The 53,225-nt window shown below is 72.8% G+C and carries 61 protein-coding genes, 1 tRNA gene and 3 pseudogenes (2 of these 65 cut by a window edge); 37 read left to right on the forward strand and 28 right to left on the reverse strand.

Features of this window, described 5'->3' with window-relative positions:
* On the forward strand, window positions 1–139 hold the final stretch of the coding sequence (locus ACIBMZ_RS10485; protein ID WP_396692297.1) for a leucyl aminopeptidase family protein. 1,328 nt of this gene lie to the left of the window's left edge; 139 of the gene's 1,467 nt are visible here — the last part of the coding sequence; its start codon lies off the left edge, out of view; its stop codon occupies window positions 137–139.
* A gap of 28 nt (window positions 140–167) precedes the next feature.
* Here the strand turns inward: ACIBMZ_RS10485 and ACIBMZ_RS10490 are convergent, their stop codons facing one another.
* Complete coding sequence (locus ACIBMZ_RS10490) at window positions 168–842, reverse strand: O-methyltransferase (protein ID WP_396692298.1); 675 nt, start codon at window positions 840–842, stop codon at window positions 168–170.
* A gap of 257 nt (window positions 843–1,099) precedes the next feature.
* Between ACIBMZ_RS10490 and ACIBMZ_RS10495 the strand changes: the two genes are divergently transcribed.
* Together ACIBMZ_RS10495 and ACIBMZ_RS10500 are read left to right on the forward strand one after the other, a co-directional pair.
* Window positions 1,100–2,353: a S1C family serine protease gene (locus ACIBMZ_RS10495; RefSeq protein ID WP_396692735.1), complete on the forward strand. Its 1,254-nt coding sequence runs from the start codon at window positions 1,100–1,102 to the stop codon at window positions 2,351–2,353.
* Window positions 2,354–2,427: 74 nt separating this feature from the next.
* A complete protein-coding gene (locus ACIBMZ_RS10500) occupies window positions 2,428–2,862 on the forward strand; it encodes a preprotein translocase subunit TatB (RefSeq protein WP_396692300.1) in 435 nt (144 codons plus the stop codon).
* Between the two features lie 15 nt (window positions 2,863–2,877).
* Here the strand turns inward: ACIBMZ_RS10500 and ACIBMZ_RS10505 are convergent, their stop codons facing one another.
* The 3 genes from ACIBMZ_RS10505 to ACIBMZ_RS10515 all read right to left on the reverse strand — a co-directional run bounded on the left by ACIBMZ_RS10505 (window position 2,878) and on the right by ACIBMZ_RS10515 (window position 6,031).
* The gene (locus ACIBMZ_RS10505; protein ID WP_396692302.1) at window positions 2,878–4,026 is read right to left on the reverse strand and encodes an Mrp/NBP35 family ATP-binding protein; all 1,149 of its coding nucleotides are present in this window, start codon (window positions 4,024–4,026) and stop codon (window positions 2,878–2,880) included.
* 75 nt (window positions 4,027–4,101) lie between these two features.
* On the reverse strand, window positions 4,102–4,728 hold the full coding sequence (locus tag ACIBMZ_RS10510) for a DUF1003 domain-containing protein (protein WP_396692304.1): 627 nt from the start codon (window positions 4,726–4,728) through the stop codon (window positions 4,102–4,104).
* Complete coding sequence (locus tag ACIBMZ_RS10515; RefSeq protein ID WP_396692306.1) at window positions 4,721–6,031, reverse strand: magnesium transporter MgtE N-terminal domain-containing protein; 1,311 nt, start codon at window positions 6,029–6,031, stop codon at window positions 4,721–4,723. The genes ACIBMZ_RS10510 and ACIBMZ_RS10515 overlap by 8 nt, the downstream gene beginning before the upstream one ends.
* Window positions 6,032–6,112: 81 nt before the next feature.
* Here ACIBMZ_RS10515 and ACIBMZ_RS10520 point away from each other — a divergent pair, with 81 nt between their 5' ends.
* Entirely contained in the window at window positions 6,113–6,982 is an 870-nt protein-coding gene (locus ACIBMZ_RS10520; RefSeq protein ID WP_396692308.1) for a PhzF family phenazine biosynthesis protein, read from the forward strand.
* Between the two features lie 30 nt (window positions 6,983–7,012).
* On the forward strand, window positions 7,013–7,522 hold the full coding sequence (locus ACIBMZ_RS10525) for a hypothetical protein (protein WP_396692310.1): 510 nt from the start codon (window positions 7,013–7,015) through the stop codon (window positions 7,520–7,522).
* Between the two features lie 60 nt (window positions 7,523–7,582).
* On the opposite strand, the gene ACIBMZ_RS10530 is transcribed toward ACIBMZ_RS10525, so the two are convergent.
* Entirely contained in the window at window positions 7,583–8,326 is a 744-nt protein-coding gene (locus ACIBMZ_RS10530) for an HAD family hydrolase (protein WP_396692312.1), read from the reverse strand.
* Between the two features lie 106 nt (window positions 8,327–8,432).
* Between ACIBMZ_RS10530 and ACIBMZ_RS10535 the strand changes: the two genes are divergently transcribed.
* Window positions 8,433–9,362, forward strand: coding sequence for a DMT family transporter (locus tag ACIBMZ_RS10535; protein ID WP_396692313.1), 930 nt, complete (start codon window positions 8,433–8,435; stop codon window positions 9,360–9,362).
* On the opposite strand, the gene ACIBMZ_RS10540 is transcribed toward ACIBMZ_RS10535, so the two are convergent.
* Entirely contained in the window at window positions 9,359–10,204 is an 846-nt protein-coding gene (locus ACIBMZ_RS10540) for an SDR family NAD(P)-dependent oxidoreductase (RefSeq protein WP_396692315.1), read from the reverse strand. The genes ACIBMZ_RS10535 and ACIBMZ_RS10540 overlap by 4 nt on opposite strands.
* Window positions 10,205–10,314: 110 nt before the next feature.
* Window positions 10,315–10,821, reverse strand: a complete 507-nt coding sequence (locus ACIBMZ_RS10545) for a DUF4190 domain-containing protein (protein WP_396692317.1) — start codon at window positions 10,819–10,821, stop codon at window positions 10,315–10,317.
* 117 nt (window positions 10,822–10,938) lie between these two features.
* Between ACIBMZ_RS10545 and ACIBMZ_RS10550 the strand changes: the two genes are divergently transcribed.
* A complete protein-coding gene (locus ACIBMZ_RS10550; protein WP_396692319.1) occupies window positions 10,939–11,844 on the forward strand; it encodes an SDR family NAD(P)-dependent oxidoreductase in 906 nt (301 codons plus the stop codon).
* Window positions 11,845–11,850: 6 nt separating this feature from the next.
* Here the strand turns inward: ACIBMZ_RS10550 and ACIBMZ_RS10555 are convergent, their stop codons facing one another.
* The 3 genes from ACIBMZ_RS10555 to ACIBMZ_RS10565 all read right to left on the reverse strand — a co-directional run bounded on the left by ACIBMZ_RS10555 (window position 11,851) and on the right by ACIBMZ_RS10565 (window position 14,300).
* Window positions 11,851–12,393: a DUF4190 domain-containing protein gene (locus ACIBMZ_RS10555; protein WP_396692320.1), complete on the reverse strand. Its 543-nt coding sequence runs from the start codon at window positions 12,391–12,393 to the stop codon at window positions 11,851–11,853.
* A 427-nt stretch (window positions 12,394–12,820) separates the two neighbouring features.
* Complete coding sequence (locus ACIBMZ_RS10560; RefSeq protein WP_396692322.1) at window positions 12,821–13,228, reverse strand: CoA-binding protein; 408 nt, start codon at window positions 13,226–13,228, stop codon at window positions 12,821–12,823.
* A 28-nt stretch (window positions 13,229–13,256) separates the two neighbouring features.
* Window positions 13,257–14,300 (reverse strand): Rv2578c family radical SAM protein, encoded by a 1,044-nt coding sequence (locus ACIBMZ_RS10565; protein WP_396692737.1) that lies wholly within the window; start codon window positions 14,298–14,300, stop codon window positions 13,257–13,259.
* Window positions 14,301–14,392: 92 nt separating this feature from the next.
* Here ACIBMZ_RS10565 and ACIBMZ_RS10570 point away from each other — a divergent pair, with 92 nt between their 5' ends.
* Entirely contained in the window at window positions 14,393–14,797 is a 405-nt protein-coding gene (locus tag ACIBMZ_RS10570) for a thiol-disulfide oxidoreductase DCC family protein (protein WP_396692324.1), read from the forward strand.
* Between the two features lie 16 nt (window positions 14,798–14,813).
* On the opposite strand, the gene ACIBMZ_RS10575 is transcribed toward ACIBMZ_RS10570, so the two are convergent.
* The 3 genes from ACIBMZ_RS10575 to trxA form a co-directional block, all read right to left on the reverse strand.
* Window positions 14,814–15,746, reverse strand: coding sequence for an MFS transporter permease (locus ACIBMZ_RS10575; protein ID WP_396692326.1), 933 nt, complete (start codon window positions 15,744–15,746; stop codon window positions 14,814–14,816).
* A complete protein-coding gene (locus ACIBMZ_RS10580; RefSeq protein WP_396692328.1) occupies window positions 15,743–16,183 on the reverse strand; it encodes a hypothetical protein in 441 nt (146 codons plus the stop codon). Before ACIBMZ_RS10580 ends, ACIBMZ_RS10575 begins: the two co-directional genes overlap by 4 nt.
* A 145-nt stretch (window positions 16,184–16,328) precedes the next feature.
* Entirely contained in the window at window positions 16,329–16,691 is a 363-nt protein-coding gene (gene trxA / locus ACIBMZ_RS10585; protein ID WP_396692330.1) for a thioredoxin, read from the reverse strand.
* A 540-nt stretch (window positions 16,692–17,231) separates the two neighbouring features.
* Here trxA and ACIBMZ_RS10590 point away from each other — a divergent pair.
* From ACIBMZ_RS10590 to ACIBMZ_RS10635, 10 genes are all read left to right on the forward strand, one after another.
* Window positions 17,232–17,708 (forward strand): hypothetical protein, encoded by a 477-nt coding sequence (locus tag ACIBMZ_RS10590; RefSeq protein ID WP_396692332.1) that lies wholly within the window; start codon window positions 17,232–17,234, stop codon window positions 17,706–17,708.
* 67 nt (window positions 17,709–17,775) lie between these two features.
* Window positions 17,776–18,399, forward strand: coding sequence for a TrmH family RNA methyltransferase (locus tag ACIBMZ_RS10595; RefSeq protein WP_396692334.1), 624 nt, complete (start codon window positions 17,776–17,778; stop codon window positions 18,397–18,399).
* A gap of 128 nt (window positions 18,400–18,527) precedes the next feature.
* Window positions 18,528–19,202 carry a DUF6758 family protein gene (locus ACIBMZ_RS10600; RefSeq protein ID WP_396692336.1) on the forward strand — a complete coding sequence of 225 codons (675 nt, stop codon included), beginning with the start codon at window positions 18,528–18,530 and terminating at the stop codon, window positions 19,200–19,202.
* A 116-nt stretch (window positions 19,203–19,318) separates the two neighbouring features.
* Window positions 19,319–19,477, forward strand: a complete 159-nt coding sequence (locus ACIBMZ_RS10605) for a hypothetical protein (protein WP_007455302.1) — start codon at window positions 19,319–19,321, stop codon at window positions 19,475–19,477.
* 6 nt (window positions 19,478–19,483) lie between these two features.
* The gene (locus tag ACIBMZ_RS10610; protein WP_396692338.1) at window positions 19,484–20,359 is read left to right on the forward strand and encodes a PH domain-containing protein; all 876 of its coding nucleotides are present in this window, start codon (window positions 19,484–19,486) and stop codon (window positions 20,357–20,359) included.
* 102 nt (window positions 20,360–20,461) lie between these two features.
* Window positions 20,462–21,223: a SigE family RNA polymerase sigma factor gene (locus tag ACIBMZ_RS10615; RefSeq protein ID WP_396692340.1), complete on the forward strand. Its 762-nt coding sequence runs from the start codon at window positions 20,462–20,464 to the stop codon at window positions 21,221–21,223.
* Between the two features lie 56 nt (window positions 21,224–21,279).
* Window positions 21,280–22,485, forward strand: coding sequence for a hypothetical protein (locus tag ACIBMZ_RS10620; RefSeq protein ID WP_396692342.1), 1,206 nt, complete (start codon window positions 21,280–21,282; stop codon window positions 22,483–22,485).
* 24 nt (window positions 22,486–22,509) lie between these two features.
* Window positions 22,510–23,370, forward strand: a complete 861-nt coding sequence (locus ACIBMZ_RS10625) for a PHP domain-containing protein (protein WP_396692344.1) — start codon at window positions 22,510–22,512, stop codon at window positions 23,368–23,370.
* 40 nt (window positions 23,371–23,410) lie between these two features.
* Window positions 23,411–24,025: a MarC family protein gene (locus ACIBMZ_RS10630; protein ID WP_396692346.1), complete on the forward strand. Its 615-nt coding sequence runs from the start codon at window positions 23,411–23,413 to the stop codon at window positions 24,023–24,025.
* A 138-nt stretch (window positions 24,026–24,163) separates the two neighbouring features.
* Complete coding sequence (locus ACIBMZ_RS10635) at window positions 24,164–25,006, forward strand: RecB family exonuclease (RefSeq protein WP_396692739.1); 843 nt, start codon at window positions 24,164–24,166, stop codon at window positions 25,004–25,006.
* Window positions 25,007–25,080: 74 nt separating this feature from the next.
* Here the strand turns inward: ACIBMZ_RS10635 and ACIBMZ_RS10640 are convergent, their stop codons facing one another.
* Together ACIBMZ_RS10640 and ACIBMZ_RS10645 are read right to left on the reverse strand one after the other, a co-directional pair.
* On the reverse strand, window positions 25,081–25,938 hold the full coding sequence (locus ACIBMZ_RS10640; protein WP_396692348.1) for an oxygenase MpaB family protein: 858 nt from the start codon (window positions 25,936–25,938) through the stop codon (window positions 25,081–25,083).
* A 31-nt stretch (window positions 25,939–25,969) separates the two neighbouring features.
* Entirely contained in the window at window positions 25,970–26,398 is a 429-nt protein-coding gene (locus ACIBMZ_RS10645) for a Fur family transcriptional regulator (protein ID WP_396692350.1), read from the reverse strand.
* A gap of 198 nt (window positions 26,399–26,596) precedes the next feature.
* Here ACIBMZ_RS10645 and ACIBMZ_RS10650 point away from each other — a divergent pair, with 198 nt between their 5' ends.
* The 3 genes from ACIBMZ_RS10650 to ACIBMZ_RS10660 all read left to right on the forward strand — a co-directional run bounded on the left by ACIBMZ_RS10650 (window position 26,597) and on the right by ACIBMZ_RS10660 (window position 28,134).
* Entirely contained in the window at window positions 26,597–27,082 is a 486-nt protein-coding gene (locus ACIBMZ_RS10650; protein ID WP_396692351.1) for a DUF2231 domain-containing protein, read from the forward strand.
* 580 nt (window positions 27,083–27,662) lie between these two features.
* Window positions 27,663–27,848 (forward strand): hypothetical protein, encoded by a 186-nt coding sequence (locus ACIBMZ_RS10655; RefSeq protein WP_396692353.1) that lies wholly within the window; start codon window positions 27,663–27,665, stop codon window positions 27,846–27,848.
* A gap of 76 nt (window positions 27,849–27,924) precedes the next feature.
* The gene (locus tag ACIBMZ_RS10660) at window positions 27,925–28,134 is read left to right on the forward strand and encodes a hypothetical protein (RefSeq protein WP_396692756.1); all 210 of its coding nucleotides are present in this window, start codon (window positions 27,925–27,927) and stop codon (window positions 28,132–28,134) included.
* A 62-nt stretch (window positions 28,135–28,196) separates the two neighbouring features.
* On the opposite strand, the pseudogene ACIBMZ_RS10665 reads toward ACIBMZ_RS10660, so the two are convergent.
* Window positions 28,197–28,424 (reverse strand): annotated as a pseudogene (locus tag ACIBMZ_RS10665) (FmdB family zinc ribbon protein); the annotation flags it as partial.
* Entirely contained in the window at window positions 28,351–28,989 is a 639-nt protein-coding gene (locus ACIBMZ_RS10670; RefSeq protein WP_396692355.1) for a 5-formyltetrahydrofolate cyclo-ligase, read from the reverse strand. The pseudogene ACIBMZ_RS10665 and the gene ACIBMZ_RS10670, both read right to left, overlap by 74 nt.
* 118 nt (window positions 28,990–29,107) lie before the next feature.
* Between ACIBMZ_RS10670 and ACIBMZ_RS10675 the strand changes: the two genes are divergently transcribed.
* The 7 genes and pseudogenes from ACIBMZ_RS10675 to ACIBMZ_RS10705 all read left to right on the forward strand — a co-directional run bounded on the left by ACIBMZ_RS10675 (window position 29,108) and on the right by ACIBMZ_RS10705 (window position 35,541).
* Window positions 29,108–31,318, forward strand: coding sequence for a diguanylate cyclase (locus ACIBMZ_RS10675; protein WP_396692357.1), 2,211 nt, complete (start codon window positions 29,108–29,110; stop codon window positions 31,316–31,318).
* A 9-nt stretch (window positions 31,319–31,327) separates the two neighbouring features.
* On the forward strand, window positions 31,328–32,281 hold the full coding sequence (locus ACIBMZ_RS10680) for a UTP--glucose-1-phosphate uridylyltransferase (RefSeq protein WP_396692359.1): 954 nt from the start codon (window positions 31,328–31,330) through the stop codon (window positions 32,279–32,281).
* On the forward strand, window positions 32,278–33,591 hold the full coding sequence (glp, locus tag ACIBMZ_RS10685; protein ID WP_396692361.1) for a gephyrin-like molybdotransferase Glp: 1,314 nt from the start codon (window positions 32,278–32,280) through the stop codon (window positions 33,589–33,591). Before ACIBMZ_RS10680 ends, glp begins: the two co-directional genes overlap by 4 nt.
* Window positions 33,592–33,621: 30 nt before the next feature.
* Complete coding sequence (locus ACIBMZ_RS10690; RefSeq protein ID WP_396692363.1) at window positions 33,622–34,263, forward strand: GNAT family N-acetyltransferase; 642 nt, start codon at window positions 33,622–33,624, stop codon at window positions 34,261–34,263.
* Window positions 34,264–34,448: 185 nt separating this feature from the next.
* Window positions 34,449–34,709: pseudogene (locus ACIBMZ_RS10695) on the forward strand (hypothetical protein); the annotation flags it as partial.
* Between the two features lie 159 nt (window positions 34,710–34,868).
* Window positions 34,869–35,348: pseudogene (locus ACIBMZ_RS10700) on the forward strand (hypothetical protein); the annotation flags it as partial.
* A gap of 116 nt (window positions 35,349–35,464) precedes the next feature.
* Window positions 35,465–35,541: transfer RNA gene (locus tag ACIBMZ_RS10705), tRNA-Ala, on the forward strand.
* A gap of 195 nt (window positions 35,542–35,736) precedes the next feature.
* Here ACIBMZ_RS10705 and ACIBMZ_RS10710 read toward each other — a convergent pair.
* On the reverse strand, window positions 35,737–36,456 hold the full coding sequence (locus ACIBMZ_RS10710; protein ID WP_396692365.1) for a B3/4 domain-containing protein: 720 nt from the start codon (window positions 36,454–36,456) through the stop codon (window positions 35,737–35,739).
* 11 nt (window positions 36,457–36,467) lie between these two features.
* A complete protein-coding gene (locus ACIBMZ_RS10715) occupies window positions 36,468–37,079 on the reverse strand; it encodes a LysE family translocator (RefSeq protein ID WP_396692367.1) in 612 nt (203 codons plus the stop codon).
* Between the two features lie 58 nt (window positions 37,080–37,137).
* Here ACIBMZ_RS10715 and ACIBMZ_RS10720 point away from each other — a divergent pair, with 58 nt between their 5' ends.
* Complete coding sequence (locus ACIBMZ_RS10720; protein ID WP_396692369.1) at window positions 37,138–38,688, forward strand: PLP-dependent aminotransferase family protein; 1,551 nt, start codon at window positions 37,138–37,140, stop codon at window positions 38,686–38,688.
* 256 nt (window positions 38,689–38,944) lie between these two features.
* Here ACIBMZ_RS10720 and ACIBMZ_RS10725 read toward each other — a convergent pair whose 3' ends face one another.
* Window positions 38,945–39,313 (reverse strand): ArsR/SmtB family transcription factor, encoded by a 369-nt coding sequence (locus tag ACIBMZ_RS10725; RefSeq protein WP_396692371.1) that lies wholly within the window; start codon window positions 39,311–39,313, stop codon window positions 38,945–38,947.
* A gap of 107 nt (window positions 39,314–39,420) precedes the next feature.
* On the opposite strand from ACIBMZ_RS10725, the gene ACIBMZ_RS10730 reads away from it, so the two are divergent.
* Window positions 39,421–39,879: an ArsI/CadI family heavy metal resistance metalloenzyme gene (locus ACIBMZ_RS10730; RefSeq protein ID WP_396692373.1), complete on the forward strand. Its 459-nt coding sequence runs from the start codon at window positions 39,421–39,423 to the stop codon at window positions 39,877–39,879.
* Window positions 39,880–39,981: 102 nt separating this feature from the next.
* Here ACIBMZ_RS10730 and ACIBMZ_RS10735 read toward each other — a convergent pair whose 3' ends face one another.
* On the reverse strand, window positions 39,982–40,677 hold the full coding sequence (locus ACIBMZ_RS10735; RefSeq protein ID WP_396692375.1) for a proteasome protein: 696 nt from the start codon (window positions 40,675–40,677) through the stop codon (window positions 39,982–39,984).
* Window positions 40,678–40,802: 125 nt separating this feature from the next.
* Window positions 40,803–41,384, reverse strand: coding sequence for a DM13 domain-containing protein (locus ACIBMZ_RS10740; protein WP_396692377.1), 582 nt, complete (start codon window positions 41,382–41,384; stop codon window positions 40,803–40,805).
* Window positions 41,385–41,557: 173 nt separating this feature from the next.
* On the opposite strand from ACIBMZ_RS10740, the gene ACIBMZ_RS10745 reads away from it, so the two are divergent.
* Window positions 41,558–42,301, forward strand: a complete 744-nt coding sequence (locus ACIBMZ_RS10745; protein WP_396692379.1) for an SDR family NAD(P)-dependent oxidoreductase — start codon at window positions 41,558–41,560, stop codon at window positions 42,299–42,301.
* A gap of 113 nt (window positions 42,302–42,414) precedes the next feature.
* Complete coding sequence (locus ACIBMZ_RS10750; protein ID WP_396692381.1) at window positions 42,415–43,188, forward strand: M23 family metallopeptidase; 774 nt, start codon at window positions 42,415–42,417, stop codon at window positions 43,186–43,188.
* 6 nt (window positions 43,189–43,194) lie between these two features.
* On the opposite strand, the gene ACIBMZ_RS10755 is transcribed toward ACIBMZ_RS10750, so the two are convergent.
* On the reverse strand, window positions 43,195–44,226 hold the full coding sequence (locus ACIBMZ_RS10755) for a HEAT repeat domain-containing protein (RefSeq protein WP_396692383.1): 1,032 nt from the start codon (window positions 44,224–44,226) through the stop codon (window positions 43,195–43,197).
* A complete protein-coding gene (locus ACIBMZ_RS10760) occupies window positions 44,213–44,905 on the reverse strand; it encodes a HEAT repeat domain-containing protein (RefSeq protein ID WP_396692385.1) in 693 nt (230 codons plus the stop codon). The genes ACIBMZ_RS10755 and ACIBMZ_RS10760 overlap by 14 nt, the downstream gene beginning before the upstream one ends.
* A gap of 69 nt (window positions 44,906–44,974) precedes the next feature.
* Here ACIBMZ_RS10760 and ACIBMZ_RS10765 point away from each other — a divergent pair, with 69 nt between their 5' ends.
* Together ACIBMZ_RS10765 and ACIBMZ_RS10770 are read left to right on the forward strand one after the other, a co-directional pair.
* Window positions 44,975–45,454, forward strand: coding sequence for a hypothetical protein (locus ACIBMZ_RS10765; RefSeq protein WP_396692387.1), 480 nt, complete (start codon window positions 44,975–44,977; stop codon window positions 45,452–45,454).
* A 25-nt stretch (window positions 45,455–45,479) separates the two neighbouring features.
* On the forward strand, window positions 45,480–45,914 hold the full coding sequence (locus ACIBMZ_RS10770; RefSeq protein WP_396692389.1) for a VOC family protein: 435 nt from the start codon (window positions 45,480–45,482) through the stop codon (window positions 45,912–45,914).
* 312 nt (window positions 45,915–46,226) lie between these two features.
* Here ACIBMZ_RS10770 and ACIBMZ_RS10775 read toward each other — a convergent pair whose 3' ends face one another.
* On the reverse strand, window positions 46,227–46,433 hold the full coding sequence (locus ACIBMZ_RS10775; protein ID WP_396692391.1) for a hypothetical protein: 207 nt from the start codon (window positions 46,431–46,433) through the stop codon (window positions 46,227–46,229).
* 316 nt (window positions 46,434–46,749) lie between these two features.
* On the opposite strand from ACIBMZ_RS10775, the gene ACIBMZ_RS10780 reads away from it, so the two are divergent.
* The 3 genes from ACIBMZ_RS10780 to ACIBMZ_RS10790 all read left to right on the forward strand — a co-directional run bounded on the left by ACIBMZ_RS10780 (window position 46,750) and on the right by ACIBMZ_RS10790 (window position 49,782).
* Entirely contained in the window at window positions 46,750–47,199 is a 450-nt protein-coding gene (locus tag ACIBMZ_RS10780; RefSeq protein ID WP_396692392.1) for an SgcJ/EcaC family oxidoreductase, read from the forward strand.
* 304 nt (window positions 47,200–47,503) lie between these two features.
* A complete protein-coding gene (locus ACIBMZ_RS10785) occupies window positions 47,504–48,943 on the forward strand; it encodes a family 43 glycosylhydrolase (protein WP_396692394.1) in 1,440 nt (479 codons plus the stop codon).
* A gap of 161 nt (window positions 48,944–49,104) precedes the next feature.
* Window positions 49,105–49,782: a hypothetical protein gene (locus tag ACIBMZ_RS10790; RefSeq protein WP_396692396.1), complete on the forward strand. Its 678-nt coding sequence runs from the start codon at window positions 49,105–49,107 to the stop codon at window positions 49,780–49,782.
* A gap of 64 nt (window positions 49,783–49,846) precedes the next feature.
* On the opposite strand, the gene ACIBMZ_RS10795 is transcribed toward ACIBMZ_RS10790, so the two are convergent.
* The 3 genes from ACIBMZ_RS10795 to ACIBMZ_RS10805 all read right to left on the reverse strand — a co-directional run.
* Window positions 49,847–50,650, reverse strand: coding sequence for a peptidase (locus ACIBMZ_RS10795; RefSeq protein WP_396692398.1), 804 nt, complete (start codon window positions 50,648–50,650; stop codon window positions 49,847–49,849).
* Window positions 50,650–51,954, reverse strand: coding sequence for a VWA domain-containing protein (locus ACIBMZ_RS10800; RefSeq protein WP_396692400.1), 1,305 nt, complete (start codon window positions 51,952–51,954; stop codon window positions 50,650–50,652). The genes ACIBMZ_RS10795 and ACIBMZ_RS10800 overlap by 1 nt, the downstream gene beginning before the upstream one ends.
* A gap of 110 nt (window positions 51,955–52,064) precedes the next feature.
* A protein-coding gene (locus tag ACIBMZ_RS10805) for a hypothetical protein (protein ID WP_396692402.1) crosses the window boundary here: on the reverse strand, window positions 52,065–53,225 show its 3' portion. 33 nt of this gene lie beyond the right edge of the window; the window shows 1,161 of its 1,194 coding nt (coding positions 34–1,194); the start codon falls outside the window, past its right edge; its stop codon occupies window positions 52,065–52,067.

Below are 53,225 nucleotides of genomic sequence, written 5' to 3' on the forward strand. Positions count from 1 at the left end.
CGGCGAGCTGCGCCCGCAGTGGCTGCACATCGACATGTCGGCGCCGTCCTGGTGCGACCGCGACGACGCGGAGCTGACCCGGGGCGCGACCGGCTGGGGCGTACGCGGCCTGCTGCGCTGGCTGGCGACCCTCTCCTGACCGGCGGCCCGGCGGCGGTGCGCCCGGTTCAGCAGCGCACCGCGGCCAGCAGCCCGTGGCCCACCGGCAGCATCGCCGGGACCCAGTGCTCCGACTCGCGGATGGCCTTGATCGTCTCGCGCACCGTCACCGTCTCCGCGTCCCGGGCGGCCGGGTCACCGATCCGGCCCCCGGCCAGCGTGCCGTTGAGGACCAGCACCCCGCCCGGCCGCAGCAGCCGCAGCGCCGCCTCCACGCAGGCGCTGAAGCCGGTCGCCTCGGCGTCGACGAAGACCAGGTCGTACGCGCCGTCGGCGAGCCGCGGCAGCACGTCCAGCGCGCGTCCGGTGATGATGCGGGTCCGGCCGGCGACGAAACCGGCCTCGGCGAAGATCCGGCGGGCGATCCGCTGGTGCTCCACCTCGACGTCGATGGTGGTGAGCACCCCGTCGGCCCGCATCCCGCGCAGCAGCCAGACGCCGCTGACCCCGGTGCCGGTGCCGATCTCGACCACCGCCCGCGCGTTCCCGGCGGCGGCGAGCAGGCGCAACGCGGCGCCCGCGCCGGGGGTGACCGCGTCGAGTCCGACCTCCCGGGCGAGGCTGCGGGCGGTCCGGAGCACGAGATCCTCGGTGACGTACGACTCGGCGAACTGGAGAGCCGGGTTCGTCGAACTGCCGGAACCGGCGACCGTGGCGATGGGACACCTCCGGGCGGCGAGCATGATGCGCAGGGCGGGTGGGCACTGTGACTCTAGAGGCGGCCCGCCACCGGCGCAGCCGCGCGTCCACCCGCAGTGACAACCGCTGACCCCATGCGGCACATCCGTGCAATCCTGGAAGCGGTATCCCGTCGACGGCATCGGGGCGGCGTCCGATCGCCGGATCGCGGGACACCGGGGGACGGACTGGGAGGCACCGAGTGACCGACGGCTGGGACTGGCGCCAGCCCGGCGCGAGCGGCGTACCGGCGGGACAGCCGGTGCCCGGAACTCCGCCGGCAGGCTCGTCGGCACGCGAGGGCGCCCCACCGGGCGCCTCACCGTGGTGGTCCGACGCGCTGAGCGACCCGTGGCGGGACCCGAACGCTCCGACGGCGGTGGTGGTGCCGGTGGCACCGGTCGCCGGTGCCGAGCCGGAACGGGTCACCGACCCGGACGCGCCCGGACGCCCGGGACTGCGCCAGATGCTGCTGGTCCCGCTGTTGGCCGCCCTGCTCGCCGGCACGCTCGGCGGTGCCCTCGGGTACGCCTTCGCGGTCCGTGGCGGCGCGGCCGGGCCGGTGCTCGGCGCCGCACCGGGCACCGCCCCCACGCTCGCCCAGCGCCCGCCGGAGTCGCTGGCCGGGGTGGCCGAGCGGGTCCTGCCCAGCGTGGTCACCGTCCGGGTGGCCGGGGTCGGCGGCACCAGCGAGGGCTCCGGCTTCATCGTCAGCACCGACGGACACGTGATCACCAACGACCACGTCGTCGCCGGTGGCGGCAAGGCGTCGGTGGTCTTCAACGACGGCAGCACCGACTCGGCGACCGTGGTGGGTCAGGACCCGGAGTCCGACATCGCCGTGATCAAGGTCTCACGTACCGGTCTGCGGCCGGTCGAGTTCGGCGACTCCGACGCCCTGGCCGTCGGCGACCCGGTGCTGGCCTTCGGCTCGCCGCTGTCGCTGGCGAACACGGTCACCTCGGGCATCGTCAGCGCGCTGGACCGGACCATGCAGGCCGGTGAGCCGGGCGGCCCGACCCGCTACTACGCCGCGATCCAGACCGACGCCGCCGTCAACCACGGCAACTCGGGCGGCCCGCTGGTCGACGCGGCGGGACGGGTGATCGGCGTCAACTCGACCATCAAGTCCCTGGTCGCGGACGGCCAGGAGGCCGGCAACATCGGTCTCGCCTTCGCCATCCCGATCAACCAGGCCAAGCGGATCACCCAGGAGATCATCGGCACCGGCAAGGCTCGGCGTACGGTGATCGGCGCACAGGTGGGCGGGCCCGGCGCGAACACCGGCGGATCGGGTGTCCGCCTCGCCGCGGTGGAACCGGCGGGGCCGGCGGCCGGGGCCGGACTCCGGGCCGGTGACGTCGTCCTGCGGCTCGACGGACGGCCGATGACCGAGCCGACCGACCTGATCGCCCTGGTCCGCAAGTACGCCCCGGGCTCGGTGGTGACCGTCGAGTACCGGCGCGGCAGTGACCGGCAGAACGCCTCGGTCACGCTGGCGGCGGACGCGAAGTGACCTCGCAGAACCCCTTCTGGCCGGGCCCCCGACGTGCGTACTCTGGGCTGCGGTAGCCGGGGGAGGAGGACGGGGTGTTCGAGAACCTGAACGTGTGGGAGGTCGGTGCGCTGCTGCTGCTGGCGCTGCTGATCTTCGGCGACCGGCTGCCGCAGGTGATCAGCGACGGCCTGCGGATGGTGCGCAACCTGCGGAACATGGCGCGCAACGCCACCACCGACCTCAGCAAGGAACTCGGCACCGACATCCAGCTCGAAGACCTGCACCCCAAGGCGTTCATCCGCAAGCATCTGCTCAGCGAAGAGGACGAGCAGGCGATCCGCAAACCGTTGCAGGGCGTCTACGACGACCTCCGGGCGGACGTCAGCGGCGTGCACAAGGACCTCAAGGACGTCGCCACCGCCGCCGACCCGAGGACTCCCGCCGCCACGCCGTCCGCAGCGCGTACCTCCGTACCGGCGGCGTCCCCGCCGGCCCCGCGCGCCGTCAGCTACGACGAGATCACCTGACGGCGCGCCGACCCGTCAGCGTCCGGCCGGCGTGAGACCGAGCGGCTTGCCCAGCAGCGAGTCCCGGCGCACCGCGAGCCGGTCGGCGACCTGACCCAGCGCCTTCGCCGCCGGGGAGTCCGGCGCGGCCAGCACGATCGGGTTCCCCTCGTCGCCCGCCTCCCGGACCCGGGTGTCGAGCGGCACCTGACCCAGCAGCGGCACCTGCGCGCCGATGGTCTGCGTCAGCGAGTCGGCCACGGTCTGCCCGCCACCGGCGCCGAAGACCTCCATCCGGGAGCCGTCCGGCAGCTCCAGCCAGGACATGTTCTCGATCACACCGACCACCCGCTGGTGGGTCTGCAACGCGATCGCGCCGGCCCGCTCGGCCACCTCGGCGGCGGCCGCCTGCGGCGTGGTGACCACCAGGATCTCGGCGTTGGGCAGCAACTGGGCCAGCGAGATGGCCACGTCGCCGGTGCCCGGGGGCAGGTCGAGCAGGAGCACGTCCAGGTCGCCCCAGTACACGTCGGCGAGGAACTGCTGCAACGCGCGGTGCAGCATCGGCCCGCGCCACACGACCGCGGCGTTGCCGGCGGTGAACATGCCGATCGAGATGACCTTCACGCCGTGCGACTCCGGCGGCATGATCATGTCCTCGACCCGGGTCGGGCGACCGTCCGCGCCGAGCATCCGGGGCACCGAGTGGCCGTAGATGTCCGCGTCCACCACCCCGACGGAGAGGCCCCGGGCGGCCAGCGCCGCCGCCAGGTTCACCGTCACGCTGGACTTGCCCACGCCACCCTTGCCGCTGGCCACCGCGTACACCCGGGTGCGGGAACCGGGCTGCGCGAACGGGATGACCGGCTCCTCGGACGCCCCGCCGCCGCGCAGCGTGGCCTGGAGCTGCTGGCGCTGCTCGGTGCTCATCACACCGAAGTCGATCTCGACGCCGGTGACCCCGCTCACCGCGCCCACCGCGGCGGTGATGTCCGCCCGCAGCTTGTCCTTCAACGGACAACCGGCCACCGTGAGCAGCAGCGCGACCCGGACCACCCCGTCGTCGCCGATCTCGGCGGCCTTGACCATGCCGAGTTCGGTGATCGGTCGACGGATCTCCGGGTCGTTGACGGTGGCCAGGGCGGCCTGGACGGCGTCGTGGACGGTGCTGACGGGAGCTGACATGCCCGCAATGCTACGTCGGTCGAGATCCGTCCCCGGTGTCAGCGGCGACGGTGTGAGCCAGTCGATGACCAGGGGTCAGGAGTGGCGGGGGGTGTCGCTGTCCCGCCGCCCGTCCCCGAGAAGATCCCCGTCCATCTCGTCGCGCGGCTCGTCCAGCGGGTCCGCGTCGTCGCCCCGCGCCGCCGACTCCTGCCGGAGCCGCCGCTCCAAGCGCTGGCGCCGCTGCGCCGCCTCGTCCAACTCCTCGGCCATCCGGGCCAACTCGGACCGGAGGAAGTCCCGGGTCGCCACCTCGCCCATCGCGATCCGCAACGCCGCTATCTCCCGGGCCAGGTACTCCGTGTCGGCCTTCTGCATGCCCGCCCGGCGCCGGTCCTCGTCCAACGCCACCCGGTCCCGGTCGGCCTGGCGGTTCTGCGCCAGCAGGATCAACGGCGCCGCGTACGACGCCTGGATCGACAGGACCAGGGTGAGGAACGTGAAGGTGTACGGGTCGAAGCGCAGCGTCGTCGGGGCGAGAGTGTTCCAGACGAACCACAGGGTGATGAACAGCGTCATGTAGACGATGAAGTTCGCCGTGCCCATGCCCCGCGCGATCGCCTCCGACCACCGACCGAAGGTCTCCTGGTCGACCCGGGGCAGCTTCAGGCCGCGCGGCTCCCGGGGCAGGTCCAGGCGCTCGGTGCGCCGCTGCTCAGTCATCGACTCGCTCCGTGCTCACGTCGGCGGACGCCGCGTCGTCCGCGGCCTCCGGTGCAGGGCTCGGCACGGCGTCCCGATCCCGCCAGTCCGGCGGCAGCAGATGGTCCAGCACGTCGTCGACCGTGACGGCACCCACCAGCCGGTTGTTCCGGTCGATCACCGGCATGGCGACCAGGTCGTAGGTCGCCATCCGGCGGGTGATCTCCGGCAGCGGCGTGGTCGGCCGCAACGGGTCGATGTCGTTGACCACCACCCCACCGAGCAGATCGGCCGGAGGCTCCCGGAGCAACCGCTGGAAGTGCACCATGCCCAGGTAGCGGCCGGTCGGCGTGGCCATCGGCGTACGGGACACGAAGACCTGCGCGGCGACCGCCGGGGAGAGCTGCGGTTCCCGGATCCGGGCCAGGGCCTCCGCCACCGTCGCGTCCGGCGGCAGGATCACCGGCTCCGAGGTCATCACGCTGCCCGCCGTACCCGGGGTGTACTTCAGCAACTGCCGGACCGGATCGGCCTCGTCCGGCTCCATCAGGTCGAGCAGCACGTCCTGCTCCGGCGGCGGCAGCTCGCCCAGCAGGTCGGCGGCGTCGTCCGGGTCCATCTCCTCCAGCACGTCGGCGGCCCGTTCCCGGCCCAGCGCGGTGAGGATCTCCACCTGGTCCCGCTCGGGCAACTCGCTCAACACGTCGGCCAGCCGGGTGTCGTCCAACGCCGCCGCGACCTCGTTACGGCGCGCGTCCGGCAGATCCTGCAACGCGTTGGCCAGGTCCGCCGGGCGCATGTCCTCCAGCACAGCCAGCAGGTTGGCGGTCCCCCCGGGCTCGGCGAGGCCGCTGAGCCCGCGTACCTTCTCCCACTCGACCTGCTGGAGGTTGCCCCGGCGGGCCAACCGGCCGGCCTGCTCCCGGGCCGCCACCCGGGCCAGCGACCAGTCCCCGGCCCGGCTGCACTCCATCGCCACGTCCACCACCGTCGCCGCCCGGTTGTCCGGGGCGAGCTGCACCCGACGGTCGAGCAGCTCCTGGAGCACCAGCAACTCGTTCGGGCGCTTCTCGAAGCGGCGCAGGTTCAACGTGCCGCTGCCGAGCACCACCGCGTCCGCGTCGATCGAGATGATCCGGTTGATGGAGAGGAAGATCCGCCGTCGCATCGGGATCTCGGCGACCAGGCCCACCACCTCGGGCGGCCGTTGGCCGGTGCGGAGCCGAGCAACGGCGTCGCGGACCCGGCCCACCTGGTCGCCGTTCGGATCGAAGACGGCGACTCCGGCGAGACGGGCGAGGTAGACCCGGGTCGGCGTGCTCACGGGCACCAGCCTAGGGCGTACGTGTGAGTCGGCGCCCGGCTGTCACTTCCGGACAGCCCGGAGGGCCTAGTCTTTACCAACATGTCGACCTTGGCTTACGAGATCGTGGACGTCTTCACCGATCGTCCGTACGCGGGGAACCCGCTCGCGGTGGTCTTCGGTGCCGACGGGCTGGCCACCGAACAGATGCAGGCCCTGGCCCGGGAGTTCAACCTCTCCGAGACGGTCTTCGTGCTGCCCGCGACCCAGGTCGGCGCCACCTACCGGGCCCGCATCTTCACCCCGACCGAGGAACTGCCGTTCGCCGGCCACCCCAGCGTGGGCGCGGCGGTGACCGCCAGCCGTCGGGGCATGTTCGGGGCGGGACAGGTCAGCCAGGAGTGCGGTGCCGGGGTACTGCCGATCGAGGTGACCGACGGCGGTGCCACGCTGACCGGCGGCAGCCCCACCCTCGGGCCCGAGTTCGATCCGGAGCCGCTGCTGGAGGTGGCCGGTCTGGCCGCCGACGACCACCTCGGCCCGGCACCCCGGGTGGCCGGCTGCGGGCTGGAGTTCCCGTTCCTGCCGGTACGCCCCGACGCGCTGGCGCGGGCCGAGGTCAATCCGGTGGCGGCCCGGCGGTACGGAATCGAACACGTGAGCGTCTTCTCCTGGAACGCCGACGCGCAAACCGCACGGGCCCGGGTCTTCGTCCCCGGCCTCGGCGTGCCCGAGGACCCGGCGACCGGCTCGGCCGCCCTCGGACTGGGCGTGTGGCTGGTCGCCACCGGCCTGCTGCCCGGCGAGGGCCGCTCGTCGTACACCGTCTTGCAGGGTGCCGAGATGGGTCGACCGTCGACCCTGACCTGCACGGTGACCGCCACCGGTGGGACCGCGCTGGGCGCCAGCGTGGCCGGTCACGTCATGCCGGTGGCCCGGGGCGAGATCCTGGTGCCGCCGTTCGTCGGCTGACCGGCCGGGGCACCCGTACGCAAGGATGTGATGGTGACCGACGAGCGTGACAGCAGCCCCCTGGTCGACGAGGCGATGAAGAAGGCCTCGGTGGCCTGGGTCGCGGTGGCGGACGGGCCGCCTCTCGCCCTGTGGTGCGTACCCCTGGAGAGCGCCCTGTTCGTGGTCGCCGGGCCGGGGGAGCAGTCCGCGCCCGGGCTGGCCGAGGCCGACGAGGCCCGGGTGACGCTGCGGGGCGACCACGGCGGTGCGATCGTCACCTGGCCGGCCCGGGTGACCCGGGTACGGCCCGGCACCGACGAGTGGGACACCCTGGCCCCACTGGTCGGAGCCAAGCGGCTGAACGCCCCCGGCACCACCGCCGACCTGGTCGCCCGGTGGGCCGCCGACGACTGCGCACTGGTCCGGCTGACCCCCGGCGGCACCCCGGTCCAGGGCACCGACCTGCCCGCCGACTCGCTCGCCGAGCCGCCCCGTCCCACGCCGGCCGTCCGCGCCGTCCGCAAGCCGTTCCGGTTGCACCGCGTCCGGCGGTCCTGACCCGCCACCACGCCGCCCCCGGAACGCCACGGCACACCGCTGCCTGCCGTCCCGGGTCCGCTACGGCACCGTCACCGGTGCGGCCCGCCCGGCCGGTACCGGCTCCCGCCGGTCGGCACCCGCCGACCCGACCAACTCGACCACCTCGCCGAGGGCACCCAGCACCCGACCGGTCCACTCGGTGTCGACGTTGAAGACCAGATGGTCGACCAGGTCCGGGGCGGCCAACCGGGCGGCCGTCAGCCCGGCCTGCCGCGCACCGGTCAGCTCCTGACTGCCGCCGTCGCCCACGTACAGGCAGTCCTCCGGACGCAGGCCCAATCTCGCGCACGCCGCCTGATAGAGCGCCGCATCCGGCTTGCAGCGCCCCACCTGCACCGAGTAGATCCGCACGTCCAGCAGCGGTGCCACGGCCAACTCCGGCAGGAGCACCGGCAGCTCGTGCGTGCAGTCGCTGATCACACCGGTCCGGATCCCCCGGTCCCGCAACGCGCGCAGCGTCGGGACGGCCTCGTCCCGCAACCGGGTGTCGCTACGCACGGCGTCCAGCCGGGCCGCAGCCGCCGCCCGCAACGCCTCCTCGGTCGGCCGTACCCCGGCCTGCTCGCACAACCAGCGCAGCGTCGCCTCGGCACTGCCGAAGCGCCCCGCAGCACGCTCGTAGAACGTGCGGTCGAGCAACTCGACGAAGGTCTCCGGCGGACAACCGAGCAACTGCGCGGTGGCGCGGTGACCGGGACCGCGCTGGACCGGACGGGTCAGCGTGCCGAAGAAGTCGAACAGCACCGCCTGGAACCTGGGCATGGGGAAGCGCCTCCGGGCGGGGTGAGGGGGTCCCGACGGGCTGCCCATGATCGTAACGGACCGCTGACGGAAAGTGGTCATCGCGGTCGTGTGAGGATTGCGTCTCGTGCCACCCGAACCACACCGTCCCCCGGTCGATCTGCTCACCACCGGCGCACTCGGCGTCGCCGTGGTGGCGGTCTCCTCGTCCGCGCCGCTGATCGCGTTCGCCGCCGCGCCCGCACTGGCCATCGCCTTCTGGCGCAACATGCTCTCGGTCGCGGTGCTGAGCCCGTACGCGATCACTCGCCGACGGACCGAGTTCCGCTCCCTGCTGACCGGCGCGCGCAGGCGCGAGGCCGTCTTCTGCGTACTCTCCGGGGTGGCCCTGGCCGCCCACTTCGCCGCCTGGATGCCGAGCGCGAAGCTCACCACGGTCGCCGCCGCCACCGCCCTGGTCGCCACCCAGCCGGTCTGGCAGGGGCTGATCGCCCGCCTCCAGGGCCGCCGACTGCCGCTGGGTGTCTGGGCCGGCATCGGGGTGGCGGTGTTCGGGGCGATCCTGGCCACCGGCGCCGACTTCACCGTCTCCGGCACCGCCTTCGCCGGTGACCTGCTGGCCCTGGCCGGCGGCCTGTTCGGGGCGGTCTACACCGCGCTGGGCGAGCGGGCCCGGGCCACCGTCAGCACCGCCACGTACACCACCGTCTGCTACGCGGTCTGCGCACTCGTCCTGCTGGTCGTCTGCCTGGTCGCCCGGGTGCCGTTGGGCGGCTTCGACACCGGGACCTGGCTCGCCGTGATCGCGCTGGTCGCCGGTGCCCAACTGCTCGGACACTCGATGTTCAGCTACGCGCTGCGACGGATCCCGGCCACCACGGTCAGCGTGCTGATCCTGCTGGAGGCGCCCGGCGCCGCCCTGATCGGCTGGGCCTGGCTGGGGCAACTGCCCGCCGCGTCGAGCGTGCCCGGCCTGCTGCTGCTGTTGGTCGGGGTCGCCGTGGTCGTGCTCGCCAGCGCCCGCGCCACCCGACCGCGCCCAGGCGGGCAGGTCTAGGCGGGCAGGCCGACCGCCGCCGCGCTGGCCGCCCAGAGTCGGGCCGCGAGTTGCGGATCGGACGCCTTGCGCAGCGGGCGACGCGGCCGGCAGTCGAAGTAGTAACCGCCGCCGACCAGGCGGGCCCGATCCTGGTTGGCCAGCCACACCAGCGTCTGCGCCCCCTTGACCGGGCCACGCAGCGGCAACAACCGCATCCCCAACGCGACCAGCCGGCTGTCGCTGCCGAACCGGGTCCGCACCACCCCCGGATGGAAGCAGTACGAGTCGACCGCCGGCCACCGTCGGGCCGCCTCGGCCGTGAACAGGATGTTGGCCTGCTTGCTGGTGCCGTACGCGCCCATCGGGCGGTACCGCCGCAGCGGCCGGTTCAGGTCGTCCGGGTCCAGCGAACCGCTGCGGTGCGCACCGGAGGCGGTCACCACCATCCGTCCCACCCGGTCGGCCAACAGGTTGCTGAGCAGGAACGGGGCCAGATGATTGGCCTGGATGGACAGTTCGAAACCGTCGACCGTGGTGATCGGCTGGAGCACGATCGCCCCGGCGTTGTTGGCCAACACGTCGATCCGGTCGTACGCGGCGCGCACCTGCTCGGCCAACCGCCGTACGTCGTCCAGGGCCGCGAAGTCCGCGCGGAACGTCTCGGGACGTTCACCAGACGCCTCGCGTACCTCGTCGGCGGCCGTCCGCAGCCGGGCCGGATCCCGCCCGACGAGCACCAACTGGTCACCACGGCGCGCCAGGTCGATCGCCGCGGCCAGCCCGATGCCGGAGCTGGCCCCGGTCACCAGCACGAGCCGACGGCCGGTGAGATCATCCGCAGGTCCATCCACCCCGGTCACGGCATGAGATTACCGTGATCGCCGATCTCGCTGAACCTCGGCTTTCCCACCGACACGTCCGTCGGACCGGCCGCCCGCCCCGAGCCCGGGTCGGGACGGGCCGACCCGTTTCAGACGGTGGTCACGGCGGCGGCCCAGATGATGAAGATCGCCACGTAGACGAGCATCACCAGCGCGAAGAAGGCGGTGATGATCCAACCGACGATGATGGCCGCCTTCGCCATCCCCTCGCCCTCCTCGCCGGTCTCCCGGATCTGACGGATGGCGACATGTCCCATGATCGCGCCGATCGGCGCGGTGATGCACGAGCCGATTCCGATCAACGAGAGGATCAGGGCGACCAGGGCCATCGAGTTGGTGCTCCGCGGCGGATAGCCGTAGCCGTATCCGGGCTGCACCGGCGGCGGGTAGCCGGCGGGCGGGTACTGCGCGGGAGCAGGCGGATAATCGGACTTCACCGCGTACGAGTCGATCGGCGGGTAGGGATCGGCCGGCCGGTACGGGTCGTACCCGGCGGGCTGCGCGGGAACCGACAGGAGAGGATCGGCCGGCGGACTGGAAGGCTGACCGGCCGACGCGGGGTCGGGCCAGCCACCGGCCGGTGGGGGCTGTGTCATCGGGCTCACTTCCGTCGCGATGTGTGGCAGTCAGGGTAGCCATCGCGGGGTAGGGCGCGACGCGCCCGGCAGCGGGTGCGCGTTGCCCGGCACGGCGGCAGCAGGCAGGATCGCGGCATGGGGATTGACGCGCGCGCGGCGGACCGTTCCGGCAGCAGACCGAGGCGGGACGTCAGCCGCCCGGGAGTGGCCCGACGCCCCCGCCCGGTGACCACACCGAGCGCGTCGGAGGACGACGCCCCGGCATCGCTGCCCGAGCCGGTGACCATGCGGCTGGACGGCAGGGTCGCCCTGGTGACCGGGGCGGGTAGCGCGGACGGCATCGGGTACGCCACCGCCCGCCGGCTGACCGACCTCGGCGCCCGGGTGGCGATCGTCTCCACCACCCGCCGCATCCACGAGCGGGCCGGTGAACTCGGGGTGACCGGTTTCGTCGCCGACCTCACCGACGAATCGGAGGTCGGCGCGCTGGCCGATGCCGTCGCCGAGCAACTCGGCGACGTGGAGGTCCTGGTCAACAACGCCGGGCTGGCCAGCCGGGCGAGCCCGGAGGTGCTCCGGCCGGTCGCCCAGCTCAGCTACGAGGAGTGGCGCGCCGAGATCGATCGGAACCTGACCACCGCGTTCCTGTGCAGCCGGGCCTTCATCGGCGGGATGGCCGAACGCGGCTGGGGTCGCATCGTCAACCTGGCGGCCACCGCCGGGCCGGTCAACGCCCTGCCCACCGAGGCGGCGTACGCGGCGGCGAAGGCCGGCGTGGTGGGCCTGACCCGCGCGCTGGCCATGGAGATGATCGCCGACGGGGTGACCGTCAACGCGGTCGCACCCGGCACCATCTACACCGCCGCCTCCACCATGGCCGAGATCAAGCAGGGTCTGGGCACTCCGGTGGGCCGCCCCGGCACCCCCGACGAGGTGGCCGCGGCGATCACGTTCCTCTGTTCACCGGCGGCGTCGTACATCACCGGGCAGATGCTGGTGGTCGACGGCGGCAACAGCGTGCGGGAGTCGCAGTTCCGCTGACCGTCCTCAGGTGTTCGTACCGCTCGACCCGGCCCAGATGACCAACGCCAACCAGCCGCAGCAGAACACCAGGTAGAGACCGGTGAAGATGTAGCTGAGCACCAGCCCCCAGGTGGCGAGCTGATCGCCGTCCTCACCGCTGGTGCGGAGCTGGCGCTTGGCCAGATGACCGAGGGCGATACCGGCCGGGGCGAAGACGAACGCGAAGACCAGCGACAGGATGGCCAGCACGTTGGTGCCTCCACCGCCCCCACCGCCCTGGTGCGCCGACGGCGGCCCGTACTGCCCGTACGGGCCCTGCGGCGCGTACGGCGGCTGCTGCCCCCACTGCTGCCCCTGCGGCGACTGCCCCGGATGCTCGTACGACGGCTGCCCGTACGCGGGCTGACCATACTGTTCACCGGAGGGCTGGCCGTACTGGTCACCCTGGGGTGAGCCGTACTGGTCACCCGTCGGCCGGCTGTACGGCTGGCCGGACGGCGGCTGTTGACCGCCCGGCGGCGGCTCGTAGGGCGACGGCGGCTGGTCCGGCTCCGGTGGCTGGCTCACGTTCTTCGACGTTACCCGCAGTAATGGAACCTGTCCTCATGGTTGTCGGGAAGACCCACCGTCGAGCAGACGCTCGAATCCCCCGTCGCCACCACCACCCCGTCGTCACCGCTCCGCCGTCTCCATCGTCCTTCGGGCCGGCTGTCGAGCTGAACCGTCTATGCCGTCACCGCGCTCGGCCGCCAAGCGGCCCGGACAGCGCGATTCGTCTTCGCTATCAGCTCGACAGGGCCCGAACCAGTGCGGTGTCCAGGGACTCCAGCGCCGCCGGTCGTCGTCTGGACCCGCCGCGGCCCGGTGACCGTTCCTGGACACCGCACTAGACACGGCAGTCGCGGGACACCCCGCTCCGACGGTGGCTTGCCCGATCGCCTCGCCCGGCCGTCGCCTACCTTTGCTCGGCGCCGGGCGGGGGCGAGCGAGGAGGTCAGGCGAGCCGGGTCAGGCCGGCGGCGGCGCGCTCGACGATCAGGCAGCGGTCCTCGACGTAGTCGACACCGGCCTGCTCGGCGATCTCCCGCGCCTGCGCGGAGACGATGCCGAGCTGCAACCAGACCGCCGGGGCACCGATCGCCACCGCCTGACGGACCACGTCGACGGCGTCCTCGGCCGGCCGGAACACGTCTACCAGGTCGACCGGGTGCGGGATGTCGGCCAGGGAGCGGTACACCGGCTCGCCGAACAGCTCGTCGGCGGTCGGGTTGACCGGGACGATCCGCCACCCGTGCCGCTGCATCTCGGCCGGTACGGCGTGCGCGGCCTTGCTCGGGTCGCGGGACGCGCCCACGACGGCGATCACGGCGGAGTCGGCGAGGATCTGCTGAGCGGTACGCACCGGCCGACTCTATCCGGGCCGGAGCACATCAGAGCAGGCTGAGCTGTTCTGGGGCGGGCGGTGCGGGCGTCGTCACCTGACGGTGCTCACCGGGATCGGGTCGGTGCAGCCCGTGTCGGCGGGCGGCGATGCGGACCCGTGCGGTCAGCTCCCGCTGGTACGACTGCGGGGCGTACGCGCCCGCCCGGTACAGCTCCCGGTAGCGGGGGACCAGGTCGGGATGTTCCCGGGCCAGCCAGTGCGCGTACCACTCGCGGGCACCGGGACGCAGGTGCAGCGGCAGCGGCGTCACGCTGGCCGCCCCGGCGGCGGCGATGGCCGCCACGGTGCCGTCGATCGACTCGTCGGAATCGCTGAGGCCGGGCAGGATCGGTGCCATCAGCACCCCCACCGCGAAACCCGCGTCGGCGAGTTGGCGTACCGCGTCGAGTCGCCGACGAGGACTCGGGGTGCCGGGCTCGACCGAGCGCCACAGCCGCTCGTCGACGAAGCCCACCGAGAACGACACGCCGACCCGGGTGACCTCGGCCGCCTGCCGCAACAGAGGCAGGTCGCGCAGGATCAGCGTGCCCTTGGTGAGGATCGAGAACGGGTTGGCGAAGTCGCGCAGGGCCTCGATGATCGGCGGCATGAGGCGGTAGTGGCCCTCGGCCCGCTGGTAGCAGTCCACGTTGGTGCCCATCGCCAGGTGCGCGCCCCGCCAGCGCGGCGCGGCCAGCTCCCGCCGGACCAACTCACCGGCGTTGACCTTGACGACCACCTGCCGGTCGAAGTCCGCCCCGGCGTCGAAGTCCAGATAGGTGTGAGTATTTCGTGCGAAACAGTATCGACACGCATGGCTGCATCCCCGGTACGGGTTGATCGTCCACTGGAACGGGACGCGGGAGGTGCCGGGGACCTTGTTCAGGATCGACTTGGCGCGTACCTCGTAGAAGGTCATGCCGGCGAAGCCGGGGGTGTCGAAGGTGCGCACCACCGCGTCGGGCAGCGCCAGCGGCAGGGGTGGCGTCGCTGGCGCTGCCCTTCCGGGATCTCCCTCGACCGGGGGAGCGGCGAGGTTCTCCCAGCGCATGAGCGTCATTCGAACACACGTACGACATCGCTGCAAGTGGCGCGCCGGACACCATGGTGTGCGCGGACCGATGACGGGGGAGGATGGCAGGTATGGAGAGGTCGACCTTCGTCTACGACGGGGACTGCGCGTTCTGCACCCGCTGTGCCGAGTTCATCGAGCGCCGGATTCCGACCGGTGCCACGGTGCTGCCCTGGCAGTTCGCCGACCTCGACCGGCTCGGGTTGACCGAGGCCGAGTGCGAGGAGGCGGTGCAGTGGGTCGGCGCGGACGGGCACCGGGCCGCCGGGCCGGACGCCATCGCCGCGCTGCTGGCGGGCAGTGGCCGACTCTGGCGGATCGCTGGGGCCGGGCTGCGGTTCTCGCCGGTACGCGCCACCGCCTGGCCGGTCTACCGCTGGGTGGCCCGCAACCGGCACCGGATGCCGGGCGGCACGGCCGCCTGTTCACTGCCCCAGGAGACGCGCGACCGCCTCTACGGTCCGTCGGCGGGCTGAGTCGCAGGACGCGCCGCTACGGGCCGTCGGCCGGCTGCGTCCCGGACGCCGTCGGTGTCGCCTCGGCTCGCGGCTGCGGTGGTGTGCTGATCCCGACGTCCGCAGCGGCGCGGTCGGGGCTGGTCCGGCGGTTCAGCAGTCGTCGTGCCAGCAGTATCGGACGGACCTTCTCCAGCGGCAGGAAGCTGGTCATGGCGACCAGGTGCGGCGCGAAGGAGATGGTGATGGTGGCGATGGTGACCAGGTGGAACGAGTAGAAGAAGGCGACCGTGGCGTGTCGCCAGCGCGCGGGTAGGACGAAGATCACCGGGCTGAGCAGTTCGAAGGCGAGGATGCCGAACTGCGCCACGAGCAGCAGGTGGGGTACCTGGGCGGCCAGATCGGCCAGTTCGGTGCCCCGGCGGATGATCGCCTTGGCGAGCACCGAGCCGGTCGCCCAGTCCAGACCGCCGAAGCGGAACTTGGCCAGGGCGGCGAGGAAGTAGGTGCAGATCACCGCGATCTGGGTGACCCGCAGCGCCCAGCCACCGGCCTCGGTCGGCGTGCGGTCGCCATGTCGGGCGCGGCCTGCGGTCGGGAGCACCGCGAGTGCGACGAGCAGGGCGAACCTGTCGTGGTCCACCTTCCCGTAGCTCATCGCGACGATCATCCACTGGAAGTAGAGGGCGAAGACCGTCCAGCCGAGCAGCCGGGGAGCCCGTCCGCTGGCGGCGGCGAGGGCGAGCAGCAGCAGCGCCCAGAAGACGACGCCGACCAACGCCGGGTCGGGGGTGGGCAGCGGTAGCAGGCGGCCGACGAACAGCGGTTGGTACATGTCGCCGGGTACGTCCACCTTGGCGCGTACCCAGGGGGTGAAAACGACCAGGTCGGCGGCGACGAAGAGGTAGATCAGGGTGCGGAAGGCGGCCACCCGGCCGCGGGGCACCGCCTCGGTGAGCCAACGGATCACGGGTTCACCTGCCAGCGGACGACCGTCTCGTCGGACCAGAGTCCGGTGGGTCGGCGGTCGGTGATGTCGTGCCAGCGGATCACGATCCGGACCTCGGTCAGCCGGGGCGCGTCGGGTCGACGCCGGGCGTACGCGTCGGCGACCTCGCGCAGTCGGCTCGGGTCGGCGACGTAGTGGGCCTGCTGGCCCTCGATCTCGGCGCGTCGGATGCCGGTCGCCCGCTCGCCGAGGTCGACCACGGCACCGGTGGTGTCCACGCCCTCCACCCGGGTGTCCGGGGCGTCGGCGTCGGCCGGGTCCGAGGTGGAGTACATCCGGAAGGGACCGAACGGGAAGTGGTCGTCGTCGCCCCAGGCCGTTCCGGCGAGCAGGAGGGTCAGGCCGAGTGCGGTCGCCGCCACCCGGATCGCGCGGCCGTGGTTCGTCAACGCATCCATCGGGTGCCGAAGATACGGCACGGATGCCCTGGTGAGGCTCCCGTCGACCGGCTCGTGTCACAGATGTGACGAGTCGGGAGACGGTGGTGGGCGCGGACGCCGACGGCCGGGCACCGATGCGGGACCCGGCCGTCGGCGTGGGAGATCAGTGGTTGTGCTCGGCGAGCTTCTTACGGACGTCGTCCATGTCGAGCGCCTGGACCTGCTCGATGAGGTTCTCCAGGGCGGACTCGGGCAGCGCGCCCGGCTGCGCGAAGACGATCACCCCGTCGCGGATTGCCATGATCGTCGGGATCGACCGGATGTCGAACTTGGCGGCGAGGCCCTGCTGCGCCTCGGTGTCCACCTTGCCGAAGGTGATCTCCGGGTGCTTGTCCGAGGAGCGCTCGTAGACCGGGGCGAACCGCTTGCACGGACCGCACCACTCGGCCCAGAAATCGACCAGCACGATGCCGTCGCTCTCGGTCACCTGGTCGAAGTTGTCCGTGGTCAGCTCGACGGTTGCCATGTCTATCTCTCCGATCACGCGGAACGCCTACGCCTGGTGGAACCCGACCGTACCCCGACGCATTCCCGCCGAGGTGCCACCAAAACCCGGTCCTGGTCGCCTTGGGAGCCTTTGTCCGCATCGATCGTCATCGGTCTCGCGGTGCGTCCGCAGATCGCAAATGCACGTCGCAATTGCGTGACCGGTAGTGATGGGAGCGGTTCCAAGGAGATCAAGGCCGACTGTTGCTACGACACGGTAACTTTGGCGTTGACAAGGACCGATTCGACCTGCGGAGATCGCTTCTGGGCGGATGTTTGGTCACGTTGGGTGATGTAACGAAAAGGTAAATGTGACCTCGGTCTCTGTGCAGTCGGAGGGTCGTACGGCAGAATCTTGAAGCATCAGAGCGTGGGCGGCGGGTGCCGGGGAGGGCCCCGCCGCTCATTGCGTCCGGCCCCGGTTTCGACCACCGAGTCCGACCGGCGTGGCCGCTGCGGAACGGCCTTCCTCCTGACTCCGCACCGCCCCGGCACATATGCTCGAGCCGGAGGTCCCGCCATGAGCGAGCGCAGCGTGCAGGTCACGATCGCCGCGGGCTATTCCGCCACCGAGTGGGAGTTGCTCACCGGCCTGCCCGGCCAGGTGATCGTGGTCGCCGCCCGGTCCGGCCCGGGGGGCGCGTACCCGCCGGTGGCCGCCGGGCTCGCCGGTCTGGACGCGGTGGCGGCCGGCCGGGTCTTCGACAGCGATCTCATCCGGGCGGTGGTGGCCGCCATCTACGCGCGTCACGACGGGTCGCCGGACGCCGAGGCGGGTCCCGGCGAGCCGGGGGACCTGCTCGCGACGTGCCGGACGGCGGTACGGGTGCTCCAGCGGCGGGCCGACCCGGCCGACTCGGCGGCGTACCGGCAGTGGGTGCAGTCGGTGGGTGCCCGGGTGTGCCGTACCGCGTCGGCGGTGGTGCCGGACGCGGCGCTGGCTCCGGCCGACCGCCGCTTCCTCGACCGGCTCGGCGGTGCACTCGCCCTGCGCTGAACCTGCCGCCGCACCGGGTGCCGGGGTCGCGTCGGGGCCGGCGCGGTGACGCGTACCCTGCGTGGTCGTGACCGGTGAGCAGCTCGACGTCGGCGTGGGGCCGTGGCCCGGCGACCCGCCGGACGACCCTCGTTACGACCCGGAACTGCTCACCGAGGGCGACCGGCGCAACGTGGTCGACCGCTACCGGTACTGGCGGCGCGAGGCGGTGGTGGCCGACCTGGACCGGCGGCGGCACGACTTCCACGTGGCGATCGAGAACTGGCAGCACGACTTCAACATCGGCACGGTGGTCCGCAACGCCAACGCCTTCCTCGCCGCCGAGGTGCACATCGTCGGCCGCCGCCGGTGGAACCGGCGCGGCGCCATGGTGACCGACCGCTACCAGCACGTACGGCACCACGAGACGATCGAGCAGTTCGCCGGCTGGGCGGCCGGACGGGACCTGCCGCTGGTCGGCATCGACAACCTGCCCGGCTCGCGTCCGATGGAGACCACCACACTGCCCCGGCGCTGCGTCCTGCTGTTCGGTCAGGAGGGCCCCGGCCTCTCCGACGCCGCGCGGGCCGCCTGCGACCAGCTCTTCTCCATTGCCCAGTACGGCTCGACCCGGTCCATCAACGCGGGCGTGGCGAGCGGGATCGCCATGCACGCCTGGATCCGCGCGCACGCCGGTCCGCCGCCGGGCTGAACCGCCGTCGGGACGTACTCCGGCGGCCACTTCTGCGGTGGATCGCGCGGCGCGCCACGCCGGGCGAAGGTGCCGCTCCGCTTGACGGCTCGCCCGGACGGGGCGACGGTGGAGTGGTGACTGTTGCGGTGAGTTGTCCCAGATGTGGGGGGTCCGTGCGGACACCGGACCTGATGCACGCCGAGTCGCGCTGCCCGGACTGCGGACCGGTGGCACCGTTGCACGTACCCGAGCACATCGGTGCCGAGATCGTGGCCAGCGTGGTGGAGCGGATCCAGTCGACGGCGCAGCCGCCGGTTCCGCTGTGGTGTCCGTGGCCGCTGCCTCCCGGGTGGACCACCACCGGCGTGGCGTGGGCCGGTGACGACCGGATCGGGGTACGCGCGACCGCCGTCGCCTGTGCCGGCCCGGCGCCGCTCGGCGGTGGACCGGCCGATCTGGTCTTCGTGGCCGAGGAGCCGGGCGTCGGGCTGGGTACCAGGTACGCGGGAGTTCCCGGCCCGGACGCCGGACCCGAGTTGGCCGAGGCGTTGACCGAGCCCGGCCCCGGGCATCCCGGTCATGTCGGGCGCGCGGGAATCCGCGTCGGTGGTCATCCCACTCCACTGTGGCTCGTGAGTTCACTGACAGATCGAAGCGCGTACGCCGGCGAGGCTCGGGGAATGTGGCTGTATGCGATAGCCTGGCCGGCGAGTGCGGGGCATCTGCTCGCCGAGGACGTGGTCTTGCACGACCTGGTCGAGTGGACGCCATCCGAACTCGTGTACGGCGCACCATCTCCGTACCTGCACGGGAAGGCCTGACGGCCCCCCGGAATGTCGGAGAACGGACGCAGATATTCACGGTAAGACACCACGCTGATACTCTGAGTGCCGCTGCGGTAATCGGAACCCGGCGCCGTGCGAGAGGATGGCCCGCCATGGTCAAGAAGGTCCTCACCTGGGCCGGTATCGCTTTCTTGATCTTCTTCGTCGCCTACCGGCCAAATTCAGCCGCGGACGTGTTCAAGTCTCTGGGCGGCGGGATCATGGACATCGCGCAGGGCTTCGGCGACTTCTTCACCAGCCTGGTCGCCTAGCCTCCGATGGGAAGCCCCTCCGGCCCACCCTTCGACCCCGACGACCCGGACCGGGCGCGCCGGGAACGCGACACCGAGCCGATTCCCCGGATCGATCCTGACGACGGTCCGGGTTTCGGGTCCGGTGCGCGTCTCTCCGACGGGCCCGCCTTCTCCGACGACGCCGGCTACGGCGACGGCCCGGCCTACGCCGGCCAGACGCGCTCCGAGCGGGCCTGGGTACGGGACCCCGAGGGCGGCTACCAGCCCCCGCAGATCTCCGAGGAGGAACTGGCGGGGCTGCGCTCCGATGCCAGTGGCATGACACCCCGGCGGGTGCTGCCGCTGGAGGACGAGCCCAGCTCGCTGGTGGCCCGCTACCTCTTCCCGACCGAGCGCTACCGGGGCGAGTGGAAGCGGCACTGGATCCATCTCGTCACCCCGATCCTGGTCGGGATCGCCGCCACCTTCGTGCTCGGCTACCTCTCCGGCTTCCTCGCCGGGCAGAACGTCGGCGCGCTCACCACGATCGCCGTGCTGCTCTGGTTCGGCGTGATGGGCTGGGTGGCCTGGAAGGTCGCCGACTGGTGGTACGACCGGTTCATCCTGACCAACAAGCGGGTGATGGTCGTCAACGGCATCATCACCCGGCGGGTCGCGATGATGCCGCTGGTCCGGGTCACCGACATGAAGTACGAGCAGACACCGGCCGGGCGGGCGCTCAACTACGGCACCTTCGTGCTGGAGTCGGCCGGTCAGGAGCAGGCGCTGCGCGAGGTCAAGAACCTGCCGAACCCCAACGAGCTCTACCTGCGTGTGGTCGAGGAGATGTACGAGCCGCAGGCGGTCGAGGCGCGGTTGGGCAAGGAGCAGGACGAGGCCAAGGCCGACGACGGCGCCTGAAACTTTCCGACCGAACATCGGAGCCACCGCGCACCTTTTGCCCTCGACCCGCTACCCCGGGCCGTGGCAGGCTGCCGAGCAGGATCAGTTCGGGGGTGGCGTGTGGGCGGCAGCAATCCGTTGGAGGACGAGTTCCGTGACTTCGTCACGGCCCGCTCCGCCGCGCTGCTGCGCACCGCCTACCTGCTCACCGGTGACTGGGGCACCGCCGAGGATCTGCTCCAAACCGCGCTGACCAAGACGTACCTGGCCTGGAAGCGCCTCGGCGGCATCGAGGCGATCGAGCCGTACGCCCGGCGCGTCATGGTCAACACGTCCACGAGTTGGTGGCGACGCCGCTGGCACGGCGAACGCCCGACCGAGGTGCTGCCGGAGCGGGCCGCCGCCGACACGATCGAGCAACAACTCGACCGCGACGTGCTCTGGCGGCACCTGCGCGCGCTGCCCGCCCGGCAGCGCGCGGTGCTGGTGCTGCGCTACTACGAGGACATGTCCGAGGCGCAGACCGCCGCCCTGCTGGAGATCTCGCCGGGCACCGTCAAGAGCCAGACCTCCCGCGCCCTGGCCACGCTGCGGCGGCGTCTCGGCGCGGAGGAGGCGGCCGTCCTTCCGGGCACCGCGACGCCCCCGGCCGAGCCGGCCGCCCGCCGGACCGGCCGCCCGGCCGCCCGGTCCACGTCGACCGCCCGGGCCGACGTGCCGCCCCCGGCCGCCCGGGCCGATGCGCCGCCCGAAGGTCGACCCGACGCGCGGGTTCCGGCGGGCCGACCCGACGCGGAGGTCCCGGCCCTGCGACCCGGCGCGTCGCCCGGGGCGGCGTCGTTGCGGCACCCGGACGACGCCCTGGTCGGTGAGCACCGGTGAACACCGTTTCCCGAGGTCGTGACAACCGGACCGGGACTTCGGATCGTCTCGTCAACGTGTCGCAGGACGAGTTGGAGCGCGCCGTCCGGGAGACGTTCTCCCGGCAGGTGGCGACCCCACGCGCCCCGCACGACCCGGCGAGTACGGTGCTCCGCCGGGCCAACCGCGTCCAGCGTCGTCGCACGGTGGCCGGAATGAGCCTGGCCGCGTCCGCGATCGTGCTGGTCAGCGCCGGTGCGATGCAGCTTCGCGACGACCGCGCGCCGCACGGGGCCGACCGGGTGGTGATCGCCGACCCCAACCCCGCGCCGGACACGTACCGCACCAGCCTGCCGCCGCCCGGCCCGAGCACCGAGACTCCGCTGGCCGAGGTCGATCTGCTGGTGAACCGGACGATCGCCACCGCGCAGGGCCGCCGGGTGACCCTGATCGGGATCGGTGCGGTGGAGCGCGTACACCGTCTCACCGACGGGCGGGGCTGGCTGGCCGTCGGCGAACCGTCGCTGTCCGGTCGGTCGCTGTGGGCGGTGGCGGCCGACGGGACCGCCCGGGCGCTGCTGGCGGGCGCCGACGAGATCGTCCTCGACCGGTCCGGCCGGCAGGTCGCCTGGAAGCAGGACCGGGTGTTGGCCGCCGCCGGCATCGTGGACGGCGAACTGACCGGCACCGTACGCGCCGACGCGCCGGCCACGGCCGTACCGCTGCGGTTCGTCGACGGCGCGGTGCTGGTACGACTCGACCCCGCCCTTCCCGGCCACGTGCTCTGGCCGCTGCGTCCGGGCCCACTCGACGAGGGCACGGACCGGACCAGCCAGCGGATCTTCGGTGCGCTGCCGGACGGACGCCTGGTCGGCGAGGTGCCCGCCGAGACGCCCGAGGACGCCTGCCTGACCCTGCTCGATCCGGTGGACCTTCGCCCACCCGACCCGCCGGCCTGCGGCCCCACGATCGAGGGCGACGGCCTCGGGGCGGTCTCCCCGGACGGGCGGTGGCTGCTGGTCAACGGGCGCGTCGGCGAGCAGGACCGGGCGCTGCTGGTCGACCTGACCCGACTCGATCCGACCGTTCCGGTCCAGCCCGCCGGACCGGCGATGACCGGCACGGTGTCCTGGAGCGTGCCGGACGTGGCGCACTACGCCGACGCGACCGGTGCGCTGGTCCGGGTGGACGCCGAGCGGGTCCGTGCCGGTCGGTCCGCCGTCCGGGTCACCGTCCCCGGCCTGCGCGACGACGAGCCGCTGGTGGTGGTGACCGGTGGCTGACCGCCGGCCCGGTAGCGTCGGGCGATGAGCCCCCGGATCGACCTGCACACCCACTCCACGGCCAGCGACGGCACGCTCGGTCCTGCCGAGCTGGTCCGCGCCGCCGCCGAGGCCGGGCTGGACGTGGTGGCGATCACCGACCACGACACCACCGCCGGCTGGGCACCCGCCGTGCGGGCGCTGCCGCCCGGACTGCGCCTGGTACGCGGTGCCGAACTGTCCTGCCGCTGGTACGGCGAGCAGCCGCCGATGTCGCTGCACCTGCTGGCGTACCTGTTCGACCCGGAGCATCCGGAGTTGGTCGCCGAGCTGGCCCGGATGCGGGCCGCCCGGTTGACCCGTGGCGAACGCACCGTGGAGCTGCTGCGAGCCGATGGTGTCGACGTACGGTGGCCGGAGATCCTGGCCACGGCGGGCGGTGGGACGGTCGGGCGACCACACATCGCGCAGGCGCTGATCAGGGCCGGGCTGGTCGCCACCACCAGCGCGGCGTTCGGGCCGGAGTGGCTGGGGGAGCGGTACCGCCTGCCGAAGGAGGACATCGACGTCTTCCAGGCGGTCCGGCTGGTCCGGGCGGCCGGCGGGGTGCCGGTGTTCGCCCATCCCCGGGCCAGCCGACGTGGCCCGATCGTGCCGGACACGCTGATCGCCGAACTGGCGGGGGTCGGCCTGGCCGGACTGGAGGCCGACCACGAGGACCACTCGCCCGCCGAGCGGGCCCACGTCCGCGGGCTCGCCGCCGACCTGGGCCTGCTGGTCACCGGGTCGTCGGACTTCCACGGCACGCACAAGACCGTCCGGCTCGGCGCCTTCACCACCGCGCCCGAGGAGTACGAGCGCCTCGTCGCCACCGCGTCCGGGGTGACCGAGGTCGCTTCGGGCTGACCTCGGGTTCGGTCCCGTCGGCCGCCGCTACGGTGACCGGGTGGATCTCAAGCTCTTCGGCGAGGTCTTCGTGACCCTGCTGGTGATCGTCGACCCGCCCGGCATGATGCCGATCTTCCTGGCGTTGACCGGCCCGCTGTCGGCGCGGGAGCGCAACCGCGCGGCCTGGCAGGCGGTCGCGTTGGCGCTCGGCGTGATCGTGGTCTTCGCGGTCGCCGGCCAGACCCTGCTCGCCTACCTGCACGTGGACCTGCCGGCGTTGCAGGCGGCCGGTGGGCTGCTGCTGATCCTGGTCGCGTTGGAGTTGCTCACCGGCAAGACCGACGACCCGACCAAGCAGGCCACCTCCAACATCGCCCTGGTGCCCCTGGGTACGCCGCTGCTCGCCGGTCCCGGCGCGATCGTGGCGACCATGCTCTTCGTCCAGCAGGCCGACCGGACGGCCGACTACACCGCGATCGCCGCCGCGATCGTCGCGGTGATGCTCGCGGTCTGGGTGGTGCTGCGCTTCTCCGGCGGGATCGTCAAGGTGCTGCGTCCGGGCGGCATCGAGGTGCTCACCCGGATCGCCGGCCTGCTGCTGGCCGCGATCGCGGTGCAGCTCATCGCGGACGCGATCGCCGCGTTCGTGACCCAGTACAGCGGGGGTGGCTGAGCGCCGCCGCTGCGACTGTCGGTGGTGGATGGCAGGATCGGGGCCGTGCGACGAGCCTCCCCAGCAGGACGACCCGCCGCCGGTGGCCGCGCGCCCCGGCCCCGTGACGGGCAGCCCGAGCAACTCGGTTTCGAGGGCATGCCGGAGCGGCTGTTCGTCTGCACCCCGAGCAAACTGGGTGCGTACGCGGACTGCCCCCGGCGCTACCGCTACTCGTACGTGGACCGGCCCGCCCCGCCCAAGGGACCGCCCTGGGCGCACAACTCACTCGGCGCCAGCGTGCACACCGCCCTGAAGAACTGGTATGCGCTGCCCGCCGACCGGCGTCGTCCGGAGGTGCTGCCCACCCTGCTCAAGGGCACCTGGGTGCGGGACGGCTACCGCGACGACGCGCAGGAACGGGACGTCTACCGACGGGCGCTGGGCTGGCTGGAGACGTACGTCGGCGGGCTGGACCCGGCCGACGAGCCGGTCGGCGTGGAGCGGGTGGTGGCGACCAAGACCGGGGTGCTGGCGTTCAACGGGCGCACCGACCGGATCGACTCCCGACCCGGGCCCGACGGCCCCGAGCTGGTCATCGTCGACTACAAGACCGGCCGCACCGGGATGGACGCGGACGACGCCCGGGGCTCCCAGGCGCTGGCGCTCTACGCGTACGCGGCCGAGCGGGTGTTCCGTCGCCCGTGCCGCCGGGTCGAACTGCACCACCTGCCCAGCGGCACGGTCGCCGCGCACGAGCACACCGTCGACTCGTTGGCCCGGCAGGTGACCCGGGCCGAGCAGACCGCCCAGGACATCATGGCCGCCGAGCGGTCGGTCGCCGACGGCGGTGATCCGGACGCCGCCTTCCCGACCACGCCCGGCCCACGCTGTGCCTGGTGCGATTTTCGGCGCACCTGCCCGGCCGGTGCCGAGCAGCCGGGCAAGGAGCCCTGGGCGGCCGTCGACCGCCCCGCCGCACCCCCGGCCGAGCCGGGCTGAGCCGCGCGCCGGGCTGAGTCGGGGTCGAGTCGCCTCGCCAGGCTCTCGACCCGAGCCGAGGGGCAGCCGTCCGGTCAGTCGGACAGGGCAGCAGCCCGGGCCGCCCGTTCCTCGGCGGCGCGTCGCATCGGCCCCTCCCGCCAGTCTCGCGGCAGCGCGGTGAGGGCGAGCCGCAGCGCGCGTGCCGTCACGCCCGCCGACAGGGCGGTGGTCGGCAGGCCCAGCCCGCCGTACAGTCGTTGGGCCCAGCCGGGCAGCAGCGCCAGCGCGGTGCCGGCCACGCCCAGATACGCCCACCTCAGCGGCCCCAGGTTGAGCCCGACCTGGGCGGGCAGGCTGAGCTTCCACGGCAGCGGCGGCGCGGTCAGGAACAGGGCCGTCTCGGCGGCCTCCTTGGTCATCCGCAGCTCCGGGCGGACCCGGCGGTAGTACTCGGCCACCTCGGCGGCGGTCCCCGGGACGGTCGCCGGGTCCAGCCCGACCAGCGCGGCCGAGCGCCGTTGCTCGGTGTAGTAGCCGTCCACCTCGGCGTCGTCGAGCGGCACACCGGCCCGGCGGGCGGTGTCGAGGAACGACTCCACCTCGGTGACGTGGACCCAGCGCAGCAGGTCCGGTTCGTCGATCCGGAACCGCTCCCCGGTGGCCGGGTCGACGGCCGTCATCCGGGCGTGCAGCCGGCGTAGCCGCAGCCCCGCCTCCTCCGCCTCGGCCGTGGTGCCGTAGACGGTGGTGCCGACGTAGGTGGCGGTGCGGATCAGTCGGCCCCAGGCGTCCCGGCGGTAGTTGCTGTTCTGGGCCACCCCGGCCATCGCCCGGGGGTGCAGCGCCTGGAGGTAGAGCGAGCGCAGCCCGGCGAGGAGCAGGATCGGTTCCGCGTGCAGTTTCCAGGTGACCGAGTCGGGACCGAACAGGCCGGTGTCAGTGGAATCCACCCGCCAAGCGTGCCACGGGAAGCCGGGACGTTCAGGAGTCGGCGGAACGGCGGGCCTGGCAACCGGGGCAGAGCCCCCAGAAGGTGACCTCGGCCTCGTCGACGTGGAAGCCCGCCGTCGTACGCGGATCGAGGCAGGGGGCCTCGCCGACGGCGCAGTCCACGTCGGCGATCTCGCCGCAGCCCCGGCACACCACGTGGTGATGGTTGTCACCGACCCGGGCCTCGTAGCGGGCGGGGCTGCCGGCCGGCTCGATCCGGCGGGACAGCCCGGCCCGGGAGAGCGCCCCGAGCACGTCGTAGACCGCCTGGGTGGAGACCGAGTCGATCCGCTCCCGTACCCGTCGGGTGATCTCGTCGACGTCCAGGTGACCGCCCTCCGCCAACACGTCGAGTACGGCGAGGCGGGGCCGGGTGACCCGCAGACCGTGCGACCGCAGCAGATCCGCACCGCTGGACATGCGTCAATGACAGCACGGTCGCCCCGACCGGACAACAGCGCGCTGAGTTCGGTGGCTCGGGCCACAGGCCAGTCCGCCCGGATGACGTCTCGGTGAACCCCGGACGCCGCAGGGCCGTGTCAAGCAGGAGCGCACTGGGCGGGTCCACCCCCGGCCCGTACGCTGACATGTCACGATCACCTATCGCCGGAGGTGCCGATGTTCGAGAAGGCGCTGGGCCTGCCCATGCACGTGCTCGTCGTGCATGCGGTCGTGGTCTTCGTACCACTGCTGGTGTTGCTCGCCGCCGCGTACATCGCGCTGCCGAGATTCCGTTCCCGCCTGGACTGGGCGGTGGCGCTCCTCGCGGTCGTCGCGCCGATCACGGCGTTCGTCAGCGTGCAGTCCGGCGAGGCCCTCCAGGAGCGACAGATCGCCCGGGGCTTCTCCGGCGAGATCATCGACCAGATGAACGCACACGCCGCCTACGGTGACGTGCTGTTCCTGATCACGCTGGGGCTCGCCCTGGTGACGATCCTGCTGCTGGTGGCCACCAGCAGCCACCCCCGGGCGCCGAAGCTGCCGAACTGGCTGACCCCGGTGCTGTCGGTGCTGGTGATCGGGGCGGGTGTGGCCGCGCTCGTCTACGTCTGGCTCACCGGTCACTCGGGTTCCGAGATGGTCTGGGGCAACACCTTCGACTGACGGCCCGCCGTCAGAAGAAGATCCGCGTGCAGAGCAGGCAGACCACCACCACGAGGACGGCACCCGCGATCCCACCGATCACCCAGGTCAGCCGCTGCGCGCGCTGTTCCTGCGCGTCCAACGCCGCCATGTCCTGAGTCGGTAGCCGCCGTGGTGGTGGCGCCTGGAGATGCACAGGCGGACGCCATCCGGGCGGCGGTGCGGTGGTGGGCGGCGGCCCGCCGTATCCAGCCGGTCCGTGACCGCCCGGCGCGCCGCCGCCCGGGTCGGTCGCGGCGCCCGTGGCCGTCGGTGGACGCCAGGGATCATCGGACGCGGGTCGGCGTGGCGCGGGTTCGGCGGGCTCCGGCGGCGCGCCGACGGGGGACTCGGCACCGGTGTCGGGCGTGGGCCCGCCCCCGGGTACGGGCCGGCGCCAGGGGTCGTCGGAGGCCGGGCCGGGGTGGGGCGTCGTCACGTCGTCCGACGCTACCAACGACCGGTACGCCACGCCGTCGGCCGCGCCGTATCCGGCCAGCCGCGATCGGCCCGCCCCGGCGCGTGGTCGACGGTCCCGGGGCGGTCCGCAGGTGCGTTAGCCTTGGCGCTCGTGACGAGTGGGGATCCGGGCGGGCGGCGCGACGAGGATCGCGCGGTCGACCTGAGCGAGGACGACTTCGTGGTGCTGCCCGAGCAGAGCACCGACGACACCGATCGTGGCTGGGGCGAGCGGACCGGCGGCAACGACGACTGGCTGCTCGCCGAGCGTCCGCCGCACTGGGACTGAACGCCGGGCCGTCGCCCGGCGACCGTCGTGATCGACGACGCGGGGCGACGCGGGCCCGGTCAGGCACCGTCAGGGGGTGCCGGCCGCCGCCGGGGCCTTGCTCGTGCCGCCGCCGGACGAACCGCCCGAGGATCCGCCCGAGGAGCCGGCGCTGCCGGACGACGAGCTGCTCGACGAGGAGGTCGAGCCGGTCGAGGAGGACGACGACTCGGACGAGGTCGACTTGCTCGGGCTCGACGCGGTGTCGGTGCTCGCCGAGCCGTTGGAGCGGGAGTCGGTGCGGTAGAAGCCGGAACCCTTGAAGACGATGCCGACGGAGTTGAAGAGCTTCCGCAGCCGCCCCTCGCACGCGGGGCAGTCGGTCAGCGGCTCGTCGGAGAAGGACTGCACCGCCTCGAGCTGGTGACCGCACGCGGTGCAGGCGTACTGGTACGTGGGCACGTTCTCCTCCGGGTCTGACACGGCCGGTTGGCACTCGACGTATTCGAGTGCCAATGGTGCGTCATCGGGGGCCGGTTCGTCCAGCGGAAGTGTGTGGCGCGACACCCGAGGAGGTCGCGAGCGGGTGCAGGCCACCGCTCGGCGTGAGTGCCGCGCGTACCGCGCGGTCGTGCGGCTCGGCCGGGACCTCGTCGAGCAGTTCGCCGTCGTACAGGGGCGTCACCGTGAGGGCGGTCGTGGGCACCCGGGCCAGCGCCCGGTCGTACGAGCCGCCACCTCGGCCCAGGCGTACGCCCCGACGGTCGACGGCGAGGGCGGGCACCACGACCAACCCGGCCGAGGCGATCGCGTCGACACCCAGCCGAGGGGTGTCCGGCTCACGGATGCCCCGTCCGGCGGCGACCATCGCGTCGGCACCCGCCCAGCGGGCCCAGTCCAGGTCCAGGTCGTCGCGGAGCACCGGCAGCAACAGGTCGGCGCCGGGCGGCAGCGCGTCGGCGAGCACCGCCGGCAGGTCCGGGCCGCCCGGCTCGCCGCCCACCGGCGCGTACGCGGCCACCCGGGTCGGCCGCAGCCGGCGTACCAGGCTCACCAGTGCGACCTGGACGGCCCCGGCTGCGGCCTCGCGTTCGGCGGCGGTGTACGCCCGACGGCGGGCCAGCAGCGTCACCCGTGCCGCCCGCTTCGCGTCATGCGTCACTTCCGCTCCTTCCGCAAATTCCGGCACGCAACACCCCTCACGCAACGCGTGTCGCGCCGTTGCTCTGTGTCAGCATCGCAGGCGACGGTCGCGCGACTTCCGGGGGGAAGGGGAGGCGTTGACGCTACGGGGGCGGTTGACCGCGGCGTTCCTGGCCGTGGCGTTCGGCCCGGTCCTGCTCGGTGCCGTCTTCGTCGCCTCCACCGTGGCGACGATGGACCGCAGCCGCGCCACCGAGCGACTCGCGGTGGCCGCGACCGCCGTGCGTACCTCGATCGACGCGCTCTGCCAGCAGCTCCGTGCCGCGGCGGACGCGGTCGCGCTCACCGCCGACCGGTCGGGTGCCGCCAGTCAGGTGGTCAGCCGGGGCCTTGCCTCGGCGGTGCTGGTCACCGACGTGACCGGCCGGGTCAGCTTCGCCACCCCGGACGCCCCGCCCGCCCCCTGGCGGGACTGCGGCCCACCGGCGCCACCCACGGTCGGTCTCGGCCCGGCCACCGCCGGACCGGTCGGCGCCCTCGCCGTCCGGGTGGAACTGCGCGACCCGGGCGGTGCGGCGCTCGGCACGGTCTCCGCCGCCCAGCCGGTCGACCCCCGGTTCGTGGCGCGGCTCGCTGCGGTGACCGGCGTCGCGGTGACCCTGCTCGACGGCGGCGGCGCGTCGCACGTCGCGCACACCACGGAGTCGGCCACCGGCCGGGACGAGGTCCTCGCCGCAGCCCCGTCGCTGCGCGGCGAGCGGGTGACCGGCACGCCGGACGGCCGGTACCTGCGCCGCGCCGGTCCGATGCCCGGCCAACCGCTGCACCTGGTCCTCTCGGTGCCCAGTGACCAGCCGCCCGGCCTGCACGCCGTGCTGGTCGGCGTGGTGCTGCTGGCCGCCCTGGTGGGGGTCGCCGCCGCCTGGCGGCTGGCCCGGGTGACCACCCGTCCGCTGGTGGAACTCGCCGGTGCGGTGGACCGGGTGGCGGCCGGCGACCTGACCGCGCGGGTACCAATACGCAGCGACGACGAGATCGGCCGGCTGGCCGCCGCGTTCAACCGGATGGCCCAGGAGACCGGTGGCTACCTGGCGGCGCTGGCCGCCAGCCGCGACCAGCTACGCGGGCACCTCGCGGTGCTGGGGGACACCCTGGCCAGTACGCACGACCTGCAACGGATCCTGCGGGTGATCCTGCGCAGCGCGCTCGCCGCGACCGGCGCCCGGGCGGGTGCGGTGCTGCTCACCGAGCCGGGCGGCGTGTTGGTCGCCCAGTGCTCCGAGGGGCTCGACGGGCGCTGGCCCGGCACCGGGTCGGTGCCGGTGGGCAGCGGACTGCTGGGCGAGGTCGCGGCGACCGGCCGTCCCTGTCGGGGACGGGTGGAACCGGCCGAGGGCGTCGGCGAACCGCCCTGCCGGACGTACGTCGCGGTGCCGTTCACCGCGCCCGAGGCGGGCGTACGCGCCGACCCCGGCCCGCCAGAGACCGTGCTCGGCGTGCTCGCTCTCTATGACCGGCCGGGCGGGGCCGAGTTCGACGACGACGACCTGGCCACGCTGCGCACCTTCGCCGGGCACGCGGCGGTGGCGGTGGAGAACGTCCGCGTCCACGAGGAGGCGCAACGACTCTCGCTCACCGACCCGCTGACCGGGCTGTGGAACTACCGCTACCTGCGCGAGTCGGTACGTCGGGAGGTGGAACGGGCCAGCCGGTTCGGCCGGACGGTCAGCGTCCTCGTGCTGGATCTGGACCGGTTCAAGCGGATCAACGACACGTACGGACATCCGGCCGGGGACGCCGTGCTGGCCGAGTTCGCCCGACGCGTGCGGGGCGAGATCCGCGAGGTGGACCTCGCCTTCCGGCAGGGCGGGGAGGAGTTCGTGGTGCTGCTGCCGGAGACCGACGCCCGGGGTGCGACGATCGTCGCCGAGCGGCTCGCCGCGGCCGTCCGGGACAGTCCGGTCCACGTGGCACGGCACTCCGGGGCACCGGACAGCGTGCCGATGACGGTATCGATCGGGATCGCCGTCTTCCCGGACCACGCCGACACCGGGCCGCAGGTGCTCCAAGCGGCGGACGAGGCGCTGTACGCCGCCAAGACGGGGGGCCGGGACACCTGGCGGCTGGCTCCCGCCCGGGAGGCGTCCGCCACCCGGGAGCTACCGGTGCTGGTGGCGACCCGTACCCCGCAGGACGGGCTGCCCAGGGCCGGGCCCGAGGGCGATCCGGGCGAACCGACCACCGATGACGAACCGGCCGGGGCCGGCTCCGCCACGACCGGCAGAACTGCTCCGGCGGGCGGCGCGTCTTCCGGTCCTCGGCCGCCGCATCACGGCCTCGGCCGATAGTCTCGCGACATGTCGGAGCACTCAGCGAACCCCTCAGCGACCGCCGTCACCGGTCGTCCCCGTGCCGTCAAGGCCGTCATCCCGGCCGCCGGCCTGGCCACCCGGTTCCTGCCGGCGACCAAGGCGGTACCCAAGGAGCTGCTGCCGGTCGTCGACCGACCCGTGTTGCAGTACATCGTCGAGGAGGCCGCCCAGGCCGGTATCGGCGACGTGCTCCTGATCACCGGGCGCGGCAAGACATCGATGGTCGACCACTTCGACCGTCGCCCCGACCTTGAGGAACGGCTCGCCGAGAAGCCCGAGTTGCTGGCCGCCGTCAAGCGCACCGAGGAACTGGCCGCCATCTACACCTGCCGCCAGCCCGAGCAGCTCGGCCTCGGCCACGCCGTCGGGTACGCCGAGTCCCACGTCGGCGACCAGCCCTTCGCGGTGATGCTCGGTGACGAGTTCGTCAACCTCTCCGAGCCGCTGCTGCCGGCCATGTTGGAGCTACAGGCGCGTACCGGTGGCGTGGTGCTCGCCTTCTTCGAGGTCGACCCGGCCGAGACCACGCGCTACGGCATCGCCTCGGTCGAGCCGGCCGAGTCCGAGCTGACCGACATCGGCGAGGTCGTCCGGGTCACCGGCATGGTGGAGAAGCCCAAGCCGGAGGAGGCGCCGAGCAACCTGGCCGTGCTCGGCCGGTACGTCCTGCCTGGCAAGATCTTCGACGCGATCCGGCGTACCAGGCCCGGCAGCGGCGGCGAGATCCAGCTCACCGACGCGATGGAGCTGCTGCGGACCGAGGGCACCCCGGTGCACGCGATCGTCTATCGGGGCATCCGCTACGACACCGGCATGCCGCTGGGGTACCTGCAGACCGTCGTCCAGATCGCCAGCGAGCGCGAGGACCTGGGCAGCGAGTTCCGCAAGTGGCTGGCCGAGTTCGTCAACTCCGACCAGTCGGGCGGTCCGAATACATGACCGCGACGGCCGACGCCGAGGCGGCCGAAAACGGGTTGACGCCGCTCGCCGACTACCTGGGCAGCGTGCTGCGCAGGTTACGCGCGCTGCCTCCGCTCGACCTCGACCTCACCCAGGCGCACGGCAACGTCCTCGCCGAGGACGTCGTCGCACCGCACTCGTTCCCGGCCTTCGACCAGGCGGCCGTGGACGGGTACGCCGCGCGCTGGGAGGACATCGCCGGTGGGGCCCGGGGCGTGGGATACGTCCCGGCCCAGTCCGGCCGTCCGGGTGGCCGCACGGTACGCCTCAACGTGGTCGGTGACCTCGGCGCGGCGAGCTGGCGGCCGGTCCGCCTCACCCCCGGCTCGTGTTTCTCGGTGGCCGCCGGAGCACCACTGCCGGTCGCCGCCGACGTGGTCGTCCCGGTCGAGTGGACCGACCAGGGCATGGCGGCGGTGGAGATCTTCCGCGCACCGAAGCGGGGCTACGGCGTACGCCGGGCCGGTGAGGAGGTGGCCGCCGGCACCCTGCTCGCCCGCGCCGGCACGTACGTCTCACCGGCGCTGGTCGCGGTCTTCGCCGCCACCGGCATCGGACACGTGGTGGTCCGCCCCAGCCCCCGGGTCGTGATCGTGGCCACCGGCGACGAACTGGTGGACGTGGGCCGGGGCAGCCAGCCCGGCCAGGTGGTCGACGCCAACTCGCACGCGTTGACCGCGGCGGCGGCCGAGGCGGGCGCCCTGGCGTACCGGGTGGGCATCTGCGACGACGACCCGGAGGGGCTGCGCGGCCTGCTGGAGGACCAGACCCTACGGGCCGACCTGATCATCACCACCGGCGGCACCGGCACCGGCCCCGGCGACATGGTCCGCCGCATCCTGTCCCGACGGGAGGGCAGCCGCGCCGGACCGGTCACCTTCACCGACGTGGCGCTCTATCCGGGCACCGCCCTCGGGTTCGGCACCGTCGGTGCCGAGGAGGTGCCGGTGGTGTGCCTACCCGGCGACCCGGGCGCCGCGATGATCGGTTTCGAGGTGCTGGCCCGCCCCGCGATCAACCTGCTGGCGGGCGCCGAACCGGTCTTCCGCCCCAGCGTGCGGGCACACCTGCTGGAGACGGTCTCCTCACCGGTGGGTCTGCGCGAGTTCCGGCCCGCGCACGTCGCCGAGCGGCGGGGTGGGGGTTACACTGTCCAACCGCTCAACGGCGGTCCGTTCACCCTCTCCGGCCTGGCGGAGGCGAACGGACTTCTCGTTCTCGGCGAGCGGGTCACCGCCGCCGCTGCCGGCTCCACCGTGGACGTGCTGCTGCTCGACCGTCGACGGTGAATCCGGGTGACGCTCGGGAGTGGAGGAGTGGTGCGGTTCCGACGCGCGCCCGGCTGGCCGGTGGTGCTCTCCGACGGTCCGGTGCTGCTGCGACCGTACCGGCGCTCCGACGCGGCGGCCTGGTCCGAGGTGCGCCGCGCCAACCGGGAGTGGCTGGCCCCGTGGGAGTCCACGCCGGCCGGTGACTGGGCCGAGCTGAACTCGCCGGCCACCTTCCGCTGGGTGTACCGCGACCAGCGGCGCTCGGCGCGTACCGGCGAGGGCATGCCGTTCGCGGTCTGCCTGTACGCCGACGGCGTGGAACGCCTGGTCGGACACATCAACATCGGCAGCATCGTGCGTCGGGCGTTCTGCTCCGGCTACGTCGGCTACTGGGTGGACCGGCGGGCCGCCGGCCAGGGCGTGATCCCCACCGCCATGGCGCTCGCCGTCGACCACGCCTTCGGCCCCGGCGGGCTGCACCGGGTGGAGGTCAACATCCGGCCGGAGAACGGGCCGTCGCGCCGCGTGGTGGAGAAACTGGGCTTCCGCGAGGAGGCGTACCACGCGCGCTACATGCACATCGACGGTGCGTGGCGGGACCACATCGGGTACGCGATGACGAGCGAGGAGATCGCCGCCGAGGGCGGGTTGCTGGCCCGTTGGCACCGGCTGCGCGCCCGTACGCCGTGAGCCGTCCCACGTGCGGAATCGGCGCGGCGCGGTTGTTCCGGCCAGCCTGACCCGTAACCTCAGGTAACTGCAAGCTGCGGCAGGCGCTGCCCGCTCCGCATGATTCACGTCGCCGATGCCGATCGGTGAAAGATCCTGCGGCCGGTCGGCGGTTGCTCCGAATCTTGGTGACGGGAGGGGTGAGGGTGCCGACCTCGGTGCTCCTCGCCGTCCTCGCCGCCGCCGGTCTGCTCGCTCTCGCTCCGGCGCTGGTTCGCCGGTACGACGCCGCCGAGCGGTTGGTGGCGGAGCGGGCGCAGTCGACGGCGCGGGTGCTCCAGCGCCGCCGACGACGCCGCACTGTCCCGGGCCGCAGGCCGGTCAACCCGGCCCGTGCCCTCGTCGTCACCCTGAGCGAGGATCCCAGCTCGGGCCAGCTCGCCGCCCCCGTCTCCGGACCACCCGCACCCCACGCCGGCGACTCCCCGGACGACCGGTCCCCGCGCGGCGCGGTCCAGACCGCGCGCTCCGCTGACCCGGCATCGGCCGGCTCCGCCGAGGGCGCGCCCGCCTCGCGTCGGTCCGGCCGGCCGAGTCGGCTGCGGTCCGTCACGCCCGCCGGTGGCCGTCCGCGCCGCCGCCCCGACCGCCGACGACAGCACACCCCGGCCGTCTACCGACGCCGCCGTGTCCTCGCCGCCCTGGTGCTGCTCAACGCCGTCGAACTGGTCGGCGTCCTGGTGGTCGGCCCCGGCTTCTGGATCAGCTTCACGGTCACCGGCACCCTGCTCGTCGTGTACGTCGTGCACCTGCGCGCCCGCGCACTCGCCGATCGCCGCCGACGGCGTGCCCGGGCCCGCGAGGCCGCCTGGCTGGCCGCCCGGCAGGCCGAGGTGCGCCGCGAACAGGCACGCCGCGCGGCGGCCCGCCGGGAGGCGCAGCGTCGCCTGGCCGCCCAGCGGGAGTCCGTCCGGCGTTCCGCCATGGGCCTGGACCGCCCCGCCGACCTGCCACAGGCCGCCAGCGGCGGCTCGGTCTCCTACCGCCGCGCCGGTGGCCTGCGTGGCCGTCCGTACGAGGCCGGTCGGGGCTCCCACAGCGCCTGACCCGCCGTGCGTCGGGCGGGGCGGGGCGGTTCGCGGCGAAGGCGGCCGACCTGTTAGCCTTGTCGCCGGCCCGCCCGGTGAAAGCCGGACGGGACCAACGCCGGTGAACCGGCGGAGGGGCTGTGGCGCAGACTGGTAGCGCACCTCGTTCGCATCGAGGGGGTCAGGGGTTCAAATCCCCTCAGCTCCACCACGAAGCAGCAGATCAAGGGCGGGTTCTCGGATGATCGAGAACCCGCCCTTGATCATTTGTCCGGCTGGCGTCCGTCGGACGGAGCCCCAGGCCGTGGCACATGGCGGACGAACTCAAGCCGAACGGGTGGGGTCGGCGCCAACGGTCCGTGCGGCACGTCGTGGTGACCGGACTCGGGCCGCAGCCACTGCGGACTCAGCCGCCATCCGAAGGGGCCGGACGGTCGAGGCGGAAATCCGGGGCGGTCGGGGTCAGCAGCGCCGTCCGCGCGGGCACCTCCCACGCCCGGCCCAGTTCGGCGGCGAGTGTGCCCAGCAGGCGCGGTACGTCCGTGGCGGCCGAGTCGTGCATCGCCTCGACGACCACCAGCACGGTGGAGGTCTCCTCGCGCACCGCCGACCAGCCGCTCTGTCTGTTGGTCCAGCGTCGGGCGTGGGCCCGTCCGTGCGGGTCGGCGAAGATCACCTCACCGAGGTCGGGCCGCTCCTCGGCACCGCCCAAGGTCAGGTAACGCTCGTCGCCCCGGGCGTGCCGTACCTCGATGCCACCGCCGACGCGATCCACGTCGAGGATTCCGACCGGGATCGCGTACGCGGCCGAGACGGCGTTGCCGAGGTCGACGAGCGGGTGCACCCGGGGCAGGTCACCGGTGGTACGCAGCCGCCGCAGCAGGGACTCCGACGCGCAGCGGTACCTGGTCGGAGCCAGCCCCATCCGGGCGAATGCCCGACGCCACGCCTGGATCTCCGCAAGACCCGCTTCGCTGCCGGCGGCGAGCCGCTGTCGGGCCTGCGCCAGCAGGTCGGCCAGCGGCAGTTCGGTTCGCGGCTCACCGGCGACGCCCTCGGCGTACAGCACACCGGCGACCAGTGGCGGATGCTCGGCCCGGACCTCGGGAGAGTGCTGGAAGTACACGCCTCGACTCCTCACGCCTCGGCGCGGGCCAGCAGCAGGCCCAGCGCCAGGAACGACCCGGCGAAGCACCGGCGCAACCAGTCGGCCACCCGGGGGCGGTCGAGCACGCGTCGGCGTACGGCGGCGGCGCCCAGGCCATAGCCGACGAAGACCACCAGCGTGGTGGCGGTGAACACCGCGCCGAGCCCGAGCATCCGGCCGAGGGCGCCCGGCGTCTCCGGGTGGACGAACTGCGGCAGGAACGCCACAAAGAAGATCGTCAACTTCGGATTGAGCAGGTTCATCAGCACCGCCGAGACGATGACCTTGCCCGCCGGACGGGTGGGGGAGGTGTCGTCCACGGTGATCGCACCCCGGTCCCGCAGCGTGGCGAAGGCCAGCCAGAGCAGGTAGCCCACGCCCAGGTACTTGACCAGGTCGAAGGCGAGCGCGCTGGAGTGCAGCAGCGCGGCGAGCCCGGTCACGGCCGCCACCAGGTGCGGCACCGTGCCCAGGGTGCCGCCCAGCGCGGCGACCAGGGCGGCCCGGCGCCCGCCGGTCAGCCCGGCGGAGAGCGTGAACAGCACCCCGGCGCCCGGGGTGACGACCACGACGAGCGTGGTCAACAGGAACGCGATGCTCACGAGGTTGCTCCCTGGTCCGGTGATGGCACACCGGCAACCCTGCCGCCAGAATGGTCCGATGGACAGTGCCAAAACAGCCCCGCCCGACCGGTCCATAACCGAAAGGGCGGTCACGCCTCCGGTAGTGGCAGGGCCCCCGGTCAACGCCGGGTCGGACTTCCTGCACCTCGACATCGGGCAGGCTCCGGCGGGTGGGCGGGCGGCCTGGCTTGCCCACCGGCTACGCCGGGCGATCGGCGACGGGGTGGTACCGGTCGGCGCCAGGCTGCCCGCCACCCGGATACTCGCCGCCGACCTCGGGGTGTCGCGGGGGGTGGTGGTCGAGGCGTACCAGCGCCTGGTGGAGGAGGGGCACCTCGCCGGCCGGGGCCGTGCCGGGACCGTGGTGGTCGCCACCCCCGTCGCGGCGCCGCCGGACGCCGGGACGGGGCGCGGCGCGCGGACCTCGGGGACACCCGGTGTCCGATCGTCGGACGACACCGTCCTGTTCCCGCAGGTACCCGGCCCGGACGCCTTCGACGCGGTACGCACCGCCCCGGCGCGGATCGACCTGACACCCGGCGTACCCGATCTGGCGGCGTTTCCCCGCGCGGCCTGGCTGCGGGCCGAGAAGGTGGTGCTGGGGCGGCTGGCCGCACCGGACCTCGGCTACGGCGACCCGTGCGGGACGCCGACGCTGCGCCGCGCCGTCGCCGGGTGGCTGGCCCTCAACCGGGGGATCAGCGTCGACCCGGCCGAGGTGATCGTCACCACCGGGGTGTCGCAGGCGCTCGGCCTGCTCGCCCAGGTGCTGCCGGACGACGGCATCACCACGGTCGGCGTGGAGGACCCCGGCTCCCTCGGCGTCCGGCAACACCTCGACAACTGGCGGCTCGACACGGTGCCGATCCCGGTCGACGCCGCCGGACTGCGGGTGGACGAACTGGCCGCCAGCAGGGCACCCGCGGTGATGCTCACCCCCGCGCACCAGTTCCCGACCGGTGTAGTGCTCGACGGCGAGCGGCGCCGCCGGCTCGCCGACTGGGCCCGCAGCGGCGGTCTGGTCATCGAGGACGACTACGACGCCGAGCACCGCTACGACCGCCCGCCGGTGCCCGCGCTCCGGGCCACCCTGCCGGAGCGGGTCTGCTACGCCGGCAGCGTGTCGAAGCTGCTCGCCCCGGCGCTGCGGATCGGCTGGCTGCTGGTGCCCCGCCGGTACCGGAACCCCGTGGTGGCCGCCAAACGCAACGCCGACCTGGGCAACGCCATTCTGCCGCAACTGGTCCTCGCCGAGCTGATCACCTCCGGGGCGCTGGAACGGCAACTGCGGCTGCTGCGCCGTCGGCACGTACGCCGCCGGGACGCGATGATCGCCGCCCTGGCACGTCACCTGCCCAGGGCGACCGTGCACGGGGCAGCGGCCGGGCTGCACCTGACCGTCACCCTGGACGGCACGGTGGTGGACACCGAGTTGGCGGCGGCGACTCTCGCCCGTGGGGTGAAGGTGCAGCCGTTGTCCTGGCACTGCCGCCGGCCGTACCCACCCGGCCTGGTCCTCGGCTACGCGGCCAACTCCGCCTCGGCCATCGAGGAGGGCATCGCCACCGTGGCCGCCGCGCTGCGCTGAGTCATCACGAACGGGGCTCGGGGAAGCGCTCGCCGCTCGACGGCGCCACCCATCTCGACGGGTGGCAAGGCAACGGCGGCCGGACCTGGGAGATCGAGTGGCAGGGCGACCCCTTCCCGGCCGAGGCCGCCGCGCGGCTGCTGAGAGCACCGGAGCCCCGGTGGCGACGACAACCAGGGCGAGCACGCGGTACGCGGCCTGACCGGCATGGCCGTACCGGTGAACTCGGCGCTCGCCCGCCGGGTCGGCGCGAGGCTCACCCGGTGGCCGCAGTGGCCGTGGGGATGTCCAGCAGTGCGCCGAGCTGGCGGAAGGCTTCCGGGCGGACCCGGTACCAGACCCAGGTGCCCCGCCGCTCGGAGTCCACCAGGCCCGCGTCCCGCAGCACCCGGAGGTGGTGGGAGATGGTGGGTCCGGACAGGTCGAACGCCGGGGTCAGGTCACAGACGCAGATCTCCGGTACCGAGGCGATCATCGACATCAGCCGGAGCCGGACCGGGTCGCCCAGGGCCTTGAACATCGGAGCGACCACCGCCGCCTGGTCGTCGTCCATCGGACGGGCCGCGATCGGGGCGCAGCAGGCCACGGCGTTCAGGTCGACCACCGGCACGGCTTGTTTCGACATGCGTCTAGGTTGACAGATTTCAAAACAAGGGGCAATGTGGGGGTCTGATTCGAAAGTCATCTAGACAGGGCGGGTCGGAGACGGCGGTCCTGTCGAGAGGAGAACCCATGTCCCGCGTTCAACTCGCCCTGCGCGTGTCCGACCTCGACGAGTCCGTCTCCTTCTACTCGAAGCTGCTCGGCGTCGAACCGGCCAAGCGTCGCCCCGGCTACGCCAACTTCGCCGTCCAGGACCCGCCGTTGAAGCTCGTGCTCCTGGAGGGCGAATCCGGCCGGCCGACCGCGCTGGACCACCTGGGCGTCGAGGTCTCCACCACCGAAGAGGTCAACGCCGCCACCCGGCGCCTCACCGAATCCGGCCTGATCACCCTGGAGGAGAACAGCACCGAATGCTGCTACGCCCTCCAGGACAAGGTCTGGGTGCGTGGCCCCGGTGACGAACCCTGGGAGGTCTACACCGTCAAGGCCGACTCCGACCACCTGGAGAAGGCCACCGCGAGCACCTGCGGCACCCCCGCCACCGGCAAGGAGCCGGCCACCGCCGCAGCCACCGGCACCTGCTGCTGACGGCACCCGGCCGCAGCCGCAGACGTCCCGCCCGTAACGCCTTGACCCTCGCGGGAGGTGCGAGCCGGGCGGACGTCGCGGGCCGGCGATCATGCTTCGACGTCAGTCGAACAGCCCGTCGAGTGCCTTCTGTTCGAGGTCGCGCCAGCGCTTGGCGTCCTTGAGCGCTTTGGCGATCTCCTTGTCGTCGAGGTGGTGGGCGCCCTCCTCGCGGATGCACGCGACGCTGAACGGCCTGCCGACCGACGGCGAGGTCTGCTCCAGCGCCTCCAGCACCCGGACCACGCCGACCACGCCGTACTCGACGGTGCGCGTGGTCATTCGGAAGTGGGACAGCAGCGCGCCCGCCTGCTGGGCCATGGGCGCGCCGGAGCCGATGGCGTGGAAGCCGACGTCCTCGTAGCGGCCGATGAGCCCGTTGGGGTTGATCTCCACGATCCACGGCCCGCCCTGGCTGTAGCCGACCGCGAGCAGGTACGCCGACACCCCGCCGCCGCCGTCCTCGCCGGGCACGTCCGGGATGTAGTTCGCGTAGTGCTTCTTGAAGACGGGTAGGACGCGCTCCTGCAACTCGCCGCCGATGTCGGGTGCTTCGAGGATGGCGGTGGCCGACTCCTCAAGGAGGGGGCGCAGGTCGTTGAGTACGCCCCGCGCGCCGCTGCCGCCCCAGGCGGCGCAGGAACCCAGCGGGTGCAGCTTCTGGGCGGGGAAGCTCAGACCGCGGTCGCTCTCGGTGATCTGGGAGTCCGCGCCGATCACCACCCCGTCGCTGCAAACGATGGCGAGTACGACGGTCATGGGGTCCTCCTGGGCGGGCTGCGGGGTTGGGCGCGAGGTACCCGGCATCCCGTCCGCCTACACCCCGACAGGTGTCGGCCCGCTCGCCGGCGCAGACGAGAGCCCCATCCTGCCCGTGCAGCAGGTCAGGACGGTTTCCGTAGTTCGGCTGCGCCGAAGGACACCGAGAACCGCTTGCACCAGATCGAGACGCTGCGGAAGCCGTCGAGATCCGCGTCTGCGGGGATGTCGTAGACCTGGTCGCCCCGGTTCCCCTTGAGCCGGTCGAGTTCGAGCCATCGCCCGTCGTCGAATACGTGCCAGCCGGCCCGGCCGGGGAGCACCGGCTGGTCGGTGAGCCAGACTCGCAGGTCGGGGCCGTTGGAGGTGGCGAGGTCCTGTAGCGCCAACTGGTGACTGCCGTCCGCGAGCCGGATCAGTCGGGCGGTGCCGGTGGTCTCGTGCTCGTGCGTGACGAACTCTCCGCTGGCCAGCAACGCGTTCCTCGGACCCGGCGCGACGGACGGTTCGGCGGAGGGTGACGTGTCGGCCGAGGGGTCCACCGCTGCCGGCGTCGATCCCTCAGCCACCGGTGCGTCGGTGATCGGCAGTATCTCGGCGACCACCTGATCGGTGAACAGCTTCCACGGCTGGAACCAGTAGAGGCCGAATGTCACACCTCCGCCCAGAAGGGCGACCAGGAGCCAGGTGAGGGGTCTGCGCGTCATCGCCGGAGCCTATGTCGGCGGACGCCGCCCCGGTCCATTTCGGATTCTTACGTCACGTTGCGTGTGACAGGCCGTAGACGCAGCGTCCAGGTGTGGGTGCGGGGCGCGTGTCGGCTTGGGGTGAGCGGTGACCCGGATGATCGCGATCCTGAGTGAACTGTCAGGATTGCGCTATGACGGTCAGAACTGCCGGCAGGGTCGCCCTCGTCACGGGGGGAAGTCGGGGCATCGGCGCCGCCGTCGCACGCCGGCTCGCCGAGGACGGGATCGACGTGGCGTTCACCTACCGCAGCGCGGAGGACAACGCGAAGTCCGTGCTGGCCGACATCGAGGCGTACGGGCGTACCGGCGTGTCGATCAGTGCGGACAGTGCCGATCCGGCGGCGGTCGTCGGCGCGGTGGAGCGGACGGTGGCCGAACTTGGGCGGCTGGACATCCTGATCAACAACGCGGGGGTGTTCGCGGGCGGGTCGATCGAGTCGGTCAGCTTCGAGGTGCTGGACCGGGCGGTCGCGGTGAACGTACGCGGGGTGTACCTGGCCACCCAGGCGGCGGTGCGGCACATGGGCGAGGGCGCGCGGATCGTCAACATCGGCAGCAGCTTCGCCAGCCGCGTCCCCGCTCCCGGAGTCAGCGCGTACGCGATGACCAAGAGCGCGGTGAACGGGCTGACCCGGGCGCTGGCCCGCGAACTCGGCCCGCGCGGCATCACCGTCAACCTGATCCTTCCCGGCTCGACCGACACCGACATGAACCCGGCGGACAGCGCCGGTGCCGACGCGCAGCGGACGCAGATCGCCCTCGGGCGGTACGCGTCGCCGGCCGACGTGGCCGCGACCGTCAGTCACCTGGTGGGCGACGGTGGCCGGCACATCACCGGCGCGTCCATCGCGATCGACGGCGGTGCGACCGCCTGACCGGTGGCGTGGCGACTGCGCGGTGACCTAGACTCCAAACCCCGCTCGATCGAAGATTGTCGTTCTGCTCGGCGGTCTCGACGGACGTGTCCCGGCTACCGGCTGGAGCAGTTGTGGACGAAGGTCATCTGGTCGATCGGCGACGCCTGCTGGGCCTGATCACCGCCACCCTCGCCGTCGGCGTGATCCCGGAGGCGTGGCTCGCCGAGGCGGCGTACGGGGCGACGCCCCGCTGGAACCGGCCCTTCGACAAGTGGGTCCCGATCACCTCACCGTTCGGGGTACGCGTCGACCCGATCACCGGCGAGCGGCGACAGCACAACGGCACCGACTACAGCTACGGCGGCATCCTCGGCTATCCGGTCCGGTCGATCGCGGCCGGCACCGTCACCGGCGTCACCTACAGTGCCGCCGGACTCGGCCACCACGCCACGGTCAGCCATGCCGACGGGTGGCGCAGCGTCTACGGGCACCTGCGGGACGTACCCGTGGTGCGGGCCGGCACGCAGGTCGCCGCCGGGCAGCACCTCGGCGACGTCGGCTCGACGGGCCGCTCCACCGGGCCGCACCTGCACCTGGAGATCTTCCATCCGAACGGGCACCGCGTGGACCCGGAGTCGATCCTCACCGGCGCTCCCTACGCCGGGGCGCCCGGCCAGCCACCCGCGATTCTCACCAAGGACGGACTCATGTACCTCATCTGGAGCACCGGCGGCACCGGCTACCTGGTCACCCCCAACCGCGTCATCGGGTTGCGGTCGATGGCCCACTACAACCTCTTCAAGCGGATCATCAACTCGAACCAGGCCGCCGACCAGCCCGAGATCTTCAACCAACTGGAGATCGACCAGATCAACGCGTACCTGAACGGGCACGTCCCGGCCTGACCGGCGTCAGGTCGCCCCGCGCCGGTCGCGGGCGTCGCCCTCGCGTCCGTCGAGGACGGCGAGCAGGGCCGAGGCGACGAGCGCCACCGGCCGGTCGTCGTCGCGGGACAACCGGCGCAGCGTGTCCGCCGCCAGGGTGCCCGGCATCTCGGCGAGGGCCTGGGCCAGTCGCATCCGCGCCGCCGGGTCCGCCTCCGGGTCGGCGAGTTCGTCGGCCAGCGCCGTCATGATCCGTTCCGCCCACGCCGGATCCTCGGCGAGCGTGCCCAGCAGCTCGGCCGCCTCGACGTCGTTGGGGCCGTCGACCACGAGGCCGACCAGCGTCGGTACCGCCCGGGTGTCGCCCCGGGCACCGAGCGCGAGCGCCGCCGGTCCGCGTACGGTCGGCTCGGCGTCCGCGAGCGCGCCGACGAGGGCGGCGCCCGCCTCGTCGCCGGGCATCTCGGCGAGCGCCCGGACCGCGCGCCGCCGGACCTCGGCGTCACCCGAGGCCAGACCGGACGCCACCCGGGCCACACCGCCCCCGGCCGCCCGCGCGAGCGCCCACCGCAGCGCACCGGCGACGTGCGGATCCGACTCGTTGAGCACCGCCTCCGCCAGCAGCTCGGCGGGGGCCGACTCGTGCTCGGTCAGGACGGCCTGCTGACGCCGGGCGGCACTACCCGAACCGAGACCGTGCAGCAGTTCGATGAGGCGTGCCACCTCCGGCCAGTCGGCGGGCCCGGCGGCGTCGACGGTGCGGAGCCGGTCGAGCAACTCGCGCTCCCGGTGCAGCCGCTCCTCGGTCCGCCGGATCAGGTCGCCGACCAGCGCCGCCGGGGTGAAGCCGGGATCGTCGAGGGTACGACCGATCTCGCGCAGCGACAGCCCCAGCGAGCGCAGCCCCTCCACGTGGAAGATCCGCCGGATGTTCTCCGGGGTGTACTCCCGGAAACCGCCCACCGTACGACCGGTCGGACGGACCAGCCCGAGCGTGTCGTAGTGCCGGAGCATCCGGGCACTGACCCCCGAGCGGCGGGCCACCTCACCGATCAGCACCCGGCGCGTCCTCCCGGTCCGGGCCGAGTGCCGCGACCCGTTTCGCCTCGTGCACGGCGAGGTCGAATCCGGCGTCCGGATCGTGCAGCAGGCGTTCCGTGGCGCGGGCGTGCACCCGTACCGCCGGGTCCCGGTGTGTCGCCGCCGCCGCCAGGACCGGCTCGACCACGTCGGCCAGCGCGACGAGGGCCTGACTCAGGCTGAGCTGGACCTCCCGGTCGCCCCGGCCGAGCTGTGTGGCCAGCTCCGTGGCCAGCGCCGACCGCTCGGTATCGGGTACCAGGACGACCGCCGCCCGCCAGGCGGTCCGCGCCACCGTGTCGTCGGCGTCGCGCAGTAGTGCGGTCGTGATCGCCGGCCAGACGCTGCGGTCCCCGACCTTGGACAGGGTGTGCAGTGCCTGACTGCGCGACTGGGCGTGGGCGGAGTCGAGTTCCGCCAGCAGCCTCGGCACGGTGACCTCCGCCGGCAACCGGGTCAGTGCCCAGGTGAGCATGTCGCGCACGAAGAAGTCCGGCTCGACCCCGCAACGGGCCACGAGCGTGTCCACCAGGTCGGGGTCCGGGTGTGTGCCGACGGCCAGCGCCGCGTTGAGTCGTTTCGACGAGTCGTCGGCGGCCAACGCGGCGACCACTCGCGCGTCGGGCGTGGGCTTGCCTGTCGAGTCGATGGGAACCACCTCCGACCACCAGTGAAGACCTTGACACTGTGACAGGGTCAAGTTTCACGTGTTCCCTAGACTGCGGTGGTGCGATACGACCAGCTCGAAACAGCGATCCGTCGGCTCGTGGACACGGCAGGGGAGGACGAACTCCGGGTGTTCGGCGCCGAGACGGTGGCCCGCCTCGTACGCGACGAGGGGCTGGTCGACGTCGCCGCCGACGGGGAACTGGACGAGGACGCCGCGGCGGCGTTCGCGCTCGCCCGGGAGACCGTCGGGACGGCCGACGCCGCCACGTCACGTGCGCTGATCACCCGGATCGAGGAGGGCGCCCTCACCGACGGCGACATGGACCCGGACCTGCTCATCGCCCTCGTCGCGCTCGAACACTGGACGACGTACCTGGAGACCGGGCAGCGCGACGAGCTCTACGAGCTGGCGCTCCGCTCCGTCGAGGAGGTCGACCACCAGGTCTCCGCCGACCTCGACGACTTCCTGGCCACCCCCGAGATGGCCGCCGAGTACGAGCGGATCGCGCGCCTGCTGCGGGGCGGACCCCCGGACTGAGGAACGGTCGCCGTATGGTGGGTCGATGGCGACCGTGAAGCAGGTCCAGGTGACCTTCGACTGCGCAGAACCCGAGCGCGTCGCCCGTTTCTGGTGCGAGGTGTTGGGATACGTGGTGCCGCCGCCACCGGAGGGCTTCGCCGACTGGGCGGAGTTCGATCGCGCGTTGCCGCCCGAGCGGCAGGGCTCGGCGTTCGCCTGCGTCGACCCGACCGGCGCGGGCCCGAGGCTGTTCTTCCAACGCGTACCCGAGGGCAAGGTGGTCAAGAACCGGCTGCACCTCGACGTACGGGCCGGCACCGGGCTGGTCGGCGCGGAGCGCGTGGCCGTGCTCGAAGCCGAGGGCGCGCGGCTGGTCGCGCTCGGCGGGGTTCGCGTACGGCTGCTGGAAGCCGACGGCTTCAACGAGTCCTGCCTGGTGATGCAGGACGTCGAGGGCAACGAGTTCTGTCTCGACTGAGGAGCCGCCCACACCGGGCACACCCTGGAGATCATTACCCGGCACAGCGCCAGCCCACCCCGACCCGCGCCAACCGCCGGATCCGAATGGCCGGCACGGAGCCCTCGTACGACCGCCTGAACGTCCTGATGACCGCCTGACCCGCCGACATGATGGACGCTTACCGGCCGCCAAGCGACACGCGCATCCGAGGAGCGTACGTCGTGCGGTCGGTGATGCTCGCTGTGCCAAGGTCAGGAGCGAGTGGGCCGGCGGGACGTTGACCCGAGGCAGGGACTTGTCGCGAGTCGCGCGTTACCAGGAGGTCCGAAGTCAGCCGCTTCGACGGTTGCCGTACTGGCGAGGACTCTGCACCGTGCCGGAGCGGCCGTGGGCGCGGCTCGCGGCGCTCCCGGTGTGTTTGGCGGTGGCCTTGCCCTTGGACCGGCGTGCCGCCCGGTTCTCGAAGGGCTGCGGCTGCCCCTCGGTTTCCGCTTCGGCGTCAGCGGTGGGGTCGGCGTCGCTGGTGGCGTCGGCCATCGGTGTCTCCTCGTGCTGTTCAGGACTGGGCTGTTCGCTGCGGGTTTGCAAGCGTGGCCGCCGCGATACGCAGACGGTAGCGGGCAGGCCGACCCGAGTCGGGACCGGGTAAACCATCCAGCCACGCCAGAGCCCTCACCAGGGTGATCCAACCACGACATTGTCCGAGCGCCCGGATATCTGCCGCGAGGTGCACGCGAGGAGGCAAGACCGACCCCCTAGGGTCGTCCGCCGGGTCTCCGGCTGTGCGCTCGGCGCGAGAAGCCGGTTCTCCCACGTTGACCTCAAGGGAGGTTCAACTCCTAGCGTGGTCGACATGAGTGACGTCGATCAGTCGAACCCTGAGGTCGAGATCGAAGCGATCAAGCAGGTGATCGCCACGGTCGAGCACGCCCAGAACACCGAGTCTCCGGACGAGTTTCTGGGCCTGTTCCGCGCCGATGCGATCTACACCACGGCCGCGGGCACCCGCCTCTTCGGCCTCGATGCGATCTCGGCGTTCACCCGCCAGGTGCTGCCCGGTGGGATGCAGGGCCTGACCGTGACCTTCGAGCTGGAGCACGTGCTGTTCGTCCGGCCCGATGTCGCTGCCGTCAAGGTACGTCAGGTCTATCGGTCGCCGGAGGGCCCCGATATCGGGTCTCCTCTGTGGATCATGTCGAAGGAAGGCGGGCGGTGGCTCCTGGCGGCATGCCAGAACACCGCAGCGCCCGACGACGAGGTGCCCTCGACATCGCACCACCGCCCCGTCTCCGACCCCCGCTGACACCCACCCCCCACCCCCCACCCCCCCACCCCCCCACCCCCCCACCCACCCCCACCCCACCCCACCCCGCCGCTGTGTTGATCAAGAGATTTGGTCGCTCCCGGACGCCGTAGTGGGCGCAAACTTCTTGATCACCGCGCGGTGCGGGGTGGGGTGGGGTGGGTGGAGGGGAGGAGAGGGGAGGGTGGAGAGGGGGGAGGGGGCTGCGGCGGGGTTTTGTATAGATGATGTTCTCTTGACTGTGGTGGTTGTTGACGCTATCCATGCGGTGCGGGTGTTCCTGTCGTGGCGGAAGGGCGGGGCTATGGTGCGACGTGGTGTTCGTCGGGTGGTGGCGACGGCGGCGGTCGTGGTGTTGGCGGCAGGCGCCGCGGTGGTGGGGGCGGTGCCGGCGCAGGCCGCTGCGGTCACCTTCACCAACCCGCTGGCCGAGCAGCGTGCCGACCCGCACGTCTACCGGCACACCGACGGGTACTACTACCTCACCGCCACGGTCCCCGAGTACGACCGGATCGTGCTGCGCCGCGCCACCACGCTCCAGGGGCTGGCCACCGCCACCGAGCGGGTGATCTGGCGCAGGCACGCCAGCGGCGAGATGGGCGCGCACATCTGGGCTCCCGAGATCCACTTCATCGACGGCAGGTGGTACGTCTACTTCGCCGCCGGACGGACCGACGACATCTGGGCCATCCGGCCGTACGTGCTGGAGAGCAGTGCGGCCAACCCGCTGGACGGGCCGTGGGTGGAACGTGGCCAACTCCAACCGGCCCGCAGCAGCTTCTCGCTCGACGCCACCACCTTCGTCCACAACGGAGTGCGCTATCTGGTCTGGGCCGAGTACGCCGGCAGCAACTCGAACATCTATCTGGCCCGCGCGGTCAACCCGTGGACGTACGCGGGCACCCCGGCCCTGATCGCCACTCCCACGCACGCCTGGGAGACCCGGGGGTACCGGGTGAACGAGGGGCCGGCGGTGCTGATCCGCAACGGGCGGGTGTTCATGACGTACTCGGCCAGCGCCACCGACGCCAACTACGCGGTCGGGCTGCTCACCGCCTCGGCCACCAGTGACCTGCTCAACCCGGCCTCGTGGAGCAAGCGGTCCACGCCGGTGCTGGCCAGCGACGCCCGGACGGGCCAGTGGGGTCCGGGGCACAACTCGTTCACCGTCGCCGAGGACGGCAGCGACGTGATCGTCTACCACTCCCGCAACTACGAGCGGTACCTCGGCAACGGCTACGACCCGCTGACCGACCCGAACCGGCGTACCCGAATCCAGCGGGTCTACTGGAACGCCGACGGTACGCCGAACTTCGGCGTACCGGTGCCGGACGGCCTCAGCCCGGTGCGGCTGCGCGCGCACGACCTGCCGGACCGCTACATCCGGCACTGGGAGTTCCGGGCGCGGCTGGAGCCGAACGTGACCGCCCTGGCCGACTCGCAGTTCCGGATCGTCCCCGGCCTCGCCAACTCCTCGGCCGTCTCGTTGGAGTCGACCAACTATCCCGGCTACTACCTGCGGCACCGCAACCACCAGCTCTGGGTGGAGCGTGACGACGGCTCCGCACTGTTCCGGCAGGACGCCACCTTCACCCGGCGGGCCGGGCTCGCCGACGCGGCCAAGGTGTCGCTGGAGTCGGTGAACTTCCCCGGTCAGTACGTCCGGCACCGCGACGGGCTGCTCCACCTGGAAGCCGTGTCGGACGCCCCCGGGCGCGCGTCGGCCACCTTCGCCCTGGACTAGGCACTGTCGGGGCCGAACCTCGACGGCCGCTGAACGGCGACCATGGCCCACGTGACGACGCTGCTCTATATTGATCGTTTCCGTTGTGGACGCCGACGCGCCACGAGTGCGTGGGCGCAGCGGCAGCCGGGTGAACCCGGCCGCCCGGATCAGGAGGCGCAGTGAAATTCAGCAGCATGGTCCGTCAGGCCGTCGTCGGCCTGCTCGTCGTCGGCGCGACACTCGTCCCGGCCAGCGCCGGTCAGGCGCACGCCGTGGCCGACGCGGTCAACGTCTATCCGCCGATCCAGGGTGCGTCCACCTGGGACCGCTTCGGGCTTTCCGGGCCGGCGAGCCACCACCGCGTCTTCTCGAACTGGGGATACCTCAACGACTGGTCGGTCGACATCTACCGCAACCCCGGTGCGACGGTGGTCTCGCCGTTCGGCACGACGAGCGCCGCTGGCCACCCGATCTCGGTGCGCGTGGTCACCGTGCGGCCCGGGTGCGCGACCGGCAACCTGGCCGACGGCGGGTACCGCATCGGGCTGGAGGCCCGGGACGACCGGATCGGCGCGGTCATCGCCCGTGCCGACGTCATGCACGTCGCCAACAAGCCGGCCGGCATCGTGGTCGGCGCGACGGTCGGGCCGTGGACCAAGCTCGGTGAGACAGGACGGTTCCGTTACTCAAGTTGCTACCAGGTCAACGGCGACTCCGGCGCGCACATCCACCTAGAAGTGATCAACCAGCATCGGTACTCCTGCTACATCCGGCGATCTGCGAACACCGCGTTGACCGACCTGACGGTGATCGGCCGTGCCGGTGTCCACTACTCCGGTGCGCCCCAGGCCTGCTGATCGGAACCGCCGGCAGGTCCCGCCCGGGCGCGACCTGCCGGCGGGGGTCACCGGACGGGTGGGGTCACGCGCGGACCCGCCGGGCGGACGGGCGGCGGGTCAGGGCGAAACCGACCACACCGGCCACCGCGGCGAGGACACCACCGGCGGTGGTCCAGATCCAGCGGGAGCCGGCCTCCGGGAGCCACCCGGTGAGGTCGATGCTCCAGCCGTCGTCGTCCTCGTCGACCGGTGCGACCGTCGGCTCCGTGGCCAGCACGGCACCGGCGTTGGTCGGTGCCACCAGCGGGGCTTCCAGCCGGCCGTCCTCCGGGGCGCTGCCGGCGTCCCCGCTGGCGGAGATCAGCAGGTCCACGTCGATCGGGCGGCCCAGATCGGGCTCGGGCACGTCGACCACCGACAGGCGCACGTAGTACGTGCCGGGCAGCGGGTCCGCGGACCACGGCTCCGCCCAGGGCCGCACGCGCCGCAGGGTGCAGCCGAGCGCCACGGTACGCACCGAGGAGTCGGCGGTCGGGGTCTGCGCGCCGGCCGTACACGCCTGGCGGCGGCGCAGCCCGTCGAAGACCTCGACGGTCCACGTCGACGTGCCGGTGCGCTGCTCGGCGAGGGAGACCGTGGCGGTGATCTCGTGGGTCTCGCCCGCCGCCGCCGGGAACGACCAGTAGAGGTACTCGCCGGTGGAGGCGCCCACCCGCACCGGTTGACCCGCCGCGATCGGGGTGGCACTGAGGAAGGTGGTGCCCGCCTTGGTCACGGTGGCGGCACCGGGCGAGGGGGTGGGGGTGGGGGCGGCCAGCGCCGCGCCCGGAGCCAGGGCGATGCCGGCGGCCAGCAGCGCGGCCACGGTTGCCGATCGGGTACGCATCAGTTCTCCCTCCAGGTGGCGACCCACCAGCGGGTGAGCAGGCCGGTGACGAGTCCGGTGAGCAGACCGGCCAGGGTCAGCAGGAGCAGCAGCACCCAGCCGCGACCCAGGTCCGGCCCGTCCGGGGCGGGGGAGGCGGCGACCACGTCGACGGTCAGCTCGACCGGCATACCGGGGTCCTTCGCGGTGCCGGACCGGGGCGAGAACATGTTGCTGACCACCAGACAGACGGTGGTCACGGCCGGGGTGGCGCTCGCCGTCGGGCTGGGGCTGGCGTCCTCGTCGCGCTCGTCGTCGCCGTCCTCGGTGGCCGACCAGCGCAGGCCGGCCGAGACGACGTCGGTGCGTCCGCTGCCGGCGTCCACGCCCCGGACCAGCTCCCGGCCGTCGGTCGCGGTGGCCCGCAGCAGTACGCCGTGGTCGGGGTTGATCGGCCGGTCCAGCGCGATGCTGACCGAGGCGCGTAGTTCCTGTCCCGCCCGGACCGGTACCCGGTACCAGCGGTGCTCGGAGAAGGTCTCCCGGTCGGTGTAGACGCCGGGGGAGAGCAGTGGCGCACCGTCGCAGACGTCGGTCCCGTCGACCTTGGCCGGCGTGGTCGCGTACGTGTCACGGGCCCGGTCGACGAGCTGCTTGAGCCGGTCGGTGAGGTCGTCGGCGCTGTTCGCCGCCGTGTACGTGCCACCTGTGGCGGCGGCGATGCAGAGCAACTGTTTGCGGACCTTCTCGTCGGGTGCCAGGCCGAGCGTGTCCACCACCAGCGTGGTGCCCTGGGCGGCCAGTTCCCGGGCCACCTGGCAGGGGTCCGGCGGGGCACAGGTGTCCTCGCCGTCGGTGATCAGCACGATCCGCCGGGCGGTGGTGCCGGTGCCGAGGTCCTTCGCGGCCTCCCGCAGGGCGAGCCCGACCGGGGTGAAACCGGTCGGGCGCAGGGTCGCCACCGCTGCCTTGGCCTTCGCGCGGTCCACCGGGCCGACCGGCACGATCTGCTGGGTGTCCCGGCAGCCCTGCTGTTTGTCCTGGCCCTTGTAGGTGGCGCCCAGCACCCGGATGCCGAGCTGGGTCTCGTCGGGTAGGGCGTCCACCACCTCGCCGAACGCCTGTTGCGCCACCGAGATGCGGCTGCGTCCGTCGATGTCGGTGGCCCGCATCGAGCCGCTCACGTCCAGCACCAACTGGACGCGAGGCGGCTCGGCGACGGGTTCTGCCTGGTCGTCGTCGGCCCGGGCCGACGCGGGGCCGGCCAGCGTGGTCGCCGCCAGCAGCCCCAACAGGGCGGCTGACGACCATCTCTTGTTGATCACCGGGCGGAGTGTAGCGATGTCCACTCAGGATGGTCACTCCGGTCGTCGGGCGAACCGACGATCTCGCGCGGCTCGCCCGACGTACCGCCGGTTGGACGACCTTACGTGCGCTACGGCCGCCAGGAACCGGCGGACCGGAACAACGGCTTGTACTCCACCACGCCGTTGGTGTCGGCGACGTCGAAGACGACGGTGCCGGTCCGCTTCGTGCCGGCCGGCAGGTTGTTGCCGGAACCGATGGACTCGCCGCAGCCGGCCAGGATCCCGGCCAGGCCGTTGACCGTGGTCCCGTCCGCCGCCACCCACTCGAAGTAGATCGGGTTGATGGAAGCCGTGCCCTTGGTCACCGAGGCGGTCACGTCGGCGATCAGGTAACGGCCCTTGCGCGGTTCGGGCGCGAACGACCGGCAGCCCTCGTTCACCGTCCGCACCCGGGTCACGGTGACCTCGACGGTGCCGTCGTTGTCGTTCACCACCAGGGTGGTGCCGATGCGCAGGTTGTACGTCTCGCCGCTGGGCGGCGAGTTGGTGGGCGGCGGTGGCGGCGGTGGCGCGGCCTCGGTCGGCGCGGCGCTCGGCGACGGGTCCGGTGCCGACGAGGTGGCCGACGGTATGGGCCGCGCGCCGGTGTCCCGGTCGTCACCCGTGCCGTTGAGCAGCGCGATGACGCCTCCGCCGCAGCAGAGCAGCGCCAGCGCGGCGACCACGGCCACCACGATCAGCGCGGTCTTGTTGCCGGAGCCGCCGCTGGGCTGCGGCGCCCCCAACGGGTACCCGGGCGCAGCCGGTGGGTAGCCGGTGCCGCCGGGCGGATAGCCACCCTGCTGGTAGCCGCCGGACGCGTACGGTCCGGGCTGCTGGTAGGCGCCGGCCGCCTGATAGGGGTCGTGCTGCGGGTACGCGCCGGCGGGCTGCTGCGGGTAACCGGCACCGGCCTGGTACGGGTCGTGCTGCGGGTATCCGCCACTCGCGGCCTGGTGCGGTGCGTACGGCGAGGCGGCGGCGGGCGGCTGGGGCGGCGCACCGGAGGCCGGGTAGTGCGGGGAGCCGGAGACCGGCGGCTGAGGCGCACCGGAGACCGGCGGCTGGGGGGCGCCCGAGACCGGCGGGTGGGGCGCACCGGACACCGGCGGCTGGGGCGGCGGCTGCGGGGCGGCCCAGGCACTGTCGGACTCGTCGGGCGGGGCGGGCCACGTGCCGTCGGGCTGCGCGCCGACCGGGGGCAGGGGCGCCCACGGATCGCTGGGCGGCTGCGGCGGCTGGTAGGGGTC

The organism is Micromonospora sp. NPDC049900 (assembly GCF_044461025.1).
Classification (GTDB): domain Bacteria; phylum Actinomycetota; class Actinomycetes; order Mycobacteriales; family Micromonosporaceae; genus Micromonospora.

Excerpts from the sequence above, each read along its gene's own strand:
- ACIBMZ_RS10490 (WP_396692298.1), bottom strand. The coding sequence starts at position 842 with ATGCTCGCCGCCCGGAGGTGTCCCATCGCCACGGTCGCCGGTTCCGGC.
- ACIBMZ_RS10505 (WP_396692302.1), bottom strand. The coding sequence starts at position 4,026 with ATGTCAGCTCCCGTCAGCACCGTCCACGACGCCGTCCAGGCCGCCCTG.
- ACIBMZ_RS10510 (WP_396692304.1), bottom strand. The coding sequence starts at position 4,728 with ATGACTGAGCAGCGGCGCACCGAGCGCCTGGACCTGCCCCGGGAGCCG.
- ACIBMZ_RS10520 (WP_396692308.1), top strand. The coding sequence starts at position 6,113 with ATGTCGACCTTGGCTTACGAGATCGTGGACGTCTTCACCGATCGTCCG.
- ACIBMZ_RS10525 (WP_396692310.1), top strand. The coding sequence starts at position 7,013 with ATGGTGACCGACGAGCGTGACAGCAGCCCCCTGGTCGACGAGGCGATG.
- ACIBMZ_RS10530 (WP_396692312.1), bottom strand. The coding sequence starts at position 8,326 with ATGCCCAGGTTCCAGGCGGTGCTGTTCGACTTCTTCGGCACGCTGACC.
- ACIBMZ_RS10545 (WP_396692317.1), bottom strand. The coding sequence starts at position 10,821 with ATGACACAGCCCCCACCGGCCGGTGGCTGGCCCGACCCCGCGTCGGCC.
- ACIBMZ_RS10550 (WP_396692319.1), top strand. The coding sequence starts at position 10,939 with ATGGGGATTGACGCGCGCGCGGCGGACCGTTCCGGCAGCAGACCGAGG.
- ACIBMZ_RS10565 (WP_396692737.1), bottom strand. The coding sequence starts at position 14,300 with ATGCGCTGGGAGAACCTCGCCGCTCCCCCGGTCGAGGGAGATCCCGGA.
- ACIBMZ_RS10570 (WP_396692324.1), top strand. The coding sequence starts at position 14,393 with ATGGAGAGGTCGACCTTCGTCTACGACGGGGACTGCGCGTTCTGCACC.
- ACIBMZ_RS10580 (WP_396692328.1), bottom strand. The coding sequence starts at position 16,183 with ATGGATGCGTTGACGAACCACGGCCGCGCGATCCGGGTGGCGGCGACC.
- trxA (WP_396692330.1), bottom strand. The coding sequence starts at position 16,691 with ATGGCAACCGTCGAGCTGACCACGGACAACTTCGACCAGGTGACCGAG.
- ACIBMZ_RS10590 (WP_396692332.1), top strand. The coding sequence starts at position 17,232 with ATGAGCGAGCGCAGCGTGCAGGTCACGATCGCCGCGGGCTATTCCGCC.
- ACIBMZ_RS10605 (WP_007455302.1), top strand. The coding sequence starts at position 19,319 with ATGGTCAAGAAGGTCCTCACCTGGGCCGGTATCGCTTTCTTGATCTTC.
- ACIBMZ_RS10610 (WP_396692338.1), top strand. The coding sequence starts at position 19,484 with ATGGGAAGCCCCTCCGGCCCACCCTTCGACCCCGACGACCCGGACCGG.
- ACIBMZ_RS10625 (WP_396692344.1), top strand. The coding sequence starts at position 22,510 with ATGAGCCCCCGGATCGACCTGCACACCCACTCCACGGCCAGCGACGGC.
- ACIBMZ_RS10635 (WP_396692739.1), top strand. The coding sequence starts at position 24,164 with ATGCCGGAGCGGCTGTTCGTCTGCACCCCGAGCAAACTGGGTGCGTAC.
- ACIBMZ_RS10645 (WP_396692350.1), bottom strand. The coding sequence starts at position 26,398 with ATGTCCAGCGGTGCGGATCTGCTGCGGTCGCACGGTCTGCGGGTCACC.
- ACIBMZ_RS10650 (WP_396692351.1), top strand. The coding sequence starts at position 26,597 with ATGTTCGAGAAGGCGCTGGGCCTGCCCATGCACGTGCTCGTCGTGCAT.
- ACIBMZ_RS10680 (WP_396692359.1), top strand. The coding sequence starts at position 31,328 with ATGTCGGAGCACTCAGCGAACCCCTCAGCGACCGCCGTCACCGGTCGT.
- glp (WP_396692361.1), top strand. The coding sequence starts at position 32,278 with ATGACCGCGACGGCCGACGCCGAGGCGGCCGAAAACGGGTTGACGCCG.
- ACIBMZ_RS10720 (WP_396692369.1), top strand. The coding sequence starts at position 37,138 with ATGGACAGTGCCAAAACAGCCCCGCCCGACCGGTCCATAACCGAAAGG.
- ACIBMZ_RS10725 (WP_396692371.1), bottom strand. The coding sequence starts at position 39,313 with ATGTCGAAACAAGCCGTGCCGGTGGTCGACCTGAACGCCGTGGCCTGC.
- ACIBMZ_RS10730 (WP_396692373.1), top strand. The coding sequence starts at position 39,421 with ATGTCCCGCGTTCAACTCGCCCTGCGCGTGTCCGACCTCGACGAGTCC.
- ACIBMZ_RS10735 (WP_396692375.1), bottom strand. The coding sequence starts at position 40,677 with ATGACCGTCGTACTCGCCATCGTTTGCAGCGACGGGGTGGTGATCGGC.
- ACIBMZ_RS10740 (WP_396692377.1), bottom strand. The coding sequence starts at position 41,384 with ATGACGCGCAGACCCCTCACCTGGCTCCTGGTCGCCCTTCTGGGCGGA.
- ACIBMZ_RS10745 (WP_396692379.1), top strand. The coding sequence starts at position 41,558 with ATGACGGTCAGAACTGCCGGCAGGGTCGCCCTCGTCACGGGGGGAAGT.
- ACIBMZ_RS10770 (WP_396692389.1), top strand. The coding sequence starts at position 45,480 with ATGGCGACCGTGAAGCAGGTCCAGGTGACCTTCGACTGCGCAGAACCC.
- ACIBMZ_RS10775 (WP_396692391.1), bottom strand. The coding sequence starts at position 46,433 with ATGGCCGACGCCACCAGCGACGCCGACCCCACCGCTGACGCCGAAGCG.
- ACIBMZ_RS10780 (WP_396692392.1), top strand. The coding sequence starts at position 46,750 with ATGAGTGACGTCGATCAGTCGAACCCTGAGGTCGAGATCGAAGCGATC.
- ACIBMZ_RS10785 (WP_396692394.1), top strand. The coding sequence starts at position 47,504 with ATGGTGCGACGTGGTGTTCGTCGGGTGGTGGCGACGGCGGCGGTCGTG.
- ACIBMZ_RS10795 (WP_396692398.1), bottom strand. The coding sequence starts at position 50,650 with ATGCGTACCCGATCGGCAACCGTGGCCGCGCTGCTGGCCGCCGGCATC.